This window comes from Pseudoxanthomonas sp., from assembly GCF_051953815.1.
Lineage (GTDB): Bacteria > Pseudomonadota > Gammaproteobacteria > Xanthomonadales > Xanthomonadaceae > Pseudoxanthomonas_A.
In genome coordinates this window covers 1-54,458 of record NZ_JBQCIJ010000037.1, presented here as the reverse complement: position 1 = coordinate 54,458, position 54,458 = coordinate 1, and the positions used below count along the sequence as shown (strand labels likewise).

The 54,458-nt window shown below is 69.1% G+C and carries 54 protein-coding genes (1 of these 54 running past the window's edge); 29 read left to right on the top strand and 25 right to left on the bottom strand.

Translation table 11 applies throughout. From position 1 onward, the window contains the following. The 5 genes from ACTHN1_RS10825 to ACTHN1_RS10805 form a co-directional block, all read left to right on the top strand. A protein-coding gene (locus tag ACTHN1_RS10825; RefSeq protein WP_440470954.1) for a hypothetical protein crosses the window boundary here: on the top strand, window positions 1-5 show its 3' portion. The gene continues 496 nt to the left of window position 1, outside the view; 5 of the gene's 501 nt are visible here — the last part of the coding sequence; its start codon lies beyond the left edge, outside the window; the stop codon is at window positions 3-5. 55 nt (window positions 6-60) lie between these two features. Then, the gene (locus tag ACTHN1_RS10820) at window positions 61-477 is read left to right on the top strand and encodes an STAS/SEC14 domain-containing protein (protein WP_440470953.1); all 417 of its coding nucleotides are present in this window, start codon (window positions 61-63) and stop codon (window positions 475-477) included. A 244-nt stretch (window positions 478-721) separates the two neighbouring features. Continuing rightward, window positions 722-1,546, top strand: a complete 825-nt coding sequence (locus ACTHN1_RS10815) for an AraC family ligand binding domain-containing protein (RefSeq protein WP_440470952.1) — start codon at window positions 722-724, stop codon at window positions 1,544-1,546. Window positions 1,547-1,623: 77 nt separating this feature from the next. Beyond that, complete coding sequence (locus ACTHN1_RS10810; RefSeq protein WP_440470951.1) at window positions 1,624-2,598, top strand: DMT family transporter; 975 nt, start codon at window positions 1,624-1,626, stop codon at window positions 2,596-2,598. Window positions 2,599-2,637: 39 nt separating this feature from the next. Then, a complete protein-coding gene (locus ACTHN1_RS10805; protein WP_440470950.1) occupies window positions 2,638-3,093 on the top strand; it encodes a nuclear transport factor 2 family protein in 456 nt (151 codons plus the stop codon). A gap of 13 nt (window positions 3,094-3,106) precedes the next feature. Here the strand turns inward: ACTHN1_RS10805 and ACTHN1_RS10800 are convergent, their stop codons facing one another. Continuing rightward, window positions 3,107-3,742: a cation transporter gene (locus ACTHN1_RS10800; protein ID WP_440470949.1), complete on the bottom strand. Its 636-nt coding sequence runs from the start codon at window positions 3,740-3,742 to the stop codon at window positions 3,107-3,109. Window positions 3,743-3,802: 60 nt separating this feature from the next. Further along, window positions 3,803-6,472, bottom strand: a complete 2,670-nt coding sequence (locus ACTHN1_RS10795) for an EAL domain-containing protein (protein WP_440470948.1) — start codon at window positions 6,470-6,472, stop codon at window positions 3,803-3,805. A gap of 358 nt (window positions 6,473-6,830) precedes the next feature. Here ACTHN1_RS10795 and ACTHN1_RS10790 point away from each other — a divergent pair, with 358 nt between their 5' ends. The 3 genes from ACTHN1_RS10790 to ACTHN1_RS10780 all read left to right on the top strand — a co-directional run bounded on the left by ACTHN1_RS10790 (window position 6,831) and on the right by ACTHN1_RS10780 (window position 9,426). Continuing rightward, complete coding sequence (locus ACTHN1_RS10790; protein ID WP_440470947.1) at window positions 6,831-7,124, top strand: hypothetical protein; 294 nt, start codon at window positions 6,831-6,833, stop codon at window positions 7,122-7,124. A 1-nt stretch (window position 7,125) separates the two neighbouring features. Continuing rightward, entirely contained in the window at window positions 7,126-8,232 is a 1,107-nt protein-coding gene (locus ACTHN1_RS10785) for a WD40/YVTN/BNR-like repeat-containing protein (RefSeq protein WP_440470946.1), read from the top strand. A gap of 132 nt (window positions 8,233-8,364) precedes the next feature. Beyond that, entirely contained in the window at window positions 8,365-9,426 is a 1,062-nt protein-coding gene (locus ACTHN1_RS10780; protein ID WP_440470945.1) for a hypothetical protein, read from the top strand. A gap of 79 nt (window positions 9,427-9,505) precedes the next feature. Here ACTHN1_RS10780 and ACTHN1_RS10775 read toward each other — a convergent pair whose 3' ends face one another. From ACTHN1_RS10775 to ACTHN1_RS10765, 3 genes are read right to left on the bottom strand one after another with little or no spacing between them, the layout of a single operon-like run. Next, window positions 9,506-9,724: an RNA-binding S4 domain-containing protein gene (locus ACTHN1_RS10775; RefSeq protein WP_440470944.1), complete on the bottom strand. Its 219-nt coding sequence runs from the start codon at window positions 9,722-9,724 to the stop codon at window positions 9,506-9,508. Between the two features lie 35 nt (window positions 9,725-9,759). Next, window positions 9,760-10,410, bottom strand: coding sequence for a serine/threonine protein kinase (locus ACTHN1_RS10770; protein ID WP_440470943.1), 651 nt, complete (start codon window positions 10,408-10,410; stop codon window positions 9,760-9,762). A 20-nt stretch (window positions 10,411-10,430) separates the two neighbouring features. Further along, window positions 10,431-10,925, bottom strand: coding sequence for an RNA polymerase sigma factor (locus tag ACTHN1_RS10765; RefSeq protein ID WP_440470942.1), 495 nt, complete (start codon window positions 10,923-10,925; stop codon window positions 10,431-10,433). Between the two features lie 243 nt (window positions 10,926-11,168). Here ACTHN1_RS10765 and ACTHN1_RS10760 point away from each other — a divergent pair, with 243 nt between their 5' ends. Further along, window positions 11,169-13,094: a DEAD/DEAH box helicase gene (locus ACTHN1_RS10760; protein ID WP_440470941.1), complete on the top strand. Its 1,926-nt coding sequence runs from the start codon at window positions 11,169-11,171 to the stop codon at window positions 13,092-13,094. Between the two features lie 28 nt (window positions 13,095-13,122). Here ACTHN1_RS10760 and ACTHN1_RS10755 read toward each other — a convergent pair whose 3' ends face one another. After that, on the bottom strand, window positions 13,123-13,512 hold the full coding sequence (locus ACTHN1_RS10755) for a hypothetical protein (RefSeq protein ID WP_440470940.1): 390 nt from the start codon (window positions 13,510-13,512) through the stop codon (window positions 13,123-13,125). A 191-nt stretch (window positions 13,513-13,703) separates the two neighbouring features. On the opposite strand from ACTHN1_RS10755, the gene ku reads away from it, so the two are divergent. After that, window positions 13,704-14,618, top strand: a complete 915-nt coding sequence (ku, locus tag ACTHN1_RS10750; RefSeq protein WP_440470939.1) for a non-homologous end joining protein Ku — start codon at window positions 13,704-13,706, stop codon at window positions 14,616-14,618. Window positions 14,619-14,659: 41 nt separating this feature from the next. On the opposite strand, the gene ACTHN1_RS10745 is transcribed toward ku, so the two are convergent. Then, window positions 14,660-14,860, bottom strand: coding sequence for a hypothetical protein (locus ACTHN1_RS10745; protein WP_440470938.1), 201 nt, complete (start codon window positions 14,858-14,860; stop codon window positions 14,660-14,662). Window positions 14,861-14,924: 64 nt separating this feature from the next. Between ACTHN1_RS10745 and ligD the strand changes: the two genes are divergently transcribed. After that, on the top strand, window positions 14,925-17,537 hold the full coding sequence (ligD, locus tag ACTHN1_RS10740; RefSeq protein ID WP_440470937.1) for a DNA ligase D: 2,613 nt from the start codon (window positions 14,925-14,927) through the stop codon (window positions 17,535-17,537). Between the two features lie 18 nt (window positions 17,538-17,555). Here ligD and ACTHN1_RS10735 read toward each other — a convergent pair whose 3' ends face one another. The 5 genes from ACTHN1_RS10735 to ACTHN1_RS10715 all read right to left on the bottom strand — a co-directional run bounded on the left by ACTHN1_RS10735 (window position 17,556) and on the right by ACTHN1_RS10715 (window position 23,466). Beyond that, the gene (locus ACTHN1_RS10735) at window positions 17,556-18,857 is read right to left on the bottom strand and encodes an acetamidase/formamidase family protein (protein WP_440470936.1); all 1,302 of its coding nucleotides are present in this window, start codon (window positions 18,855-18,857) and stop codon (window positions 17,556-17,558) included. A gap of 412 nt (window positions 18,858-19,269) precedes the next feature. Continuing rightward, window positions 19,270-20,802 (bottom strand): serine hydrolase domain-containing protein, encoded by a 1,533-nt coding sequence (locus ACTHN1_RS10730; protein WP_440470935.1) that lies wholly within the window; start codon window positions 20,800-20,802, stop codon window positions 19,270-19,272. A 163-nt stretch (window positions 20,803-20,965) separates the two neighbouring features. After that, window positions 20,966-21,733, bottom strand: coding sequence for a LytR/AlgR family response regulator transcription factor (locus ACTHN1_RS10725; RefSeq protein ID WP_440470934.1), 768 nt, complete (start codon window positions 21,731-21,733; stop codon window positions 20,966-20,968). Beyond that, complete coding sequence (locus ACTHN1_RS10720) at window positions 21,733-22,839, bottom strand: sensor histidine kinase (RefSeq protein WP_440470933.1); 1,107 nt, start codon at window positions 22,837-22,839, stop codon at window positions 21,733-21,735. Before ACTHN1_RS10720 ends, ACTHN1_RS10725 begins: the two co-directional genes overlap by 1 nt. Window positions 22,840-22,896: 57 nt before the next feature. Next, the gene (locus tag ACTHN1_RS10715) at window positions 22,897-23,466 is read right to left on the bottom strand and encodes a nuclear transport factor 2 family protein (protein WP_440470932.1); all 570 of its coding nucleotides are present in this window, start codon (window positions 23,464-23,466) and stop codon (window positions 22,897-22,899) included. 240 nt (window positions 23,467-23,706) lie between these two features. Between ACTHN1_RS10715 and ACTHN1_RS10710 the strand changes: the two genes are divergently transcribed. The 5 genes from ACTHN1_RS10710 to ACTHN1_RS10690 all read left to right on the top strand — a co-directional run bounded on the left by ACTHN1_RS10710 (window position 23,707) and on the right by ACTHN1_RS10690 (window position 28,784). Next, a complete protein-coding gene (locus ACTHN1_RS10710; RefSeq protein WP_440470931.1) occupies window positions 23,707-24,375 on the top strand; it encodes a hypothetical protein in 669 nt (222 codons plus the stop codon). An 85-nt stretch (window positions 24,376-24,460) separates the two neighbouring features. Beyond that, window positions 24,461-24,865, top strand: a complete 405-nt coding sequence (locus ACTHN1_RS10705; RefSeq protein ID WP_440470930.1) for an MliC family protein — start codon at window positions 24,461-24,463, stop codon at window positions 24,863-24,865. A 246-nt stretch (window positions 24,866-25,111) separates the two neighbouring features. Then, the gene (locus ACTHN1_RS10700; protein WP_440470929.1) at window positions 25,112-27,502 is read left to right on the top strand and encodes a putative bifunctional diguanylate cyclase/phosphodiesterase; all 2,391 of its coding nucleotides are present in this window, start codon (window positions 25,112-25,114) and stop codon (window positions 27,500-27,502) included. A 37-nt stretch (window positions 27,503-27,539) separates the two neighbouring features. Continuing rightward, window positions 27,540-28,259, top strand: a complete 720-nt coding sequence (locus tag ACTHN1_RS10695) for a pseudouridine synthase (protein ID WP_440470928.1) — start codon at window positions 27,540-27,542, stop codon at window positions 28,257-28,259. 102 nt (window positions 28,260-28,361) lie between these two features. After that, the gene (locus ACTHN1_RS10690; RefSeq protein WP_440470927.1) at window positions 28,362-28,784 is read left to right on the top strand and encodes a universal stress protein; all 423 of its coding nucleotides are present in this window, start codon (window positions 28,362-28,364) and stop codon (window positions 28,782-28,784) included. Between the two features lie 153 nt (window positions 28,785-28,937). On the opposite strand, the gene ACTHN1_RS10685 is transcribed toward ACTHN1_RS10690, so the two are convergent. From ACTHN1_RS10685 to ACTHN1_RS10675, 3 genes are all read right to left on the bottom strand, one after another. Then, entirely contained in the window at window positions 28,938-30,017 is a 1,080-nt protein-coding gene (locus ACTHN1_RS10685) for a DUF1176 domain-containing protein (protein ID WP_440470926.1), read from the bottom strand. 209 nt (window positions 30,018-30,226) lie between these two features. Next, window positions 30,227-30,880, bottom strand: a complete 654-nt coding sequence (locus ACTHN1_RS10680; protein WP_440470925.1) for a hypothetical protein — start codon at window positions 30,878-30,880, stop codon at window positions 30,227-30,229. A 110-nt stretch (window positions 30,881-30,990) separates the two neighbouring features. Next, on the bottom strand, window positions 30,991-31,947 hold the full coding sequence (locus tag ACTHN1_RS10675) for a DMT family transporter (protein WP_440471029.1): 957 nt from the start codon (window positions 31,945-31,947) through the stop codon (window positions 30,991-30,993). Window positions 31,948-32,011: 64 nt separating this feature from the next. On the opposite strand from ACTHN1_RS10675, the gene ACTHN1_RS10670 reads away from it, so the two are divergent. From ACTHN1_RS10670 to ACTHN1_RS10660, 3 genes are all read left to right on the top strand, one after another. Next, window positions 32,012-32,368, top strand: coding sequence for a TfoX/Sxy family protein (locus ACTHN1_RS10670; protein WP_440470924.1), 357 nt, complete (start codon window positions 32,012-32,014; stop codon window positions 32,366-32,368). 287 nt (window positions 32,369-32,655) lie between these two features. Then, window positions 32,656-33,321, top strand: coding sequence for a Pr6Pr family membrane protein (locus ACTHN1_RS10665; RefSeq protein ID WP_440470923.1), 666 nt, complete (start codon window positions 32,656-32,658; stop codon window positions 33,319-33,321). A gap of 181 nt (window positions 33,322-33,502) precedes the next feature. Further along, window positions 33,503-34,789, top strand: a complete 1,287-nt coding sequence (locus ACTHN1_RS10660) for an MFS transporter (RefSeq protein ID WP_440470922.1) — start codon at window positions 33,503-33,505, stop codon at window positions 34,787-34,789. A 62-nt stretch (window positions 34,790-34,851) separates the two neighbouring features. On the opposite strand, the gene ACTHN1_RS10655 is transcribed toward ACTHN1_RS10660, so the two are convergent. Together ACTHN1_RS10655 and ACTHN1_RS10650 are read right to left on the bottom strand one after the other, a co-directional pair. Beyond that, window positions 34,852-35,679: a DUF72 domain-containing protein gene (locus ACTHN1_RS10655; RefSeq protein ID WP_440470921.1), complete on the bottom strand. Its 828-nt coding sequence runs from the start codon at window positions 35,677-35,679 to the stop codon at window positions 34,852-34,854. Window positions 35,680-35,696: 17 nt separating this feature from the next. Continuing rightward, a complete protein-coding gene (locus tag ACTHN1_RS10650) occupies window positions 35,697-36,122 on the bottom strand; it encodes a VOC family protein (protein ID WP_440470920.1) in 426 nt (141 codons plus the stop codon). A gap of 143 nt (window positions 36,123-36,265) precedes the next feature. On the opposite strand from ACTHN1_RS10650, the gene ACTHN1_RS10645 reads away from it, so the two are divergent. Both ACTHN1_RS10645 and rraA read left to right on the top strand, forming a co-directional pair. Further along, complete coding sequence (locus tag ACTHN1_RS10645; RefSeq protein ID WP_440470919.1) at window positions 36,266-37,300, top strand: lipid A deacylase LpxR family protein; 1,035 nt, start codon at window positions 36,266-36,268, stop codon at window positions 37,298-37,300. A 20-nt stretch (window positions 37,301-37,320) separates the two neighbouring features. Continuing rightward, window positions 37,321-37,797 (top strand): ribonuclease E activity regulator RraA, encoded by a 477-nt coding sequence (rraA, locus tag ACTHN1_RS10640; protein ID WP_440470918.1) that lies wholly within the window; start codon window positions 37,321-37,323, stop codon window positions 37,795-37,797. A gap of 158 nt (window positions 37,798-37,955) precedes the next feature. On the opposite strand, the gene ACTHN1_RS10635 is transcribed toward rraA, so the two are convergent. Beyond that, a complete protein-coding gene (locus tag ACTHN1_RS10635; RefSeq protein WP_440470917.1) occupies window positions 37,956-39,764 on the bottom strand; it encodes a DUF885 domain-containing protein in 1,809 nt (602 codons plus the stop codon). A 123-nt stretch (window positions 39,765-39,887) separates the two neighbouring features. Here ACTHN1_RS10635 and ACTHN1_RS10630 point away from each other — a divergent pair, with 123 nt between their 5' ends. The 4 genes from ACTHN1_RS10630 to ACTHN1_RS10615 all read left to right on the top strand — a co-directional run bounded on the left by ACTHN1_RS10630 (window position 39,888) and on the right by ACTHN1_RS10615 (window position 44,524). Continuing rightward, window positions 39,888-40,235 (top strand): GFA family protein, encoded by a 348-nt coding sequence (locus ACTHN1_RS10630; RefSeq protein WP_440470916.1) that lies wholly within the window; start codon window positions 39,888-39,890, stop codon window positions 40,233-40,235. A gap of 1 nt (window position 40,236) precedes the next feature. Continuing rightward, a complete protein-coding gene (locus ACTHN1_RS10625) occupies window positions 40,237-41,019 on the top strand; it encodes a DUF4349 domain-containing protein (RefSeq protein WP_440470915.1) in 783 nt (260 codons plus the stop codon). A 43-nt stretch (window positions 41,020-41,062) separates the two neighbouring features. Beyond that, window positions 41,063-41,947, top strand: coding sequence for a DUF2785 domain-containing protein (locus ACTHN1_RS10620; protein WP_440470914.1), 885 nt, complete (start codon window positions 41,063-41,065; stop codon window positions 41,945-41,947). Window positions 41,948-42,127: 180 nt separating this feature from the next. Next, window positions 42,128-44,524, top strand: coding sequence for a TonB-dependent receptor plug domain-containing protein (locus ACTHN1_RS10615; protein WP_440470913.1), 2,397 nt, complete (start codon window positions 42,128-42,130; stop codon window positions 44,522-44,524). 21 nt (window positions 44,525-44,545) lie between these two features. Here the strand turns inward: ACTHN1_RS10615 and ACTHN1_RS10610 are convergent, their stop codons facing one another. After that, on the bottom strand, window positions 44,546-45,472 hold the full coding sequence (locus ACTHN1_RS10610) for a LysR substrate-binding domain-containing protein (RefSeq protein WP_440470912.1): 927 nt from the start codon (window positions 45,470-45,472) through the stop codon (window positions 44,546-44,548). Between the two features lie 158 nt (window positions 45,473-45,630). On the opposite strand from ACTHN1_RS10610, the gene ACTHN1_RS10605 reads away from it, so the two are divergent. From ACTHN1_RS10605 to ACTHN1_RS10595, 3 genes are all read left to right on the top strand, one after another. Beyond that, window positions 45,631-46,491 (top strand): DMT family transporter, encoded by an 861-nt coding sequence (locus tag ACTHN1_RS10605; protein WP_440470911.1) that lies wholly within the window; start codon window positions 45,631-45,633, stop codon window positions 46,489-46,491. Beyond that, entirely contained in the window at window positions 46,488-46,724 is a 237-nt protein-coding gene (locus tag ACTHN1_RS10600; RefSeq protein WP_440470910.1) for a cyclase, read from the top strand. The genes ACTHN1_RS10605 and ACTHN1_RS10600 overlap by 4 nt, the downstream gene beginning before the upstream one ends. 68 nt (window positions 46,725-46,792) lie before the next feature. Then, window positions 46,793-47,572: an SGNH/GDSL hydrolase family protein gene (locus ACTHN1_RS10595; protein ID WP_440470909.1), complete on the top strand. Its 780-nt coding sequence runs from the start codon at window positions 46,793-46,795 to the stop codon at window positions 47,570-47,572. A 10-nt stretch (window positions 47,573-47,582) separates the two neighbouring features. Here the strand turns inward: ACTHN1_RS10595 and ACTHN1_RS10590 are convergent, their stop codons facing one another. The 4 genes from ACTHN1_RS10590 to ACTHN1_RS10575 all read right to left on the bottom strand — a co-directional run bounded on the left by ACTHN1_RS10590 (window position 47,583) and on the right by ACTHN1_RS10575 (window position 50,843). Next, window positions 47,583-48,992 (bottom strand): DUF2867 domain-containing protein, encoded by a 1,410-nt coding sequence (locus ACTHN1_RS10590; protein ID WP_440470908.1) that lies wholly within the window; start codon window positions 48,990-48,992, stop codon window positions 47,583-47,585. Window positions 48,993-49,049: 57 nt separating this feature from the next. Continuing rightward, window positions 49,050-49,364: a metalloregulator ArsR/SmtB family transcription factor gene (locus tag ACTHN1_RS10585; RefSeq protein ID WP_440470907.1), complete on the bottom strand. Its 315-nt coding sequence runs from the start codon at window positions 49,362-49,364 to the stop codon at window positions 49,050-49,052. A gap of 226 nt (window positions 49,365-49,590) precedes the next feature. Next, the gene (locus tag ACTHN1_RS10580) at window positions 49,591-50,505 is read right to left on the bottom strand and encodes a peptidylprolyl isomerase (protein WP_440470906.1); all 915 of its coding nucleotides are present in this window, start codon (window positions 50,503-50,505) and stop codon (window positions 49,591-49,593) included. 65 nt (window positions 50,506-50,570) lie between these two features. Beyond that, entirely contained in the window at window positions 50,571-50,843 is a 273-nt protein-coding gene (locus ACTHN1_RS10575; protein WP_440470905.1) for a metal/formaldehyde-sensitive transcriptional repressor, read from the bottom strand. A gap of 63 nt (window positions 50,844-50,906) precedes the next feature. Here ACTHN1_RS10575 and dmeF point away from each other — a divergent pair, with 63 nt between their 5' ends. Then, the gene (gene dmeF, locus ACTHN1_RS10570) at window positions 50,907-51,920 is read left to right on the top strand and encodes a CDF family Co(II)/Ni(II) efflux transporter DmeF (RefSeq protein ID WP_440470904.1); all 1,014 of its coding nucleotides are present in this window, start codon (window positions 50,907-50,909) and stop codon (window positions 51,918-51,920) included. Window positions 51,921-51,988: 68 nt separating this feature from the next. Here the strand turns inward: dmeF and ACTHN1_RS10565 are convergent, their stop codons facing one another. Continuing rightward, a complete protein-coding gene (locus ACTHN1_RS10565; protein WP_440470903.1) occupies window positions 51,989-54,106 on the bottom strand; it encodes a prolyl oligopeptidase family serine peptidase in 2,118 nt (705 codons plus the stop codon). Window positions 54,107-54,157: 51 nt separating this feature from the next. Further along, a partial coding sequence (locus tag ACTHN1_RS10560) for a hypothetical protein (protein WP_440470902.1) occupies window positions 54,158-54,458 on the bottom strand: 301 nt, incomplete at its 5' end.

Below are 54,458 nucleotides of genomic sequence, written 5' to 3'. Positions count from 1 at the left end.
ACTGAACCGTCCTCCCGCGCGCGTTGACGCGCCTGCGACATCCGCGCGCGGACGATGGCCATGGACAACTGCCGGAATCCGCGCATGATCGAGAGCATTCCCGCGCCGCCGCACGTGGCGGCCTTCCGCTTCAGCGGCCAGCTCAGCGGCGAAGACTACGACCGCTGCATCGCCACCCTGGAAGCGCATCTGGCCGAGTACCGGCGCATCGGCGTCTTCACCGACCTGCGCGACATGACCGGGCTCAGCGCCGAGGCGTTGGCCAAGGATCTGCGCTACGCGGTGCAGAAACTGGGCGAGTACTCCCGCTTCGCGCGGGCGGCGGTGGTGACCGACAAGCAATGGCTGGGGCGCATCTCCGAACTGGCCGGGCACCTGTTGCCGGCCACGGAAGTGCGCGCCTTCGAACCGGCCGAGGCCGGGCAGGCGCTGGCGTGGGCGGCGGAAGTCACGCCCGAGAGCAACGACCCGGCCTGAACGCGCGCCGTTATCCCAGCAGCGCGCCGAGACTGGCGCTTACCGCCGCGCCAAGCAGCAGGCATCCCAGCATCGCGAGCCAGTGCAGCGAGCGGGCGTAGAAGGTTTTCATCGAATCTCCGTGTGCCGGACCCGGCAGGTCCGTTCCGGCCTGTTCCGTGGCCCCTGTACGCGCACCAACGCCACGGAGGGACGGCGCCGGCCAGGGGCGGCGGGGGCGGCCGACCAGTGGCATGATCCGCCGATGCAAGGCGTGCCCGAGCAGTTCGAATCCACCCGCGACGCGGCCCAGTTCCGCCACCCGCCACACCGCGCGGGGGTGGAACTGTACCGCGCGCACATCGTCCGGCATGCGTTCGAGCCGCATACCCACGAAGCCTTCGGCCTGGGCGCGATCGAGTCCGGGGTCGAGCGCTTCCGCTATGCCGGCGCGGATCATCTGGCGTCGCCCGGATCGCTGGTGCTGATGAATCCGGAAACGCTGCATACCGGACGCGCGGAAACCGAGGACGGCTGGCGCTACCGGATGATCTACCTGGATCGCACGGCGCTGGAAGCGGTGACCGGCGAAACCGGCTGGTGGTTCGCCGACGCCGTGCGCCAGGACGGCGCCCGCGCGGCGCGGGTCACCCTCCTGCTGGACGCGCTCTGGCACGCCCGCGAACCGCTGGCGTTCGACAGTCTGCTGCTGCAACTGCTGGACACCCTGCGCGATCACGCGCGGATTGGCCGGCCCGCCGCGCAGGATCCGCCGGCGCGCTTCGCCGATGTCGTCGACTACCTGCATGCGCACCTGGGCGAACGGATGACCCTGGAGTCGCTCGCCAACGTCGCCGGTCTCAGCCCGTTCCATTTCCTGCGCCGGTTCCGCGACCAGTACCACGTCACCCCGCAGCAGATGCTGATGGCGTTGCGCGTGCACGAAGCCAAGCGCCGGCTGGGCGCGGGCGAGGCGCCCGCCGAGGTGGCCGCCGCCACCGGCATGGCCGACCAGGCCCACCTGACCCGCGCGTTCGCCCGCCGCTACGGGGTGACGCCGGCGCGCTACCAGCGCCAGGTGCGCGGCTGAGCCGGCGCAATCTGGTGCAAGACGGCGCCGGCGCCGGCGCCTAGAGTCGGCTTCTTTCGAGCGGGACGAACGATCCGATGTGGGTGGGAACGCTGTATGCGCTGGCCGCCGGGCTGATGTGGGGCCTGGTGTTCGTGGGGCCGCTGCTGTTGCCGGAATATCCGGCGGCGCTGCAGTCGGTGGGCCGCTATCTGGCGTTCGGCCTGATCGCGTTGCCGCTGGCCGCGTTCGATCGCGCCGAACTGCGCCGGCTGCGCGGCGCCGACTGGCGCGAGGCGCTCAAGCTCGCCGCGATCGGCAACCTGCTCTATTACTTCTGCCTGGCCAGCGCCATCCAGCGCGCCGGGGCGCCGGTGCCGACCATGATCATCGGCACCCTGCCGGTGGTGATCGCGATCAGCGCCAACCTGCGCAACGGCCATCGCGACGGCCACCTGCCGTGGCGCAGGCTGGCGCCGTCGCTGCTGCTGATCGCGCTGGGCATCGCCTGCGTCAACCAGGTGGAACTGCAGGCGCTGCGCGATGATCCGCAGGCCGATCCGTGGCGCTATGCCAGCGGCGCGGCGCTGGCGCTGATCGCGGTGGCCTGCTGGACCTGGTATCCGCTGCGCAACGCCGACTGGCTGCGCGCGCATCCGGATCGCAGTCCGCGCGCCTGGGCGACCGCGCAGGGCGTGGCGATCCTGCCGCTGGCGCTGCTGGGGTATGCGCTGCTGTGGGGCGTAATGACGCTGCGCGGCGCGGATTTCCCGATGCCGCTGGGACCGCGTCCGGCGTTCTTCATCGCGTTGATGGTGGCCATCGGCCTGTTCGCGTCGTGGCTGGGCACGCTGTGCTGGAACCAGGCCAGCCAGCGCCTGCCGACCGCGCTGGCCGGGCAGCTGATCGTGTTCGAGACGCTGGCCGCGCTGGCTTACGCGTTCATGCTGCGTGGACAGGCGCCGAAACCGCTGACCCTGCTGGGCATCGGCCTGCTGATCGCCGGCGTGCTGTGGGCGGTGCGGGTGAAGCCCGAACCGGCCGTCCGCATGGAGGAAGGGCACGGCCTGTAGCGGTTACCATCGCCGGCAGTCCAGGCGGAGGCCGGTGCGATGCGACAGGCGACGTGGAACGTGGTGGGCATGTTGTGGGTGGCGCTGCTGGCGACGCCGTGCGCATGGGCCGGCGACGCCGAGGACCGGCGCGACATCCTGGCGGTGGAGGCCGCGTTGTGCCGGGCCTTCGAGGACGCCGACGCGCAGACGCTGGAGCGGCATCTGGATCCGGGCTTCACGCTGATCGATTCGCGCGGCGTGATCACCGATCGCGCCGCCAACCTGGCGGAGGTGGCGGGTCGTGAGCCGCGCTACCGGGTGTTCCGCAACCAGGATCAGCGGATCCGGCTGCATGGCGACGCGGCGATCGTCACCGGAGTGACCCACATCGAAGGCGAAGCGCAGGGACAGGCGTTCACCGCCGACTTCCGCTTCACCGACACCTGGATTCGCCATCCGGACGGCTGGAAACTGGCCGCGAGCCACGCCAGCCGGTTGCCGGCGGCGCCCTGACCGGGTTCTCCTTTCAGGCGTGTCCGGGCGCGTTTTCGCGCCATGCCGACCACGCGCTGGACAGCACCCGCCAGGCGGAACGCAGGAACAGCAACAGCAGCGCGGCGCCCACCAGCAGGTCCGGCCAGCCGGCGCCGGCCAGCCACACGCCGGCGGCGGCGAGCAGCACCGCCAGCCCTTCGTAGACATCGTTGCGCGAACATTCCCACGCCGAGGCGAGGTTCACGTCGCCGGAGCGATAGGGTGTCAGCAGGCGCAGGCAGATCAGGTTGGCGCCCAGATTGATGAGGCCGACCAGGCCGATGGTCTCGAACAGCGGCACCGCCGGGTGCGCGAGCCGCCAGCCGATCTGCGCCGCCACCGCCAGCGCCGCGGCCAGGATCAGCAGGCCCTTGACCAGGGCGACCTGCGCCTTGGCGCGCGCGCCGGCGCCGACCACCATCAGGCTGAGCGCGTAGGTGGCGGCATCGCCCAGATTGTCCAGGCTGCCCGACAACAGCGAAGTGGAGCGGCTGTACCAGGCGGCGGCAATCATCATCAGGAAGGTGGCGACATTGATCGCCAGCACGATCGCCAGCACCCGCCGCTGGCGCGCCTCGAGCGCGGCGACGTCTATCGTCTTGCCACAGCCACAGCAGGAATCGGACATGTCGGTGCGCGTGCGGAAGATCCGCGGATTCTAGCGCCGCCGGGCCGGCGCCCGCCGGATTCAGGCCGCCTGGCGCTGGCGCTGGAACAGCACCCGCTCCGGCCGATGCAGGGCCATGCCCTGGCCGAAATCCACGCCCAGCCCGGTCAGGGTGGCGATCATCGCGGCATTGCCCACCCATTCGGCGACCACGCTCAGCCCGCGCTGGTGCCCGATCTGGGCGATGGCGTTGACGATGGTCCGGCTCATCGGGTCGGTTTCCAGATCGCGGATGAAGCTGCCGTCGATCTTGATCACGTCCACCGGCAGGTTCTTGAGGTAGCCGAACGAGGACATGCCGGCGCCGAAGTCGTCCAGCGCGATCCGGCAGCCGGCCTTGCGCAGGCGCTCGATCACGTGGACCACCTTGAGCAGGTTGCGCACCGCCACCGTCTCGGTGATCTCGAAGCACAGCCGCGAAGGCGGCACCCGGTGTTCGGCCACCAGTTCCAGGATGAAGTCGGCCAGATCCTCGTCCTCGATGCTGGCGCCGGACAGGTTGATCGCGCACTGCTGCAACGGGCGGCCGTCCGCGTGCAGCTGGCCGAAGTGGGTGAGCGCGGCGCGGATGACCCAGCGATCCACCATCGGCATCAGGCCATAGCGCTCGGCCGCCGGCAGGAACGCGCCGGGCAGGACGATGCGGCCGTCCTCGTCGCGCAGGCGCAGCAGCAGTTCCACCCGCGCGCCGTCCTCGCGACGGCCGTCCAGCGGCACGATCTCCTGGTAGTCCAGCAGCAGGCGCTGTTCCTCCATCGCCCAGCGCAGCCGGTTGGCCCATTCCATCTCGCCATAGCGGCGGGTGGCCTCGTCGTCGTCGCTGTAGACATGGATGCGGTTGCGCCCGTTTTCCTTGGCGACGTAGCAGGCGGTGTCGGCCCAGGACAGCAGATCCTTGAGGGTGGCGTTGTCCTGGTCGACCACCACCACGCCGATGCTGGCGCTGACGGTGTAGGTGCGTTCCTGCCAGACGAACATCTGCGATTCGATGCCGGTGCGCAGGCGTTCGGCCAGCGCGCGGGCGCTGGCGGTGTCGACGTCGAACGCGAGCAGGCCGAACTCGTCGCCGCCCAGGCGCGCCAGCAGGTCGTCGCCGCGCAGCTGCATCCGCATCGCCAGCGCGAGCTGCGCGAGCAACTGGTCACCGGCGGTATGGCCGGACACGTCGTTGATCAGCTTGAACTGATCGAGGTCGATGTAGAGCAGCGCGCAGGAACGCCCGCCCCGGCGGCGCTCGGACAGCGCCTGTTCGATCCGGCGCTCGAACTCGCGCCGGTTGCACAGTTCGGTCAGGGCGTCGTGGGTGGCCTGGTAGCTCAGGCGCTCGGTCAGCTCGCGCTGCTCGGAAATGTCGGTGGCGACCATCAGCAGGCGCGGCTCGTCCTCCATCTCGACCCGCGCGATCGAGGCGTTCGCCCAGAACTCGCCGCCCAGGCCGATCAGCAGCGCTTCCACGTTGCCCCAGTAGTCGCCGGTGCGGGCCGGTTGCCGGACCCGTTCGCGGAAGTCGGGATCGGCGAACAGCGCGGTCAGCGGCACGCCCGCGGAGACCACGTCGCCCAACCGCTGCCGCGCGGCCTGGTTGGCGTACAGGATGCGGCCGTCGCCATCGGACAGCAGCACCAGCGCGGGCAGCAGTTCGTTGAGCGCGCGGAACTGCGCCTCGCTCTGGCGGTACAACGAGCTCATCTCGTGGCCCAGCGTGATCGCGCGCTGGCGGGTGGTGGCCAGCGACCACAGCAGCGCGGCCAGCAGCAGGCTGATCACCGGACCGGCGGTGAGGATGACCTGCAGGCGCTCGCTGTCCGGCGGCGAAGGGCGCGGCCACAGGCGCAGTTCCCAGCGCCGGCCGCCGAATTCGAGCACTTCGCGATAGAGCCGCGCGCCGCTCGCGGCGCGGCCCGCGGAGTCGAAGAACGGCGCGGTGTCGGCCGCATCGAGATCGCGGACGCTGGCCTGGAAGGTTTCCAGCACCGGGCCGCGCAGGGCGTCGTGCACCAGCGGCTCCAGGCGCAGGCTCACCGCCAGCGCGCCAATCGCGCGCGCGCGCCGCGCGGCCACGCCCACCGGCTCGGCGCCGTCGGAATACACCGGCAGGCGCACGGTCACGCCGAGCCGCTGCTGGTTGCCCGGCACCGACTGGCGCAGGACGAACGGCGCGGACAGCACCACGCTGTTGCTGTCGCGCGCGCGTTCCAGCGCCAGCAGGTTCTCGTGCTGGCTGGCGATGTTCAGGCCCAGCAACACCTCGTTGCCGCGGAACGGGGTGATGAATTGATAGCGATAGGCGGATTGGCCGTCGACGCCGGATTCGATCCGCTGGGCGAACGCGGTGGCCACGCGCGCCGGGCCGATGCGTTGGCGTTGCAGGTTTTCGGTGACCTGGGTGAAACGGACCTGATCCATCCGATCATTGGCCAGGAACACGGTCTGCATGGCGCGCAGTTCGGAGGCGACGGTCTGCAGCGGCGCGCGCAGCTGGCGGACCGCGGCCTGGGCCAGCGCCTTGCGCTGCGCGTCGGTGCGTTCGTTGAGATCCCGCCATTCGCCCAGCGCCAGCCAGGCGGTGAAGGCCAGGCCCATCGCCAGCACGGCCAGCGCCCAGCGCCAGGGGCCGGCTTCGCGGCGCGGATGTTCCGCAGGCGAGTGCGCCGCCGTCGCCGACGGCAGCGGGCGGGGTGACGGGACCATCACGGCATCCACCTGTCCATCGGAAGGGCGCGTGCTCCGGCACACCGGGCCGTCCGCGCACGCGTGGCGTCAGTGTGGGACGGGTGGCGGCGGCTGTCGACCCCGTGCCGGGAGAAGTCCCGATGGCGGGCCGATTGGCTGGGCCCCATGGGGTCTCCTCGATGGGCACGTCTGGAGTCCGGTATCGGCAAGGCCGGCGGCTTCTTGAGATCGGCGGTACGCGGCATGGCCGCCCCGGCCGCGTCCGCCACGCCGTCGGCGGCGGGCTCGACCGACCGCCTTCCTCGCGGCGCTGCGCCATGCGGCGCCGCGGGCAGGGCGCTATCCTCCGCGGCTGTCTGGGCAAGGGAAACCCGCGATGGCCAGGGTGGTGCTGGCACCGGCGCTGACGCGCTGGCTGCCGCCAACCGAAGGACATGCCGGCGGCGAGCTGTGCATGCAGCTGGCCGGCGCCAGCGTGGGCGAACTGCTGCAGGCGGTGTTCGCGCGGTATCCGTCATTGCGTGGCTACGTGCTCGACGAGCAGGGCGCGGTGCGCCACCACGTCGCGGTGTTCGTCGATGGCCAATGCCTGCGCGACAAGCGCGACCTCGGCCAGGCGGTGGGCGGGGATGCCGAACTCTACGTGATGCAGGCGCTGTCGGGAGGCTGACATGTCGGATCGATTGCTGGTGTCTTCGCGCAAGGGATTGTTCGTGCTGGGCCGTGACAGCGGCGACGGCGAGTGGCGGATCACCGATACCGCCTTCCTGGGCGACAACGTCGCCCAGGCCCTGGCGGATCCGCGCGACGGCAGTTGGTACGCCGCGCTGGATCTCGGCCACTTCGGCGCCAAGCTGCATCGCTCCACCGATCAGGGCCGGCACTGGGAGGAGGTCGGCGTGCCGGCCTACGGTGAAGGCGACGAAGTGATCACCGGCGACGGCAAGCCCGCGCAGCCCGCGACGCTGCGCTTGATCTGGTCGCTGGAGGCCGGCGGCGCCGACGAGCCGGGCCGCCTGTGGGCCGGCACGATTCCCGGCGGCCTGTTCCGTTCCGACGATCATGGACGCCAGTGGCAACTCGTGCGCGGCCTGTGGGATCGACCGGAACGGCAGCGGTGGTTCGGCGGCGGCTACGATCATCCGGGCATCCATTCGGTCTGCGTCGATCCGCGCGATCCGCGCCGCCTGCGGGTGGCGATTTCCACCGGCGGCGTGTGGCGCAGCGACGACGGCGGCGACAGCTGGACGCAGACCGCGCAGGGCATGATCGCCCGCTACATGCCCGAGGGGCGGCAGGGCGATCCCGACAGCCAGGACGTGCACCGGCTGGTGCAGGCGCCTGGCGCGCCGGATGTGTTCTGGGCCCAGCATCACAGCGGGGTGTTCCGCAGCACCGCCGGCGGCGGCGACTGGCACGAGATCACTGATGTGCCGCCTTCGGTGTTCGGTTTCGCGGTGGCGGTCCATCCGCGCGATGCGGATACCGCCTGGTTCGTGCCGGCGTTGAAGGACGAAAAGCGCTATCCGGTCGACGCGCAGCTGGTGGTGGCGCGTACGCGCGACGGCGGGCGCAGCTTCGAGACGCTGCGGCGCGGCCTGCCGGAAGGGCAGGCCTACGATCTGGTCTACCGGCATGGACTGGCGGTGGACGCGGACGGCGAGCGGCTGGCGTTCGGATCGACCACCGGTGGCCTGTGGACCAGCGACGATCAGGGCGAACACTGGCGGGCGCTGGCGGCGCGATTGCCGCCCATCCACGCGCTGACCTTCGCCTGAGCGTGGCACGGCGGCGCGGCGCCGCGCCCGCTCGACCTGAACCGGTCGAGGCCGCATTCACCACCGATTCGGCCCGTCGCGGGCATCGGGCCCTAGACTAGCGGTCCGTTCCCCACGCCATCGCCCGTGCCCATGCGTCCCGTTTCCGTGCTGTCCTGCTGCGTGCTTGCCGGCGCCGTCTTCCTGGCCGGCTGCCGCGCCGAAGCGCCGGCGCCGCCGGCGCCGGAAAAGCCCCGCACCGAGACCACCGCCAGCAGCGAGGACAACGGCGCGATCAGCACCGGTCCGGTCAAGCCGGCGCCGCGCAAGATCGATCTGGCGCGCACCACCGACTGGCCGGAGGCGGCGCTGACCGCCGGCGTCACCTGGGTCAGCTGCGAACTCGACTACGCCCAGCACGGCGACGGCACGGCGGTGGACAAGCTCGACTTCCAGACCCTGGTCGACGCGGTGAAACCCTGCCAGGCCGCGGGCGTGATGCGGGTGCGCTACACCGGCAAGATCAATGCCGAGTTCACCGCGCTGATGGAGCGCATGTCCAACGTCGCCAACCGGCTGGCGATCGAGAAGCGCGTGCTGGACATCGATTCCAGCGGCGGCCGGGTCGAGGACGGCATCCGCGCCGGCGACATCATCGGCGCCTCGCACTGGACGCTGTGGGTGCGCGACGGCGCGATCTGCCACAGCTCCTGCCTGTTGATCCTGGCTTCCGGCGACAACCGGGTGATTGCCGGCAAGGTCGGCATCCACCGGATGATGCGGATCAATTCCGGCGCCAATTCGCGCGCCGAACTGGCCGAGGAGCTGCGCCAGGTGTACGGCCAGCTGAAGGACTACCTGGAGCGCAATGGCGCGGCGGTGACGGTGGCGGATCTGATGATGACCGTGCCCAACCGCAAGCTGCGCCTGCTGACCGCCACCGAGCTGGAGGAGTACGGGCTGCAGGGCACCAACGCGGCGCAGGACGATCTGGATCGCATCCAGCTGACCCGCAAGTGCGGCGAGGAATTCGTGCGCCGCAAGGATGACTTCATGCTGGCGTTCGATCGCCAATGCGGGCAGACCGAGACCGCGCTGGAGGACATCAACACCTGCGGGCTGGAACTGCGCAAGAGTTTCGGTTTCCCGGACAGCACCTGCCCGATGGAAAGCCCGATGGCCGAGTTCGATCGCGACGCGTCCGGCGTGCTGTAGGCGGGCCTGCCGTAGCCAGGCGCGTGGTAGGACGGCATGCCGGGGACCTGCGTGCCGTAGACCGGATCCCGCGCCGCGCCTATACGGCGCGGACGTGAATCTCGATGCCGTCGAGGGCGACCACCTGCCCATCCCGGATCTTGCAGGTCTTGCGCAGCTCGACCGCGCCATCCACCCGCACCGCGCCGGAAGCGACCAGGGCCTTGCCGGCGCCGCCGCTGTCGACCACGCCGATCAGCTTGAGCAACTGGTTGAGTTCGACGTGTTCGCGGTCGAGTTCGAAATCGAGGATCTGCATCGCGCCAGTTTAGTCGCAATCCCGGCCGGACCGCCTCACTCGCGCTCGAACCGGGACAGCTCGTCCAGGACCCGCTGGCTGCGCTGGATGCTGGCGCCGCTCAGCACGTCCTGGAAGCATTCCTCCGAGCCGGCCCGCCGGCGGCGATGGCGGTGGATCCAGGCCGAGGCGATCAGGCCGGGGATGCCGATCGCCAGGCACACCACCAGCATGCCGGGGGCGGCCGGGGCGAGATTGCCGCCGACCACCGCGCCCAGGGCGATGACGAAGGGCAGCCACAGCAGCCACCAGGACAGGCCGGCGATCATCCCGTTGCAGATGTAGAAGCGCCGCAGCCGGGCCAGGTGGCGCTGGATGGTCAGCACCGGCGCGGAATAGTCGATCAGGCCAATCAGGCCGAGCGTCAGTCCGGCCATCGCGGTGGTCACCACCCCGTAGGCGTGCACGATGATGCCGGAGACCAGCAGGACCGGCAGATCGCGGTGCGGGGTCCAGCAGGCGACGCCCAGCACGATCATCGCCACGCCGAACACGATCTGGATGAGCTGGCCCCAGAACAGCGGGCGCAGGCTGTGGCGCGCCTTTTCCAGGCGGCCTTCGCGGAACAGGTGCAGGCTGAGCTGGTCCTGCTGGGCCATGCGGCGCTCCAGCGCCTGCCAGGCGGCTTTCAGTTCGTCGGTTTCCATGAGGATGTCCATAGGGGATGTCAGAGTTCGTTGCGGATGCGTTGCTTGAGGCGGCTGATCTTGGTCGCGACATTGGTTTCGCTGATGCCCAGGATCTCGCTCATCTCGCGATAACTTCGGTCCTCCAGGTACAGCAGCAGGAGCGCGCGGTCGAGCGGGGCCTGCGCGTGGATGAAGCGGTGCAGGGCGCGTACCTGCTGCTCGGCCTGCGGATCCGCGGCCTGCGCATCGGCGATGTCGTGCAGTTGATCGTCCAGCGGGATCGCGTGGCGGCGGCGCTGGCTGTTGTCGCGCACGAACGAGATCGCGACGTTCAACGCGATGCGGTACATCCAGGTCGAGAACGGGCGCGCGGGATCGAAACGCGGGTAGGCCTGCCACAACCGGCTGGCGATTTCCTGCGCCAGTTCGGCGCGGTCGTCGGGGTCGCGGCAATAGGTACCGGCCACCTTGACGACGATGCCCCGATGGCGCTCCAGTTGCTGCGCGAAGCCCTGCCGCGTGTGTTCCGCCATGTCTGCGACGTGTTCCATTTCCCGCCCGTGCCGATTGTGCGTGTCGGAAGGTGATTCGCGGCGGCGGGGGAAAAATCACAGGCCGCCGCGCGCAGGGGGCAAAATCGGCCGGAACCTCCGCCAAATCAAGGATTTGCCTGAACGGCGGGACAGGACCTCCCGGCGGCCGGCAGGACAGGAGGGGGCCGAAAAGCGCACAATACGCTGCTTGCGTGCGCACTCCGCGACGCCCGGAGTCCTCTCATGTCCCCCGAATCCACCCCCTCTTCGCTCGTTTTCGCCGATCTCGGCCTGTCCGCGCCGGTCATGGCCGCCGTCACCGAGGTGGGCTACGAATCGCCGTCGCCCATCCAGGCGGCCACCATTCCGGCCATGCTGGCCGGCCGCGACGTGCTGGGCCAGGCCCAGACCGGCACCGGCAAAACCGCCGCCTTCGCGCTGCCCCTGCTGTCCCGCATCGACCTGTCGGCGGGCAAGCCGCAGGCGCTGGTGCTGGCGCCGACCCGCGAACTGGCGATCCAGGTCGCCGAGGCGTTCCAGCGCTATGCCGCGAAGATGCCCGGCTTCCACGTGCTGCCGATCTACGGCGGCCAGAGCTACTACCCGCAGCTGCAGGCGCTCAAGCGCGGCGTGCACGTGGTGGTCGGCACGCCCGGCCGCGTCATCGATCATCTGGAGCGCGGCTCGCTGGACCTGTCCGGGCTGACCACGCTGGTGCTGGACGAAGCCGATGAAATGCTGCGCATGGGCTTCATCGACGACGTCGAGACGGTCCTGAAGAAGACCCCGGAATCGCGCCGGGTCGCGCTGTTCTCGGCGACCATGCCGCCGGCGATCCGGCGCATCGCCCAGACCTACCTGAAGGATCCGGTCGAAGTCACCATCGCGGCCAAGACCACCACCTCGGCCAACATCCGCCAGCGCTACTGGTTCGTCAGCGGCCTGCACAAGCTGGACGCGCTGACCCGGATCCTGGAAGCCGAGCCGTTCGACGGGATGATCATCTTCGCCCGCACCAAGGCGGCGACCGAGGAACTGGCCGGCAAGCTGCAGGCGCGCGGACTGGCCGCGGCGGCCATCAACGGCGACATGCAGCAGGCCCAGCGCGAGAAGACCATCCAGCAGTTGAAGGACGGCAAGCTGGACGTGCTGGTGGCCACCGACGTGGCCGCGCGCGGGCTGGACGTGGAACGCATCAGCCACGTGCTGAATTACGACATTCCGTACGACACCGAAAGCTATGTGCACCGGATCGGCCGCACCGGCCGCGCCGGCCGCAGCGGCGAGGCGATCCTGTTCGTCACCCCGCGCGAGAAGGGCATGCTGCGCGCCATCGAGCGCGCCACCCGCCAGCCGATCCAGGAAATGCAGCTGCCGAGCGTCGACGCGGTCAACGATCGCCGCGTGCAGAAGTTCCTGGGCCGCATCACCGATACGCTGGCGGCGAACACCACCGGCGAGTTCCGCGGCCTGATCGAAGCCTACGAGCGCGAGCACAACGTGCCGGCGATCGAGATCGCCGCCGCGCTGGCGCGCCTGCTGCAGGGCGACACCCCGTTGCTGCTGCCGGCCGAGCAGCGCCGCGAGGCCCGCGCACCCGGCGAGCGCCCGGCGCGCGAGGAACGCCCCGCGCGCGGCGAGCGTCCCGCACGCGCCGAGCGGCCGATGCGCGAGGAGCGTCCGGCGCGCGCGCGCGACAACGCCTTCGTGCCGCCGGAGGCCCACGAGGGCGCGCCGCGCATCGAGCGTCCGCGCTTCGACAAGCCGCCGCGCGCCGAACCCGAAGTCGGCATGGAGACCTTCCGCATCGAGGTGGGCCACATGCATGGAGTGAAGCCGGCCAACATCGTCGGCGCGATCGCCAACGAGGCGGGGCTGGAAAGCCGCTACATCGGCCGGATCGACATCCACGACGACCATTCGGTGCTGGACCTGCCCGAAGGCATGCCGCCGGAAGTGCTGTCGCACCTGAAGAAGGTGTGGGTGTCCGGTCAGCAGCTGCGCATCCAGCGCGTGGGCGCGGATGGCGGCCATGCCCCGCCGCGTCGCCAGCGCCCGGAAGGCAAGCCGCCCGGCAAGCTCGGCGGTGGTTTCGCGAAGAAGGCGCGGAGCGAACACGCGCCGAAGCCGCATCGCAAGGGAAAGCCGGCGCCGCGCCGCGACGGCTGAGCGTCGCGGTCATCGGCGCGGGATTGGATCAGGTGTAGGGCTGGCGCAGCGGCGTTTGCGGGCGCGCGTCGGTCGCGTGCGCCTGGCCGTCGTCGCCGAGCGGCGCGCCCATGCGCCGCCAGACCTGGCGCAGCAGGTTTTCCATGTGGTGCCAGTCGAGCCGGTCGAAGTGATCGAAGCGCTCCTCGTACCGGCGCTCCAGTGTGTGCAGCAGTCCATCCAGCGGCACCTGGTGGTACTGCAGATAGCTGTCGTAGGCGAACAGCAGGCTGGGTTCGTAGCGGGTGAACGCCGTGCCCGGCTGATAGAACGCATGCGCCGGAATATCCACGCGCCATTCGTCCAGCTCGGCCTTCACGTCCACCACCTCGCACTTGCCCGGACCGGCCTGACGCGGATATCGATGGATGCTGCCCATGCATGTCCTCCTTGTTTGACGGGCCCCCATCATCGCGATCAGCGTCGTCACGAATGTAAACATCAGATGCAGAGAATATTAAGTCGCGACGCAGTTCGCGGTTTTATGGCGCCGCCGAGCCAGTCTGCGTTCACCTGCCCATCATCGCGGTGGCACTAACAAGACGGGAACCGCTACCGCGAGAACGCGCCATGGCACGCCCCATCTGGACAGGCACGCTTTCCTTCGGCCTGTTGAACGTCCCGGTCTCGCTGATGTCCGGCGAGCGCAAGGTCGATCTGCATTTCCGCATGCTGGATTCGCGCGACCGCAAGCCGATCCGGTTCGAGCGGGTCAACGCCGAGACCGGGGAGGAAGTCCCCTGGAAGGACATCGTCAAGGCCTACGAATACGACAAGGGCAACTACGTGGTGGTGGAGCAGGAGGACATCCGCGCCGCCGCGCCCGAAAGCCACGAGACGGTGGAGGTGGAGGCCTTCATCGAGCGCGACGCCATCGATCCGCGCTACTTCGAGAAGCCCTACGTGCTGGTGCCGGGCAAGAAGGCCGAGAAGGGTTATGTGCTGCTGCGGCGGACGCTGGAATCCACCGGCCGGATCGGCGTGGCGAGGGTGGTGATCCGCACCCGCGAGTATCTTTCGGCGGTGATGCCGCTGGGCGACGCGCTGGTGCTGATCCTGCTGCGCTATCCGCAGGAACTGGTGGATCCGGACGAGTACAAGCTGCCGTCGGGCAGCGCCGCTTCCTACCGTATTTCCGCCAAGGAAGAGGAAATGGCCGCGCAACTGGTGGAATCGATGTCGGGCAAATGGACGCCCGATGCCTACCACGACGAATTCCGCACGCGTCTGCAGGCGATCATCCGCAAGCGGATCAAGTCCAAGGGCGCGACCGCGCGGGTCGAGGAACCGGAGCGCGAGGAGGAAGCGGCCACCAACGTGGTCGACTTCATGGCGCTGCTGCAGAAAAGCCTGGCGGACAAGAAGCGCACGCCGGCGAAGAAATCCGCGGCGAAGAAAACCCGCAAGACCGCGCGCAAGGCATCCAAGACCGCCAAGACGGCCGGCAAGCGGGCGACGAAGAAGACCGCCGCGCGCAGGCGCTGAGCGGCGCCGCGGCAGGACCGCCTGCCGCGGGCGCGGATCGCTCAGCCGGGCTCGCCCTCCACCGACGCCTGCAGGGCGGCGGCCAGGCCGGCGTCGCCGGACACCAGTTCCGTCCAGCGCAGTTCGACGCCTCGCCGGCGTCCTTTTTCGGTCAGTTTGAGTCCGACCGGATCGATCACCAGGGTGTAGGCGACGTCGTTGAGGAGCAACTCGCGGCGCAGGGGCTTGTCCAGAGGAGTCATCTTCATACATCCCGTTGACGGAATCCCGACCATAGTGGACGCCATGTGATGATCAGGTTCACCGATGAGTCTGGTGGAATACGAGCGCAAACGGCATTTCGGGCGCACCCGCGAGCCGGCGCCGGGAAAGCCCGCGCGGGCGCGGGCGCGCCCCATCTTCGTGGTCCAGCTGCATCACGCCAGTCATCGCCACTACGATTTCCGCCTGCAGATCGGCGATGCGCTCAAGAGCTGGGCGGTGCCGAAAGGACCCAGCCTGGATCCGGGCGTCAAGCGGCTGGCCGCGGAAGTCGAGGATCATCCGATCGGCTATGCGGATTTCCAGGGCGAGATTCCGGAAGGCGAATACGGCGCGGGCCATGTCGCCTTGTTCGATCGCGGCCTGTGGTCGACCTCCGGGGATCCGGAGGCGCAGCTGGCGAAGGGACACCTGCGCTTCGAACTGTTCGGCGACAAGCTCAAGGGCGGCTGGCATCTGGTGCGCACGCGGCGGACCTCGGGGCGCACGCAGTGGCTGCTGTTCAAGGACGACGACGCCCACGCCGCGCGGCGCGAGGCGGACGACATGCTGGACGACGTGCCGGCGCCGACCGCGGGCGCGGGCCGTCGCCGCGCCGCGCGCGCGGACACGGCGAAGACCACAAGGCGGACGTCGAAAAAAAAGGTCGCCGCCGGTTCGCGCACGCGGACACCCTCGCGCACCGCCGCGCGCTCGCGCGAAGCCTGGCGGGCACGCGCGCTGGCGTTGTCCGGCGCGCGCCGCGCGCGTTTGGCCGACGGCCCGTTCAAGCCGCAGCTGGCCACGCTCGGCACCGCGCCGCCCACGGGCGATGACTGGTTGCACGAGGCCAAATGGGATGGTTATCGGCTGCTGACCGTCATCCACCGCGGCCAGGCGCGGATCTGGTCGCGCAATGCGCTGGAATGGACCGCCAAGGTGCCCGAGATCGCGGATGCGCTGGCGCAGCTGGGCCTGGAGCAGGCCGCGCTCGACGGCGAACTGATCGCCGGCGCCGGCACCCAGGCCGATTTCAGCCTGCTGCAGGCCACGCTGGCCGGCGAGAAGAACGCGCCCTTGACCTATGTGCTGTTCGACCTGCTGCACCTGGACGGCGTGGATGTCAGCCGCGCCCCCCAGATCGAACGCAAGCAACTGCTGGCGGCGGTGCTCGAGTGCGCGCGTCCGCCGCTGATCTACAGTTCGCATGTGCTGGGGCACGGCGAGCGCGCGTTCGCGGCGGCGGGCGAACGCCATCTGGAAGGCATCATCTCCAAGCGCGCCAACGCGCCCTATCGTGCGGGAAGAGGGGATGACTGGCGCAAGACCAAGCGCCAGGAAAGCGATGAGTTCGCGGTGGTCGGGATGACTCCGCCACGGGGCAGCCGCACCGGTTTCGGCTCGCTGCTGCTGGCACGGCCGGATGGACGCGGCGGCTGGTCGTTCGCGGGACGGGTGGGCACCGGTTTCAACCAGGCGATGCTGGCCGAACTGGGGGAAACGCTGGGCCGCCGCGCGCGGGCGACGCCGACCGTGGACATTCCCGAAGGGCTGGACACCGATCTGCGCGGCGCGCGCTGGTTTCCGCCGAAGGCGGTGGTGGAAGTGTTCTATCGTGGCGTCGGCAACCAGGGGCTGCTGCGGCAGCCGTCGCTGAAAGGGTTGCGGCCGGACAAGCGCGCGGCGGATCTGCGATCGTCGGATCGGGACGCGGCGGAACGGAAGGTACCGGAACGGAGCAGGCGCATGGTCAAGTCCAAAGGCACGCGAGCGGGCCGGCATTCCGGCGTCGATGACGGCGCGGCGGACGGGATCGAACTGACCCATCCGGATCGGGTGGTCTACCCCGACACCGGCACGACCAAGCAGGACGTGGCCGACTACTACGACACGGTGATGGAATGGCTGTTGCCGGAAATCAGCGGACGGCCGCTGTCGATCATCCGCTGCCCGCAGGGCTCGACCCGGCCCTGCTTCTTCCAGAAACACCTGGCGCCGGGCATGCAGTACGTGGACCGCGTGCCGCTGAAGGAGGAAAGCGGCCAGACCGAGGATTACCTGGTGGTGCGCGACGCGCGCGCGGTGCGCGAGCTGGTCCAGTTCAACGCGCTGGAATTCCATCCCTGGGGCGCGCACGCCGACGCCCCGGACGTGGCCGACCGGGTGGTGTTCGATCTGGATCCGGGCGCGGACGTGCCGTGGGCGGAAACCGTGGCCGCCGCGCGGCAGATGCGCGGGCTGCTGGAAGACGCGGGACTGCAATCGTTCGTGCGCACCTCCGGCGGCAAGGGCCTGCATGTGGTGGTGCCGCTGAATCCCGGTTGCGACTGGGATCTGGTGAAGCCTTTCGCGCACGCCTTCGCCGAATCGATGGCGCAGATGGATCCGCTGAAGTTCGTCGCCACTTCCAGCAAGCGCCTGCGCAAGGGCCGCATCTTCATCGACTACCTGCGCAACGGTCGCGGCGCGACCAGCGTGGCGTCGTTCTCGCTGCGCGCGCGTCCCGGCGCGCCGGTGGCGATGCCGCTGCGCTGGGAGGAACTGGGACGGGTGAAGTCGGGCGGCGCGTTCGACATCCGATCGACTCCGGCGCGGCTGCGTCGGCTCAAGCAGCATCCCTGGGCGGGCATCGAACGGATCCGGCAGAACCTGGCGCGGCTGACGCCCGGCGAAACCTGAGCAAGGCCGGCGACGCGCTCATCTGCGCGCGGAGGCGGCGCGCAGGGACGCGAGCCGGGACTTGTCCAGCATCGCGGCCACCCCCGCGTTGCGCCCGGCCAGGGTGGTGATGCGGTATTCCACCGCCGCGCCCAGCAACTGGCTGGCTTCGGAAAGGCTGAGCCGGTAGTCCTGCTGCAACCATTGGATCAGGCCGTGGGTGGCCGCGCGCACGGCCTCGTCCAGCGAGCCCGCCTGGCCGACCGCCATCAGCCGGGTCGCCGATTCCACCCGCGGCGTCGCCTGCGCGCGCGCCTTGATCACCGCCACGCTGAACTCCACGTCCATCGAGGTCTCCAGCGCGTACTGCGAGGTCTCGCCGTCGCCCTGCGCCGCGTGCGCGTCGCCGAGGTAGAGCAGGGCGCCGGGTTGCGACACCGGCAGATAGACCGTCGTGCCCTCGACAATCTGGTTGAAGTCCATATTGCCGCCGAAACGCCCGCTGTCGCCGGTCGACATCGGGGGCGAACCGAAGCCGGGCGCCACCGCGATCCCGCCCAGCATCGGCCGCAGCGGAATGCCCAGGCCATCCAGGCCACTGCCCGGCGGCGGCAGCGCGATTCCGCGCTCGCGATCCAGCCGCCAGCGCACCGGCTTGCCGAGCGCGCCGGCGTGGGCCGCCAGTCCCGGGCCCTGCGCGCGTCCGACCAGCGCATCGAGGCTGTCGGCATAATCGCGGTTGGGCCGCAGGCGATGCAGGGTGATGGCCAGGACGTCGCCGGGTTCGGCGGTGTCCACGTAGAACGGACCGACCTGCGGATTGCCGAACAGCGCGCGGGTGACGCCGTGTTCGTCCACGCCGCCGGAATCGAGGGTGCGCGTGCGCACGGTGTCGCCGGGCCAGAGGATCATGACCGGCGCGCGATCGGCGCTGAACACGTTGGCGTAGTCCTGTGGAGTGAAGTCGATCACCCGCGGTGGCCCCGGTGGCCGCGACGGCAATCGGGTGGCGGTGAAGGCGTGTTCGGCCCGACGTTCGGGTGCGTTGGGATCGGGAAAGTCGGCGACGCCCGCCAACGCGTCGCCGTCACGGGTGCCGCGCAGGCGGTACTGCCGGCCGTTGGCGGTGGCGGTCAGCTGCAATTGCGCTCCTTCCACGCTGCCGGTCAGCGGATCGCCATCGAGCGTCCCGCTCAGCCGCGCGCCGTCGCGGGTCAGCTCGAGCGTCTGGTGGACCGGATTGCCCCACAGATCGATCACCACCCGCCAGCGTTCGGGCTCGGCGGCGCCGACGCGAAAGGACCACAGGCAGCAACAAAGCAGGACAAGGCGGACGAACATGCGCGATCTCCATGGGAATCCCGTGAAGGAGATGCGGCGAGCGGGCGTGATCGTCGCGGGTCCTGTTGAAATCCGGTCGGGACGCCGCCTGGCATGCCCGGCGTCATGAGAAATCCCCTCTCAATCCCCTTTTTTGACCCGCCATCCGGCGGTTGAGACGCTGCGAAGGGGAAGGCGAAAGCAAGGCATGCTTCTTCCAGCGCGGCTTCCGGAAAATTCGCCCCCCTTTGGAAAAGGGGGCAGGCACCTGCGCGGCAGGTGACGGGAGATTTGTCGTTGGCGCGAAGTCCAGGCGCTCCTCCAACGCCGCACGGCAGGTCAATCCTCGAGGTTCCTTTTTTCCGGGAATGGCAGGCAAGAGAGCCGACCCATGGTTCACCCGGGTCCGCGGACACTGGAGGGGCACTGAAGCTCAATGTCCGGGCATGCGTCGGTAATAGGTCCGCGTATCGCCCAGCGACAGGGTCAGCGCGCGGACTTTGCCTTCGGCGTCGCGATGAAAGGCATAGCCGGTGGAGAACACGGTGGGCGCGATGAAGCGGTTGGGCGCCAGCGCGCGCAGCAGGCCGGTTTCGTCGGGCAGGACGACCGAGAGATCCCTGCCGTCGAAGCGGATGTCCAGCGTGGCGGCGCCGTCGTCGAACGCGTCCGCCTGGGCGCCGCGCAGATCCTCCGGGGTGTGCGCGGCGCGGACGTACTGGCCCGCGTAGTCCGCGAACCGACCGCTGGCCGCGTCCAGCGCAATCGTGCGCAGCAGTGGATTGACGCCGTGCCCGATGGCGTCGGACAACGCATTGCGGATTTCACCGCGCAGGGCCCAGCCGTTCTCGCCGTTGGTGAGGATGACGAAACCGTCGCCGGTCTCCGGGTAGCCCTCGATCCAGGCGTGGTAGCTGTCGTTGGAACCGCCGTGGTGGAACACCCGCCGTTCGCCTTCGCCCTCCAGCCGCGGCCCCAGGCCGAAATTGCCCGGCGCCACTTCGGTCAACATCTGGATCGCCAGCGGGCGCGGCAGGTAATCGTCGTGGCCCTGATAGCTGCGGATGAGCGCCCCGACGAATGCACCCAGTTCGTTCGCGCTGGTCCACAGGCCGGCCGGCGCCTGTTGCGGAAAGCGCTGCCAGCCCCGTGGCAACGCGACCGTCCTTCCTTCCGCGTCGTGCGCCAGGGCGACATTGGCGCGCGCGGCGTCCCCGGGATCCCGGAAGGTGCTGCGCGCCATGCCGATCGGCGTGAACACCTCCGCGCGCGCGGCGTCTTCCAGCGGCTTGCCGGTGACATCCTCGATCATCAATTGCTCGATCACGGTGCCGCCGCCGGAGTAGTCGACCATTTCACCGGGGCGGTGCCGCAGCCGGATGGCCGGCGTGCGCGCGGGGACCTGTCCTTCCAGCGTCTGCAGCAGGGTGGGCGTGGCCTCGCCCGGCAGATAGTCGGGGAAGCCGTGTACGTTCAGGCCGGCGGTATGCGACATCAACATGCGCAGGTTCACCGTCTCGCGCGGATGGCCCGCGCGGGACGGCAGCCGCCACGACGTCAGGATCCGGTTCACGTCGCGATCCAGATCCAGGCGCCGATCCGCGACCAGGCGCAGCGAAGTTGCCGCGGTCACGACCTTGCTGATCGAGCCGACGTTGAACAGCGTGTCGGCATCGACCGCGCCCTCCTGGTCCGCGCGCAGCTGGCCGTAGCCGGCGGAGGCCACCACCCGGCCATCGCGCAGGACCGCGATCGCCACGCCAGGCACGCGGTGATGGGCCATGCGTTCGCGCAACGACCAGTGGGGAAGCGGTTCGCCGCGGGCCAGCAGTTTCGGACGCAGGCCGTTGTCCAGCGCCGCCAGTGGATTCGATTTCGCGGCCGCCGCCATCGCCGGCTGGTCCGCGCGGAGGGACGTGGCGGGCAGCGCCAGCACCGCCAGCAGGAGCAGGGCGATTCCGGACACGGAACGGACAACGCGTCGCGGCCGACGCGCGGGGGGAGGAGTGGAGATACGCATGCCATCGGGTTCCGGAGCGGGGAAACCCGACTGTAGGCGGTGGCGTGCGCGCGTGGCGCGGCATTGCGCCGGGCCGTGCGCTGACTGCGCCGCGTCGTGCGCGATGGGTTCAGCGCGCGGGTTGGAGGTGGGCGAGCAGTGCGTCGATGTAGGTTCGGCTGGCGCGCAGCGGGGTGCCGTCCCGCAACCGCAGCAGGGCGTCGCGATTGGGCAGCGACTGCAGTTCGGCCACGCAGTCGATGCGCACGATCGCCGAACGGTGCACGCGCAGGAACCGCAGCGGATCCAGGCGTCCGGCCAGGCGTTGCAGCGACTCGCGCAGCAGGTGGCGCTGGCCGCGCGCATGCAGCACCGCATAGTCGCCGTCGGCCTGGATCCATTCGACCTCATCGGCTTCCACGAAGGCCAGGCGGCGGCCGATGCGGACCGAGAACCGGCGCACCGGTCCGTTGGCATCGCCGCCGGCGGGGACGCTTTCCGGATCCGGATCCGGAACCGGGGCGTGGCCCGACTGCCGCCATTGGTGGAACTGGCGCGCCCGGGCCAGCGCGTCGGCGAAGCGTTCGTCGTCGATCGGTTTGAGCAGATAGTCAACCGCCTTGAGTTCGAACGCGCGCAGGGCGAAGCGATCGTGGGCGGTCAGCAGGATGCCCAGCGGGCGCTGTCCGGCGGGTAACGCCGCCAGCATCGACAGCCCGTCCAGGGTCGGCATCTGCACGTCGACGAAGGCCAGATCCACCGGATGCCCGCGCAGGCCTTCCAGCGCGGCCTGCCCATCGGCGTATTCGCCGGCCAGGACGATGTCCGGATACGCGGCCAGGCGCGCGATCACGCCCCGCCGCGCGAGCGGTTCGTCGTCCACCACCGCCACCCGCATCACGCGGCCTCCCGCGCGGAAGTCTGATCGGTGGCCAGGACCCGGAAAGGCAGATCGAGGGTGACGCGGTAACCGCCGGCCTCGGCGCAGGGACCGGCCTGGAAATGGTGGTCGCCCGGATACAGCCGGGCGAGCCGCTCGGCGACGTTGCGCTGGCCGACGGCGCCGCCGCGCGCCGAGGCTTCGGCAAGCGGCGCCGCGATGTCGTTGTCCAGTTGCAGCAACAGGCGATCGCCACGACGGGAAAAATGGATGTCGAGCCGGCCGGCGGCCGCGCGCGGGGCGATGCCGTGGCGGATCGCGTTTTCCACCAGCGGTTGCAGCAGCAGGTAGGGCATCGCCGCATGCAGCAGCTCGGCTTCGATGCGCCAGGCCACCTGTAGGCGCTCGCCCAGCCGCGCCTTTTCGATTTCCAGATAGGCCTCGGTCAGGGCGATTTCCTCGGCCACGCTGACTTCATGCCGGCTGTCGCCGGCCAGGGTCGCGCGCAGGAATTCGGCCAGCTGGCTGATCATGCGGCGCGCGTCGCGGCCACGTTCCTCGGCCACCAGCGCGGAAATGGCGTTGAGGGTGTTGAACAGGAAATGCGGGTGCAACTGGTAGCGCAGTGCGCGCAGTTCCGCGTCGCGCGCCAGCAGGCGGGCCTGCTCGCGCTGCTGCTTCTCGTGCTTGAGTTCCACGTAGTAGGCGATCACCGCATGCATCGCGCAGAACGCAATCAGGGCCAGCCAGCAGCTTTCCAGGCCCCGGAACAGATCCGCGACGCGGTACTCGTCCGCGCGCGACCAGCCGGCGATCTGCGCCATCAGATCGCCCAGCAGATTGTTGAACACGGACATCGCGTAGGTCGCCAGCAACAGCGCGCCGCCGATCAGGGGAATCGGCAGGCGCCGGCGCCACAGGCCGCGTTGCAGCGCGACCAGCGGCGGCAGCCAGGCCAGGAACGCCAGCAGGTAGAGCACCCGATAGGCGGTGGCATGTCCGTGGCCCAGCGCCGGCAGCGCCATCACCACCAGGCACAGGCCGATCGGCAGGCCGGCCAGCAGCGGCAGCCAGAACGGCGGCTCGGCGGGAGCGGGACGGGACAGGTGCGGCGCGTGGGCCATGCGAAGGCAATCGGAGGAACGGCGGCGCCATCATGCCACCGCGCTCCCGGTCCGGCGTCAGCCGGCGGTTGCCGGCCGGGGCGGCAGGTTCATCGACCAGATCACCGACACGATCCGCCAGCCCGCCTCGGTCCGCACCAGGTGCCAGGCCTCCACGCCGTTGTTGGTTTCGCGGTCGCCGGAATGAAAGGAGTAGTCGAACACGACCGAGGCGACGTCACGGTCGCCGTCGATGCGCAGGTTGCGGAATTTCTCCTCGCTCGATTCGGCGTCGGCGACGATGCCGTCGATGAAGGAGACCGGATTGTGTTGCGGGTCCGGCTTGACCTTCTGCGTCTGCGGCCTGTTCTCGCGCAGGCGACGCAGGCTCTCGTCGCCGATGGCGCTTTCCCAGGCCACGGTCCCCGGCAGGAACAGGGCCAGGAAGCCGGCCTTGTCGCGGGTGATGATGGCCGTGCGGAAGCGTTCCACCACGTCGCGGATGGCGGCTTCGTCGGCGGGCGACATCCGCGCCTGGGGCGCGAGCGTGGACGAGGTGACGGGCTCGCCGGCGACGGCGGGCAGGGAGGCCAGGGCAAGCAGCGTGGGCAGCAGCAGGCGGGCCATCGGTGGGCGGAAGGTTTTCATCGTGGGGTTCCGGTGGTCGGGTGCGGGCATTACACGCGGCCCGGCGGGTCCGGGGGAGAGGCGCGACGCGGGATTGCGGCGGACCGGTAGCCGGGTGCGTCGAACCGGGGGACCGGCGTGGCGGCGGTCCAGGAGTCGGCTGGGCACCCGCGCGGCGACCGGCTACGCTCGCGCCATCGCCGCGGCGTCGCGCGCCATTCCGGCGCGTCCCGGGCGGCTGGAAGGACGCGAGGGGCGCGGATGGATTTCCTCAAACTGCTCAAGTCGCTGGAAGAGTTCCTCTACGAGGTCATCACCTGGCTGGTGTTCTTTCCGCTCACCTTGTGGCGGGTGGCGCGCCATCCGCAGCGGATGGCGCGCTACGCGGAGACCGAACTGGCGGACACGCCGGAGCAGCAGTTCGACGATGCGCTGAGCCCCCCGCTCTTCCTGATGCTGGCGATCCTCGCCGCGCACGTGCTCGAACTGATCCTGCACCAGCAGGTCCAGGCCACCGGCGAGCTGTCGCAGCGGATCATGGACAACGAACAGGGCCTGCTGCTGTATCGCACGCTGACCTTCGCGCTGTGGCCGCTGCTGATGGCCATCCATTGCCTGCGCCGGCGCGGAATCCGGCTCAGCCGCGAAAGCCTGCGGCATCCCTTCTATGCGCAGTGCTACCTGGCCGCGCCGTTCGCGATCAGCCTGTCGATGGCGATGCAGCTGGTGATCAAGCCGGGTCTCGTGTCCACCCGGATCGGCTGGACGCTCGCGGGCGTGGCGGCCATCTGGTACCTGTGCGTGCAGGCCCGCTGGTTGCGGGACACGTTGCGGGGGAGCTGGGGGCGCAGCCTGCTGTCGGCGGCGTGGGTGCTGCTGCTGGGCGGGGCGGTGAACCTGGGCATCGGCGCGGTGCTGGTCCTGAACTGAGTTCTTCACCCCGCGTCGACGCGCCCCGCCTACCCTGCGTGTCGGGGATCGGTCCAGGGAGGTTCCGGTGCGCACAGGATTCCGCTTGCCGCTGTCCTTGATGGTCATCGCGCCGTTGCTCGCGGCCTGCGGGCCGGAGCAGCGGGCGCCGTCGGCGACCGGACCCGCGCCGACCGCGTCGCCGGCCACGCGCGCCCCGCCGGTGGCGCCGCCGCCGCCGCAGGTGCCGACCGATGCCGGGGCGACCACCACCTACCTCTACCAGTGCGGAGACTGGGAAGTCACCGCCAGCTTCCATGGCGAGAACGACGCCGACATCAGCTTCAACGGCCGCGTGCTGAAGCTGCCCCGGCACCCGGGCGGGGCCGGCGCGCGCTACGCCGATGCCGCCGGCAACCTGTTCTGGGTGGTCAGTGAAGGCGAGGCGTTGCTGAGCCTGCAGGGGCAGGCCGACCGCCGCTGCACCCGGCCGCCGCCGGCGTTCCGATGAGCGGTGCCCCGCCACGGCGGGGCGACCGCCCCGCGCGTGCGTCGGGACAGTTAAAGTCCGGCGTCCGGACGCCGATGTCATGGCGACCGTACCGCCGTCGCCGGGGGACGGCACCGGGTTTCCCGGTGCGGGCGACGGGGCATGGCCGGGGGCGAGCTTGCGTGTCGTATCGGGGGTACGTAAGGTCGGGACAGGCATCGTAGGGGAAGCGATGTGGGGATGGAGCGTTCGCGCGCGAATCACGAGATGGCCAGGGATGGCAGCGGCAAGGGACTGCCCGCACGGGTGGCGGCGATCATCCTGTTCGCGGCGCTGGGCGCGCTGCTGACCGCGACGGTGCTGGAGATCCAGGCCGGCGCCACCGCCTACATCGTCGGCGAGAGCCACTGGTCCAAGGCCCAGCAGACCGCGGTGTCCGCGCTGTACCGCTATGTGTCGCACGGCGAACCGGCGGATCTGGCCCGGGTCCGCGAGGCGCTGAAGGTGCCCTTGGGCGACCGCGCCGGCCGCGAGGCGCTGGACCGCCGCCCGATCGATTTCGCGACCGCGCGGCGCGGTTTCCTGGACGGCGGCAACGCGCCGGCCGACATCGATCGCCTGATCCGGATGTACCGGTTCTTCGCGCGCGCGCCGTATTTCCGCGAATCCGTGCGCCTTTGGAAAGAAGCGGAAGTGGACATCCTGCATCTGCAGGCGCTCACCGACGACATCGAACGGCAGCGGCGCGACGGGGTGATGGACGAGGCCGACGTCCTGCGCCACCAGCGGGCGTTGCTGCAAATGGATTCCCGCCTGCGGGTGGCGGAACTGGCGTTTTCGCAATCGCTGGTGGACGGCGCGCGCTTCCTGCGCCTGGCGCTGACCGCGCTGGCGGTGCTCGCGTTCTTCGCCCTGGCGGCGTACGCGCTGGCGGTCATGCGCCGCACCCTGCGCCACATACGCCGCACCGAAACCGAGTTCCGCGCCGCCTTCCACCAGGCGGCGGTCGGCATGCTCAAGCTGGATCGCGAAGGCCGCATCACCCAGGCCAACGAAGTGCTCGCGCAGATCCTGTCGCGCCCGCTCGAAGAACTGCGCCGCGGGCACCTGCACGATCTGCTGCATCCGGAGGATCTCCACCTGGATGCCGACGGCCGTCCCGACTGGGCGCGGATGCTCCAGTCCGGCGAGCGCCGCTTGCGTCGCCGCGACGGCAGCAGCCGCTGGGTGCGCTGGAGCGCTTCGGTCATCACCGGCAGCGGAAGCGAGGGCGAGCGCATCTTCGCGGTGGTCGAGGACGTGTCCGAGGCGCGCGAGCTGGCCAGCGAGATCGCCCACCAGGCCAGCCACGACGATCTCACCGGCCTGATCAACCGCCGCGAGATCGAGCGGCGACTGGGCCAGATCACCCTGGCCGTGCAGCGCCAGCCGGCGCGGCACGCGCTGTGCTTCGTCGATCTGGATCAGCTCAAGCTGGTCAACGACACCTGCGGGCACGCGGCCGGCGATCGCTTCCTGCGCCAGTTCGCCAACGCGCTGTCCTCGCAGCTGCGCGGTGAAGACTGGGTGGGACGGCTGGGTGGCGACGAGTTCGCGATCTTCCTGGCGCACGCGGCGCTGGAGGATGCGGAACGGGTGGCGCAGCGCATCCATGCGCGGCTGGCGCAGTCGGCGTTCCACTGGAACGACCGCAAGTTCGGGCTGGGTTGCAGCATCGGCGTGGTCGAGATCAATCCGGAGACCAGCGACGCCGACTGGCTGCTGCGCGCCGCCGATACCGCCTGCTACCTGGCCAAGGAGGAAGGCCGCAACCGGATCCGCTGCTACCGCGAATCGGACGAGGCGTTCGCGCGCCGCCAGACCGAACTGGACTGGGTCGCGCACGTCCAGCTGGCGATCGCCGAGGACCGCCTGCTGCTGTACGCGCAGCGCATCAAGCCGCTGCGTGGCGAGGAACGCCTGCAATACGAGGTGCTGGTGCGGATGGTCGATCACGAAGGCCGCATTCACGGCCCGGGCTACTTCCTGCCGCCACTGGAGCGCTACGGACAGGCGATGATGCTGGATCGCCACGTACTGGCGGCGACGCTGGAGCTGATCAGCCGCGACACCCGCCATCTGCTCAGCCTGGATCTGTGCCACGTCAACGTATCGGCGCAGTCGATCGCCGATCCGCTGTTCCGCCAGTTCGCCGCCGAGCAGCTGGATCGCCATCCCGGCGTGGCCAACAAGCTGTGCTTCGAGATCACCGAGACCGCGGTCATCGGCAATCTCACCGACGCCTGCCTGTTCATCGAGGCCATGCGCGCGCGCGGTTGCCGGATCGCGCTGGACGATTTCGGCAGCGGCCTGTCCTCGTTCGCCTACCTCAAGAGCCTGGACGTGGACATCCTGAAGATCGACGGCGCCTTCATCCGCGACCTGGGCCGCGACAACGTCGACCTGGCCCTGGTCCGCTCGATGGGGCAGGTGGGCCGGGCGCTGGGCAAGCGCACCATCGCCGAGTGGGTGGAGAACGAGGCGGCGATGGCGCGGCTGGCGGAGGTGGGCATCGACTATGCCCAGGGCTACGCCATCCACGCGCCGGTGCCGCTGGCGGGCCTGATCCGCGAATGGAAGGCGACCCGGCCCGACCCGATCGGGGCGATGTCGGGCTGAGCCTGTGGCCGGGGCGGGAATCGTCGATAATTCCCGCATGACCATCCGCCTCAACAAGCACATCGCCGAAACCGGCTTCTGTTCCCGCCGCGAGGCCGACCGGCTGATCGCCGAGCGCCGCGTCACCGTCAACGACCAGCCCGCCGGCGTGGGCGCGGTGGTCGGCGAGGGCGACGAGGTCCGCGTGGACGGCCAGCCGCTGAAGGCGCGCGCCGCGAAAGCCGGCAAGCGCAAGCACGTCTACATCGCCCTCAACAAGCCGGTCGGCATCACCTGCACCACCGAGAGTTCGGTGAAGGGGAACATCGTCGACTTCGTCGGCCACGAACAGCGGATCTTCCCGATCGGCCGCCTGGACAAGGACTCCGAGGGCCTGATCCTGATGACCAGCAACGGCGACATCGTCAACCAGATCCTGCGCGCCGAGAACCGCCACGAGAAGGAATACCTGGTGGCGGTGAACAAGCCGGTCACCGACGAATTCCTGCGCGGCATGGCGCGCGGCGTGCGCATCCACGGGCAGATGACCCTGCCGTGCCGGACCAGCCGGATCGCCAAGTTCGGTTTCCGCATCATCCTCACCCAGGGCCTGAACCGGCAGATCCGGCTGATGTCGGCGGAGTTCGGCTACCGGGTCACCCAACTGCGCCGCGTGCGCATCGACAACCTCAAGCTGGGCGCGCTCAAGCCCGGGCAGTGGCGCAACCTGACCGACCTGGAACTGCGCGGCCTGCTGCCGCAGCAGCAGGAGTGGTAGCGCCGCCGGCGGCTTGATCCCGATCAAAGCGGCTGCGCGCAGGACTCCGTAATCTGGAACCAGGGCCGGTATCCGTCCGGTCGACCACGAAGGAGCAACGCCATGAAGATCCTCCTGGCCGTCGATGAAAGCGAGACCGCGCTGCAGGTGGTCAAGCACGCCGCGCAACTGGCCAAGCAGCTGAAGTCGCCGCCGTCCATCGCCCTGGTCTACGTCAACCTGCCGTTGCCCAAGGCCGTCGCCAAGGAACTGGGCGCGGAGGGCGCGGAAGCCTATTACGCCGATACCGCCGCGACGGTGCTGCGCAAGGTGCGCGCGGCGATGAAGCGCACGCGCCTGCCATTCACCGAACACCGCGCGGTGGGGCCGGTGGCCGAAACCCTGACCCGCTTGGCCAAGGCCGATCGCGCCGATCTGATCCTGATGGGCAGCCATGGGCGCGGCACCCTGAAGAACCTGCTGCTGGGTTCGGTCACCACCAAGGTGATCGCCACCAGCCCGGTGCCGGTGATGGTGGTGCGCTGAGGCTTGCGCCGGGCCATCGTCCTGTCCATGCGCGGTGGCGGCGTGACCAGAAAAACAGAGTCCCGATGACCCGCTGCGCGGTTGACCGCCCCTTTGAAAAGGAAGCGGTCGAATGCAAGGGCGGCTATCGAGGCTGCGCCGTGGATTCCGCGCCTACGGCGAACCGGCGCTGCGCCACAACGCGGGCCAGTCGCCGGGTTCTCCCCCGCGGCAACCGCCCAGGTAGTGCCATTCGGTGAGCTGGAAGTCGCGGCCGTCGAACACCCAGCTGGCGCTGTCGCCGCAGTCGGCCAGGCCACGGCCCTTGGCGAAGTGGTGAAGCGTCGAGCTGTCGTTGCTGTAGTCGGCATTGGTGAAGGCGTCCCACGCGACCTGACGGCCGTTCTCCGGCGAGGGAGCCATCGGGAGAGGCAGGACCAGCCGGCGCGCCCCGGCGGGGCGCTCCATCGGGGTGCGGAACGCCAGGTGGGTCGACTGGTAGGCGCCGCGCCAGCATTCGAGCAGCACCAGCGCTTCCCGTGGCGTCAGCGCCACCGCGACGTCGAAGGCGTTGTCGGCATGGTCGCCTTCCATCGCCACGTGGCACTCCTCTTTTTCCAGCAGCGCCGACTGGGCTCGTCGCACCCCGTCGATCAGACGCTGCCGGGTATCGTCGTCCAGGGGCGGCATCGCCGGCGCCGGCTTCACCGCGGGCGGCAAGGCGGGCGCGGCGGGCACCTGCGTCGCGGGCCTGGCGCCGCCACGCAGCAGCGCGGTGACGGTGCCGATCCGGCCCTGGGTTTCGTCGATCAACAGCAGGGCCGCGCTCAGTCCGGCAAGCGATACGGCGCGTTGGTCCTCGCCGTCGCCCAGGGTCAGTTCATCGCCATCGCGCAAGATCTTCAGCAAGGCGCGCACGCTGTCCGGAACCGCGCTTTCCAGGATCTGCACGCCGTCCTGCTCGGGCGAAAGCGTCCAGTGGCGGGCGTCCAGTCCCGGCGGCCGTTCGTCGACGCGCAGCGAGGCGAGGTCGATGGGCATGCCGGCTTCCAGCGCCAGCGACAACTGGCCGCTCGGGCCGGCCTCGGCGATCAGCCGCAGCATCAACGGTGACCCTTCGCTGACGCCGCGCGCCTCGCAGCGGGCGGTGTTGTCGCAGGCGATCACCCAGTCATCGAACTGCCGGTAGACCGGCGTGGCCGCGCTGGCGCCGACCGAGACGCACAGCAGCAACAGGGGGAAAAGACGGCGCATGTTCTGGATTCCTTGATGAGGCGGTTTTTCTTCGTTCCCGCGGAAGCGCTGCCCGGCGGGCATGCCCGCGCGCTTGCGGGGCAGCCCTGCCACGACCGCCGTAAAACCGGCGCCTGTCTTCAAGCGCCGCACTGAGGTGGTCGCGCCCATGGCCACGCCGTGACAGATCCGTGCCGCCGCGGTCCGCTCATCGCGCGCCGGCCACTCGTTCAAGCCAGAGGCACTTTTATCAGGATTTCATCCCTGGGGATGCGCTGGGTGACGGCAACATGATCATCCGTCACTACCAGGTCCTTGAACTTATAGTGAAATGAGACTTCATCGGGCGGGGTTTCCAGGATGTTTCCATCATGGAGAACGACGCCATCCTTTTCTATGGCCAAGTTCAGGACGAATGCCTTGGAATCCATGAAGCAGGTCAACTTGGCCTTCGTCTTCGATTTTCTTATGGATTTCTCTTTGTAAATCCAGCTGTCGATGAAGTTGTTGCTTTCCAGCTCGTCAATCACTTCCAGGATTCGCTCGATTGGAATCCGGATCTGCCTGTTGAATTCAAGCAATCCGTTTTTAATCAGGGAGGCATGGTAGTACCTCAGTTCCCCGTCGGTGGATTTTTGGAACATTTTCATGTCGAAAGGTATGGAAATATTCGCGACCGACTCGCTGTTGATGATGATTTGGCCGGTGGGGTTCAATGAGGGTTCGATGACAATCCTGTTGAAATTACCTGCCGAGTATTTTTCGGCGGCAAACAATCTTTGGATGCGATAGGTGATGTGTCGGCTCTGATCCTTCAATTTCAGGCACATGTCGGCGGGGAAATATCTTCGATCGAGATAAAGGAAAATCGAGTTGAGGATCATGATCGTTGCCACCGCGACCGCTTGTTGCGCGCCAGGGGATGATGGGGAGGATAGGCAATCTGTACCCCGCGGGCCGAGGGTTCAACTCACTTTGAACCGCGCCATCCGGGTCAATCCACCAGGTTCTTGGCCTCGGAGGTGCCCAGTACTTCCGGATGATGCACGGTGCCGGCGGATTTACGTCGTTCCAGCAAGGGATGCAGGAACACCGCGATCAGGATGATGGCCACGCCCAGGTAGAACAGCGGCGTCAGTTCGCGCTGTTCGCCCAGCAGCAGGATGGCCAGCAGGATGGCGTAGATCGGTTCGAGGTTGGTCACCAGCTGCACGCCGTAGGCGGTCAGGTGGCGCAGCGCCACCAGCGACAGCGCAAACGGAAGCAGCGTGCACAGCAGCGACAGCGCCAGCAGGTAGGCGCCGTCGCGCAGGCCGGGCACGATCAGCAGATCGCCGGCGAAGGCGGGGAACAGCATCGGCATCACCGGCGCGAGCAGGGTCAGCAGCAGCGTGCCGGCCCCCAGTTCCAGCGCGGTGACGGTGAGCGGATCGCCGTGTTCGACCAGGCGCTTGTTGAGCGAACCGAACAGGGCCACGAACAACGCGGACACCGCGCCCACCACCACGCCCAGGCGCATCCCGTCGGGCACGCCGCCCACCACCAGCGCCACGCCGGGCAGCACCGCGACGCCGAACGCCAGTTCGCGTGCGGAAAACGGACGCCGCGCCAGCCACGGTTCCAGCACCGAGGTGAAGGCCGGCGCCAGCGCGATGCAGGTCGCGGCCACCGAGGCGTTGGCCAGCTTGATGGCGCCGTAGAAGGTCAGCCAGTGCAGCGCCACCAGCGCGCCGATGCCGGCGTAGGCCAGGACCAGCCGCGGCGACATCGCGCGCAGTCCGCGCCAGACCCGCGGCAGCAGCGCCAGCGCGACCACCACCAGCAGCATGCGCCACCACACCAGCGGCAGCGCCGGCAGGGTGATCAGTTTGCCGAGGATGGCGGTGAAGCCCCACAACAACACGCAGAAATGGATTTGCAGTTGCGCCTTGGCGTGCGGGGTCATCGACATGTGTCCATTGTCGCCGAACACGCGCACACTGGCGACGTCACCCGGTCGGACGCGGGAGCCATTCATGGCGGTGCATCACGAATTCGGCGAGTACCTGCGGGAACTGATGGCCGAGGTGGGCGAGATCCGGCTGCGTGCGATGTTCGGCGGGCTGGGGGTGTATCTGGACGACCGCATGTTCGGCCTGGTCCTGGACGACACCCTGTACCTGAAGACCGATGCCCTGACCGTGGAGGAATTCCGCGCCGCCGGCGGCGAGCCTTTCATTTACCGGCCACGGCGCGAAGGACAGGTCCCCGGCTACTGGACGCCGCCGCCCGACGCGCTGGAATCGGCGCAGGCGATGCGGCCCTGGGCGCAGCGGGCGATCGCGGCGGCGCGTCGCAAGCCACTCCGGCGGTCGCGCGGGCCAGCCCGCTGACCGGGCGGCCCCGGCCCTGCACATCCGCCCAGCCGCCCGGCGCGGAAAGCGGCAAGCGCACCGACCACCACACACGGCTCCCTGCCCGCCTGCGGGGGAGAGCTGGGTGGGAGCCATCGGAACCGGGTGTTCCCCTGGCCGCCAAACCCGCCCGAAGCCCATTGCCTCCTTTCCCAGAGCGGACAGCCCGGCGCCCCGTCGACTTCTCGGGCCCGCACACGACGAGCCATCCAGTTCCACCCCGATCTATGACAGGCTGACGGCGTCTCCATGCCGATCACCCGCCGATGGAACCTGGCCTGACCCCGAAAGGACGCGCCTTCGCCGCCGTGGTGATGGCGGTGTCGCTGGCATCGCTGCTGCTGCAATACGTGTTGTTGCTGGAACTGACCCGCGACAACGTCGGCGCGCTGCTGGGCACGCTGCGCTTCTTCAGTTACTTCACCATCCTCAGCAACCTCGGCGTGACGCTGGTGTGCCTGGGCGCGCTGCGTGGCGGCGGTGGCCTGTCCACGCGTGCCCGCGTGCGCGGAGCGGTGGCGCTGTACATCGGCGTGACCGGCCTGATCTATGTGCTGATCCTGCGTCATCTGTGGCAGCCGCAGGGATTGCAATGGTGGGCGGACACCGGCCTGCACTACGCCGCGCCCGCGCTGTACCTGGGCTGGTGGCTGCTGGCCGCGCCGCATGGCCGGCTCAACCTGCGCGATGCGGTGGCCTGGCTGCTGTTTCCGCTGCTGTATCTGGCCTGGGCGCTGCTGCGCGGCGCCTGGCTGGGCGAGTATCCCTATCCGTTCATCGACGCCGGCCAGTTGGGCTATGCCAGGACCGCGATCAATGCGGCGGGCATGTTGCTGGTGTTCCTGGCACTGGCCGGCATCCTGCTGGCGCTCGACCGCCTGCTGGCGCGATGCAACCCATCCGTGCAGGAGGGACGTGAGTCGCGGCCGTGATCCTGGAGTGGGGGAAGGGATGCGGTGGGGGTAGACCGCAAGAGGCGGTGAAACGCATCGTGAAAAGCTCGCGACCTGCGTCGCTCCTACGGGGGGAGGGCCCTTGTCCCGCAGGGATCGTGGTGGACGAAGGCCCGGCGGGCGTGCCATGTTCGCCGCCTTCGGCGAATCCGGACCCCGCATGACTTCCCTCGAAGGACAACATCACCGGCCGTTCAACCGCCAGGACGCCAAGACCCTCGGCCTGGCCGCGCTGGGCGGGGCGCTGGAGTTCTACGACTTCGTGGTGTTCGTGTTCTTCACCGCCACCCTGGGCAAGCTGTTCTTCCCGCCGGGCACCGAATCGTGGCTGGCGCAGTTGCAGGTCTACGGCATCTTCGCCGCCGGCTACCTGGCGCGGCCGCTGGGCGGAATCGTGATGGCGCATTTCGGCGATCGCGGCGGGCGCAAGCGCATGTTCACCCTCAGCGTGCTGCTGATGGCGGTGCCGACCCTGTTGATAGGCCTGCTGCCGACCTACGCGCAGATCGGCGTGCTGGCGCCCCTGCTGCTGCTGTTGCTGCGCATCGTGCAGGGCATCGCGGTCGGCGGCGAAGTGCCCGGCGCATGGGTGTTCGTGGCCGAACACGTGCCGGCGCGCCATCTCGGCTTCGCCTGCGCCAGCCTGACCGCCGGACTCACCGCCGGCATCCTGATCGGTTCGCTGCTGGCGGCGTGGATCAACACCACGCTGACCCCGGAACAGGTCGCCGGCGGCTGGTGGCGGCTGCCGTTCCTGCTGGGGGGCGCGTTCGGCCTGTTCGCGGTGTTCCTGCGCCGCTGGCTGCAGGAGACGCCGGTGTTCGTGGAGATGCGCGCGCGCCGGCAACTGGCCGAGGGCCTGCCGGTGCGCCAGGCGCTGGCCGGACATGCCGGCGCGGTGCTGCGTTCGATGCTGGCCTCGTGGCTGCTGACCGCCGCGATCGTGGTGGGCGTGCTGCTCACGCCCAACCTGGTGCAGTCCTCGTTCGGCCTGCCGTCGGCGCTGGCGTTCCAGGGCGGCAGCGTGGCGACGGCGGCGCTGATCTTCGGCTGCCTGGCGGCGGGCTGGGCGGTGGATCGCTTCGGGGTGGCGGTTACCCTGCTGGTCGGCTCGCTGGCGCTGCTGGTGGCCATCTACGCGCTGTATCTGCCCTTGGCCGCCGGGGATGCCTCCGGCTTCATCGCCCGCTACGCGCTCGTCGGTTTCTGCATCGGCGTGGTCGGCGCGGTGCCGGCGCTGATGATCGCGGCGTTCCCGCCGGCGGTGCGGTTCTCCGGCGTCTCGTTTTCCTACAACGTGGCCTACGCGCTGTTCGGCGCGCTCACGCCGCCGCTGGTGGCGTATCTGTCCACCCATCTGGGCAAGACCGCGCCGGCGCACTACGTGGCCTTGACCTGCGGCGTCGGCGTGCTGGTGGCGTTGCTGTCGATGCGGCGCCCGGCATGACCCCATCGTGGGAGCGACGAGTCGCGACCGGAAACCTGGCCGGGGCGCGACTCACGTCGCTCCTACCGCTGTTGCAGCCGTGACAACAACGCCATCGCCGCGGCCGGATTGCGTTCCTTGGCCGCGCTGATGAAGTAGACGAACACGTCGCGCGGCGCCTTGCCCGGACGCGGGGATTCCACATGCGGCAGTTCGGCGGGATCGCCGCCGGCCGCCCATTGCCGGGCGCGCTCGGCCCAGGCATCCAGTTCCGCATCCGGATAGCCCTGCGGAATCTCGCTGCGGGTACCCATCAGGCGCGCGTAGACGAAGTCGGCGGTGAGATCGGCGAAGCGCGGATAGTCCGGTGAATCGGTGAATACGGTCGCCATCCCGTGTCGGCGCGCAAGGGCGAGGAAATCCGGGGTGATGAAGGCCGGATCGCGCACGTCCAGCACGTGGCGCAGGCGCCGCCCGCCGGCCTCGCGCGGCAGCAGGTCCAGGAACGCGGCGAAGTCTTCGGCGTCGAGCTTGCGCCCGGCCTCGAACTGCCACACCAGCGGTCCCAGCTTGTCGCCGAGTTCGACGATGCCGCCGACGAAGTCCTCCACCTGCACGCGGGTCTTCGCCAGCGCCCGCGACTGCACGATCCGCTTGGGCGCCTTGGCCGAGAACAGGAAGCCGTGCGGCGCCTCGTCGCGCCACTTGGCATAGGTCGCCGGCTGCTGGGCGCCGTAGTAGGTGCCGTTGATCTCGATGGCGGTGACATGCCGGCTGGCGTATTCCAGTTCGCGCCGCTGGACGAGGCCGGCCGGATAGAAGTTGTTGCGCCAGGGCGCGAATACCCAGCCGCCGATGCCGACCCGGATGGCGTCGGATGCGCGCGAGGCGCCGGAGAACAGATCACTCATGCGGGCGGCGGGTCCGGTCAGGTCTTCCAGGGATCATAGCTGCCGAACCACCACAGATGACCCTCCGGATCCTTGCACGCATAGCCGCGCCCGCCGTAGTCCTGGTCGGCCAGTTCGATGACGATCTCGGCGCCGGCCGCCTTGGCGCGGGCGTAGTGCGCGTCGGTGTTGCCGACGATCACGCAGGGACTCTGGGTTTCGCGTCCACCGGCCTCGCCGGGCTGGACGATGTGCCGGCCCCATTCGCCGCCAGCGGATGCGGAGCCGAGCATGATCATGCCGTTGCCGAAGGTCAGCTGGCCGTGGTGGACCGTGTCGCCCTCGGCGTGGACGGCCTGGCGCTCGAAGCCGAAGGCCTCGCACAGCCAGTCGATGGCGGCGCGGGCGTCGCGATAGCGCAGGCAGGGGATGATGGTGGCGGTGGTGGCGGCAGCCAGGCTCATGCGGGATCTCCGGGACAAGTGGCGACCGGCAGGATAGTCCGTGCCGCGGACCACCCTGTGAACGTGTTCACTTTGCGTTATCGTGTCGCCGTCCCGGACGCCCCCACCCATCGCCCGGTCTCCCTCCCGTACCGGAACTTCCCATGCGCTCGACAGGAATCCTCCTGCTGGCCGCGCTGGCCCTGTGCAGCCTCCCGGCCGCCGCCCGCGACTACTGCAACGAATCCACCGATCTTCCCCCCACCGTCAATTTCCGGGTCGACAACGATCTGTTCGGCCAGCAGGACCAGGGCTACAGCAACGGCGTGATGCTCACGCTGGTGTCGCCCAACCTCAAGGACTACACCGGCGATCCCTGCCTGCCGCGGGTGGCGCGCTGGATCAACCGCCATCTGCAGGCGGTGACGCCGGAAGGCTTCGAGCAGCAGAACATGGTGGTGAGCTTCGCCCACGGCATCTTCACACCGACCGATTCGGCCCGCCGCGACGTGATCCCCGACGACCGGCCGTATGCCGGCGTGCTGCTGGCGAGCCTGGGCTACAACGCCCGCAACGGCGACCACCTGCGCACCACCCAGTTGCAGTTCGGCATCGTCGGGCCGTCCGCGCTCGGCAAGCAGGTGCAGAACGAGGTCCACAAGATCACCGGCGGCGAGAAGTTCGAGGGGTGGGACAACCAGCTGCGCGACGAGCCGGTGTTCCGCATCGTGCACGAACGCATGCGCCGGTTCGCGCCCGAGCAGGACGGCATCTGGAGCTGGGACGCGGTCAGCCACTACGGCGGTACCCTGGGCACCCTGACCACCTACGCCAACGTCGGCGGCGAACTGCGCTTCGGCCGCTACCTGCCCAACGATTTCGGCAGCACGCCGCTGCGCCCCGCCGGCGAGAACACCGCGCCCACCGGCAGCCGGATCCCGCCGGACGTGCTGGGCTTCCACATGTTCCTGACCACCGACGCGCGCTGGGTGCTGCGCGACATCACCCTGGACGGGAATACCTTCAAGCACAGCCACAGCGTGGACAAGCGCGCCTTCGTCGGCGAGTACGGCTACGGCGTGGCTTTCATGTACGGGCGCTGGAAGTTCGCGCTGGCGCGCTACCACAGCACCCGCGAGTTCGACGGGCAGAAAGAGCGCCCGGTGTTCGGCAGTTTCACCATCAGCCGCACGCTCTGAGCGGCGCCGCGGAGGCAGCGATGGACTGGACCACTCCCGATCTCTGCGATGCCCATCCCGAGGTGCAGGTCGTCGAACCGCGGTTCCGCGGATTCGGCGGCCGGGTGGCCTTCCATGGCGCCATCGCGACGGTGCGCTGCCATGAAGACAATTCGCGGGTGCGCGAGCTGGCCGGCACGCCCGGGCAGGGACGGGTGATGGTGGTGGACGGCGGCGGCTCGCTGCGCCGCGCGCTGCTGGGCGATCAGATCGCCGCCAACGCGGCGCGCAATGGCTGGGCCGGTTTCCTGATCCACGGCGCGGTGCGCGATGTCGAGGTGCTGGCACAGCTGGATCTCGGCGTGCAGGCGCTGGCCACGCATCCCATGAAGACGGAGAAACGCGGCCTGGGCGAGGTGGACGTGCCGGTGGGCTTCGCCGGCGTGGATTTCCATCCGGGCCATTGGCTGTACGCCGATGCCAACGGCGTGATCGTCAGCATGCGTCCGCTGACCTGAAAAAACTTGTCCGATTCCCCGTAGTCCGATTCCCCGCAGGGGCGACGCAAGTCGCGACCGTGTCGCATGCGGTCAATCAGGCATGACGGTCGCGACTTGCGTCGCTCCTGCGGAGGGTAGCGAAAGCGGGAGGGAAAATCCCTCCCGCCCGGCATCGATCACTGGATCGGTTCGTCCAGCATCAGCTCGCGCACGAAGCGCACCGGCGGGGCGCCGTAGGACAGCACCTGATCGTGATAGGCCTTGGCGTTGAACTTGTCGCCCAGCTTGGCCTCCATCGCCTTGCGCAGATCGAAGTGCTCCTGCGCGCCGACGAAATAGGTCGGCAACTGGGCCGAGCTGAGCTGCGCGCGGGTCCACTTGCCGGCGGCCTCGCGCTCCTGCTGGAAGGTCTGGCGGACCATCAGATCCATCGCCTGCTCGCGGCTCCAGCCGTCCACGTGCACGCCCTGGTCGAGGATGGCGTTGCCGATGGTGCGCAGGTAGAACTTCAGTTGCACCAGGCGGAACAGCGGATCATTGTCCAGGTAACCGGCGTCGGCCATCATCCGCTCGGTGTAGACCGCCCAGCCCTCGGCGAACAGGCCCGAGCGCAGCACCGCGCGCAGGGTCGAGGGGAACTTGGCCGAATGCCAGCCTTCCAGATAGTGGCCCGGCGTGCCTTCGTGGATGCTCAGCAGGTGGATCATCCGGCTGTTGTATTCGCGCAGGAACGAATCGACCTGGGCCTGGCTCCAGTCTTCCGGAATCGGCGAGATGGCGTAGAAGGTCTTGAGGTTCTTGTCCAGCGGACCGGGCGAATCGCAGTACGCCACCGCCACGCCGCGCTGGAACTCCGGCATCGGGATGATGTCGACCGGCGCGTCGGGCAGGGTCACCAGATCCTTGGCGCGGACGAAGTCGGTGGCCGACTTCAGCGCGGCCTCGGCGTCCGGCACCACCTTGTCGCGTGCCGGACGTTCGGCGTAGGCGAGTTCCAGCGCCGCCTCGATCGCCTTCTGCTGCTGTTCGTCGCTCGGGTTGTCGGTGAGCGACGGCGCCCCCGGCTTGTCCTTCAGCACCTGCTGCGCGATCGCGTACATCTCGCCGCGCACGCGCTTGAGCTCACCCTCCGCGCGCTGCTTGATGTCGGCGCGCGACAGCGAGGACAGCAGGGCGAACTTCAGCTTCTGGTCGTAGATCTTCTCGCCGACCCGGAAGTCGCCCCTGGCGTTGGGCACCAGGGTCTTGTCCAGCCATTGCTGGTGTTCTTCGACCGCCTTCTTCAGCGTTTCGGTGGCGGCGGCCAGGCGCTGCTGATCGGCCTCGGGCAGTTCCTTCGCATGCGGGGTGATGAAGCTGTCGACGATGCTGAGGATGCCGGCGTTCTGCTTGGCCACCGTCTCGGCGTGGATCTTCGGCACCCGGGCCGGATCCAGGTTCGCGCGCGCCTGCGCCAGCAGGGTCGGAATCTTCTCCATGCGGGTGATCGCGGACTTCAGGCGATCCGGCAGCGGCGCGAATTCGCGCGCCATCAGGTTGTAGAGCGCGCCGCCGGCCAGGCCGCTGTACACCTGCGGATCCCAGGCCCAGGCCTGCAGGGTCTCGTTGGTCCAGGCGTCGTACTCCAGCTGGTTGCGCAGGATCGCCGCGTCCACCTGGTTTTCGCGCGACAGCTTGGAGACATCCATCGCGGCCAGTTCGGCCAGCATCTTGCGGCTGAAGTCCAGGCTCTTCTGCCGGCCTTCGGCGCTGAGATCGTCGATTTCGCCGTCGTAGCGGTGTTCGCCGATCTGGGTGGCGCTGACCGGCGACAGCTGCAGCCAGCCTTCCAGCGCGCGCTTGGACAGATCGGCGAAGCGGGCATCGGCCTGCGCGTCGGTGGCGGCGGCGGTCGCCGAAGGAGCATCGGCCGGTGCGGGCGCATCGGTCTTCTGGCAGGCGGCCAGGCTGGTCAGGAGGGCAAGGGCTAGCAGGCTGTGGCGCATGGAATTCTCGCGGCAGTGCACAAAGGGTGAACTCAACACATTAGCGGTTGCGGCGCCCCACCGCATCTGCCATTCGATTACCCTTGGCGCTCCCGTGGACGGACGTGCAGGAGCGAGCGAAAGATGAAGCACCAGGGAAGTTGCCATTGCGGCCGCATCGCCTTCGAGGTGGAAGGCGATATCGCCGAGGTCTACGACTGCAATTGCTCGATGTGCCGCCGACGCGGCGGGCTGCTGTGGTTCGGGCCGCGCTCCGCGTTCCACCTGACCAGCACGGAAGGCGACGTGGGCACCTACACCTTCAACAAGCACGCCATCCAGCATCACTTCTGCCCGAACTGCGGCATCGCCGTCTATGGCGAAGGCGACAACCCGAAGAGCGGGCCGATGATCGCGATCAACGTGCGCTGCCTGCCCGACGTGGATCTGGCGGGGTTGAAGGTGGTTGCCATCGACGGCGCCAGTTTCTGACATGGCCGCGACGAAGGGAAACTGGCGCCTGGGCGCGGGCGCGTTGCTGGCGCTGCTGGCGGCGGCGGGATGCGCGCGGCACGAGGGCGGCGCCGCGGTCGCGGCGGACGCGGTGCGCAACCCGGCCGGCGGCATGCTGGCCTACGAGCACGACGTCGAGATCCTGCTGGAGGAGAAGACCATCCCCGCCCGCCTCAAGGCCAGCCAGCAGGCCTGCGGCAGCGGAAAATTCGGCGCCTGCAGCGTGCTTGGGGTCAGTCAGCAGGGCGGGGATCATCCACGCGCCAGCCTGACCGTGCGCATCGCGCCGGCCGGCGTGGAGCCATTCATCGCCCAGGCCGCGCAGGGCGCGGAAGTGGGCAGCCGCAACACCCGCGCCGAGGATCTGGCGCAGGCCGTGGGCGACAACACGCTGCAGCAGGACCGGCTCACCCGCGAGCGTGATCGCCTGCTGGAATTCCAGCAGCGTCGCGACCTGGCGGTGGCCGACATGATCGCGCTGTCGCAGCAACTGGCGCAGGTCGAGGCGCAGCTGCAGGCGGCGCAGCAGGAAGGCGCGCAGCATCGGCATCGCATCGATACCCAGCGCGTCACCCTCGAATTCGTGCCGCCCGGCGGGCAGAGCGGACGCGGCGAGATCCGGCAGGCGCTGCGCGATTTCACCGCCACCCTGTCCACCGGCACCGCATGGACCATCCGGGCGGTGGCGTTCCTGATTCCGGTCGGACTGGTGCTGTGGGTGGTCGTGGCGGTGCTGCGTCGCTGGCGTCGCCGGAAAACCTGACCAGGCATCGCTTCGCCTTTCAATCTTTCACGGAGAACCGGACATGTGGCATCGCATCGCGTTGACGGCAGCTTTCCTCGTGTCCGCCCCGGCCTGGGCCGGCTGCCCGCCGGAGGGGACGGATGCGGCTTCGCTGCGCCTGTTGAAGGAGCAGAAGTTCGCGATGGAGGACGCGGCCGCGCGCGACGCGCTCGCGGTCGGCCTGCTCGATTGCCTGTCCGATCCGGATCCGGAGATGCGCGACGGCATCGCCTACGAGGCGATCACCGCATGGCTGCGCGGCGACCAGCTGGCCGAGCCGGTGCGCCGGCAATTGCTGGAGCGCCTGTATGCGCAACTGGATGGCAAGGATCCCGAGGGCTTCACCCATCCGTTCGCGGCGTTGATGCTGTCCGAACTCGCCCGCACGGATCGCCTGCAACCCTGGTTGAGCGCGGACGAGCGCGCCGACATGGTCAAGCGCGCCACCCGCTACCTGGCATCGGTGAACGACTACCGTGGCTACGACGCGAAGGAAGGCTGGCGGCACGGCGTCGCCCACGGCGCCGACTGGCTGCTGCAACTGGCCTCCAACGAGCAGGTGAACCGCGATCAGGTCGAGCAGATCCTGGCCGCGCTCACGGTCCAGATCGTGCCGGAGCAGGCGCATGCCTACGTGTTCGGCGAACCCGGCCGGCTGGCCCGGCCGATCATCTTCATCGCCCGCCGCGGCGTGCTGGGCGACGCCGAGTGGCAGGCCTGGTTTACCGGCCTGCCGCAGCGCCTGGGCAACCAGGAACAGGCCTATCGCGATGTCGCGTGGCTGGCGCGCCGGCATGATCTGATCGCGTTCATGGGCAGCCTGTACGTGGAAGCGGATCAGTCCGCCGACCCGAAGGTGCAGGCGCTCAAGCCGGCGGTGGTGGCGGGGATCAAGGCGGTGCCGTGAAGGCCGCGTGAGTTCGCCAAACCCGTCGCGCGCGGAATGTGCGCGCGGCGGCGCCGCGTCGGTAGCGCGGGTTACGTTCGCGCGCTGTAAACGGTTTTGTCCCTGTTCGGTCAGGTGGACCCGGGCGTAGATTCGGGCGACGCGCGCCGCGCGTTTCCATTCGCCCACCGGGGATCGCCTATGCAACGGAACCGTCTGTCCTTCTTCGTGCGTTGTTCCCTGGTGTTGATGGCGGCCGCGCAGGGCGTGGCGGCGCAGGAGCAGGGGCCACCGGAGGGCGGACAGGCGCAGGCGACCACGCTGGATCAGGTGACCGTGCTGGGCTCGCGCCGGGTCGCGCGCAGCTCCGACACCCAGTCGCCGGTGCCGGTGGACGTGATTCCCATGGCGCAGGCGGCGGAGCAGGGCGCGCAGTTCGATCTCGCGCAGACCCTGCAGTACACCGCGCCTTCGCTGATTTCCACCCGCCAGACCGGCGCCGACGGCGCCGATCTGATCGACGGCGCGGCATTGCGGGGCCTGGGCTCGGATCAGACGCTGGTGCTGGTCAACGGCAAGCGTCGGCACACGGTGTCGCTGGTGAACATCTACGGCGCGCGCGACCGCGGCAACACCGGCACGGATCTGAATTCATTGCCGATGCTGGCCATCGATCGGGTGGAAGTGCTGCGCGACGGCGCGGCCGCGCAGTACGGGTCCGACGCGATCGCGGGGGTGATGAACATCGCTCTCAAGCGGCGTCCCGGCTGCGAGGCGATCGCCGGCTGGGGCCAGTATTCGCGCGGCGATGGCGAGAACTGGATCGCCTCGGCCTATTGCGGGCTGGCGCTGTCCAACGGCGGCCACTTCGCGGTGACCGGCGAATGGCAGGATCGCGATCGCTCCAACCGCGCCACCGCCGAGAACCCGCTGCGCATCATCGGCGACAGCCGGGTCAAGAACAAAACCCTCTATCTGAACGGCGATCTGCCGCTGACCGATTCGGCCGAGTTCTACTTCACCGCCGGCATGCAGGATCGCGATGCGTCCTCGGCGGCCTTCGCGCGCGAGGGCATCGGCTCGGAGGACATTCCCTCGCGCAATTCCGCGGCGATGTATCCCGATGGCTTCGTGCCGTTCATCGACGGCGATCTGCAGGACCGCTACAGCATCGCCGGCGTGCGCGGCGACGTCGGCCAGTGGCACTGGGACGTATCGCATACCTACGGCTACAACGAGCTGCGCTACACCATCGATCACACGCTCAATGCGTCCATCGCCAACCTGGATCTGATCAACGGCGGCGCCGGCATCAGTCCCAGCCGATTCGATGCCGGCGGTTTCTCGTTCAAGCAGAAGACCATCAACGCCGACGTCTCGCGCTATTTCGACACCGTGCTGCATGGACTCAACCTGGCCTTCGGCGCCGAGCACCGGCGCGAGGATTACCGCATCCGCGCGGGCGAGCCCGGTTCCTATCTGGATGTCGACGGCGCGGGCGAAGGCGGCAATCCGGGCAGCCAGGGTTTCCCCGGCTTCCAGCCCGGCGACGTGACCGACAAGCATCGCGACAGCTGGGCCGCCTACGCCGACGTGGAAATCGACTTCACCGAACGATTCATGCTGGGACTGGCGGCGCGCTATGAGGACTACAGCGATTTCGGCAACACCCTCAACGGCAAGCTGGCGGCGGCGTTCCGGGTCACCGACGCGTTCCTGCTGCGTGGCTCGGTGAGCACCGGGTTCCGCGCGCCTTCGCTGCAGCAGAAATACTTCTCCTCGACCATCACCGACTTCATCAGCGGCGAGCCGGTGGACGTGGTGATCGCGCCCAACGGCGGTGCGCTGGCCAACCTGGCCGGCATTCCCGCGCTGAAGGAGGAAACCTCGCGCGGCGCCACGCTGGGCTTCACCTGGTCGCCGGCGACCGCGGTGTCGCTCACCCTGGACGCGTACCGGATCGAGATCGACGATCGGGTGGTGCTGAGCGGTGAGTTCGATACCAGCGACCCGGTCATCGGCGCGGCGCTGGAAGCGCTGGACGTGGGCCTGGCGCGATTCTTCTTCAATTCGGTGGACACCCGCACCACCGGCGTGGATCTGACCCTGTCCTGGGATGCGCAGGCCGGTGCCGGCAAGCTGAGCACCTACCTGGCTGCCAACTACAGCAAGACCGAAGTGACCCAGGTGCACACGCCGCCTTCGCTGGCCGGGCGCGAGGACGTGCTGCTGTCGCCGCGGGATCGCCTGTTCGTGGAGAACGGCGCGCCGCGCAACAAGGCCGTGCTGGGCCTGGACTACGCGCTGGACCGCTGGGACTTCGGCCTGAAGATCATCCACTTCGGTTCGCAGACCCTGGGCACGTTCTCGGGGCCGCCGGTGCCGGATCAGCATTACAAGGCCAAGACCTCGGCCGACCTCAGCATCACCTACCGCTTCACCGACAACGCCAAGCTGACGATCGGTGGCGCGAACCTGCTCGATGTGTTCCCGACCCGGCAGGATCCCAACGAGACCGACAACGGCCACATCTACGAGAGCGTGCAGTTCGGCCTCAACGGCGCGTCGTACTTCGCACGGTTCTGGTACCGGTTCTGAACCGGCGCCGGCGGGCGCCGCTCAGCGGCCCAGCAGATCCGCCGGAATCGGCGGCAGCGGCGTGCGTTCGTCGTCGACTTCCGCCTTCAGCCAGTCGATGAAGGCCAGCGCCGCCGGCCGCGGCGCGCGATGCGAGGGATGCACCACGTAGTAGGCGAAGCGGGCTTTCAGCGACGGACCGGGCAGGCGGATCAGTTCGTAGCGTTGCAGGTAGGGCAGCGCGATCACCTTGCGCGCCAGCGCCGCGCCCACGCCGTAGACGCTGGCGCGCATCACGTCGGTGCTGTCGCTGAAGCTGTGCATCTCCGGCAGGCGCAGGCCGCGCACGCCGGCCGCGCGGAACCAGTCGCGCCAGCCCTGCAGGGCCAGGTCGGTGACCAGCGGCAGGCGCGCGATGTCGCGCGGCGTCTTGACCGTTCCCACGCCCGGCAGTCCGGGCGAGGCGACCGGGAACAGTTTGTCGTCCATCAGGTGGTGCGCGGTCAGCCCCTGCCACTGGCCGGGGCCATGGCGGATGCCCAGGTCGGGGCCGCCTTCATCGAACCGGGTCAGGGCGATGCCGGTATCCAGTTGCAGGCGGATGTGTGGATGCAACGCGGTGAAGCGCGGCAGCCGCGGGACCAGCCAGCAGTAGGCCAGCGAATGCAGGGTGGTCACCCGCAGCACCGAGACGCCATCGGTGTGGCGCAGGTTGGCGGCGACGCCTTCGATGTCGGTCAGCGCGGCGGTCGCCGCGTCGGCCAGTTGCCGGCCTTCCTGGGTCAGCTTGACCCCGCGCGCATGGCGCTGGAACAGGGCCACGCCCAGCAGCGATTCCAGCTTGCGGATGTGGTGGCTGACCGCGCTGGCGGTGAGGTGCAGCTCCTCCGCGGCGTGGGCGAAATTCTGGTGCCGGGCGGCGGCGGCGAACACTCCCAGGGCGGGCAGCAGGGCGGGGCGCAGGTTCATGGATAGACATCAACCAGATTTGTGGCTCGCCCGCATAATATGCGCTTGCGGGCCGTTGCGGGCGCGCCAGAATGGCCGAGACACAAAACAGGTGCACGGCGATGGCGGGCAATGGCGCGGTGGCGGATGCGGGCAAGGCGGGTTCGTTGGGAGGCGGAATGACACGTGATTGGCGAACCTCGATCGAACTGCTGGTGCTGGGCGCCATCTGGGGCAGCTCGTTCCTGTTCATGCGCATCGCGGCCGAGCCCTTCGGCGCGTTCGCGCTGGTCGATATCCGGCTGACCCTGGGCGCGCTGGTCCTGCTGCCGTTCCTGTGGCGCGACCGCGCGGTGTTCACCCGCGCGATGTGGCCGAAGCTGGCGATCATCGGACTGATCAATTCAGCGATCCCGTTCCTGTTGTTCGCATGGGCGGCGCAGCGTTCGCCGGCCGCCATCGGCGCGATCTGCAATGCGATGACGGTGCTGTTCGCCGCGTTGATCGGTTTCCTGTTCTTCGGCGAGAAGATCGGCGCCCGCCGCGCCATCGCGCTGCTGGTCGGATTCGGCGGCGTGGTCCTGCTGGCCACCAGCAAGGCCGGCGGCATCAGCGTGGGCCTGGCGGTGATCGCCGGCTCGACCGCCGCGCTGCTGTACGGCGTGGGCGTCAACCTGGTGCGGCGCCATCTGGGCGGCATTCCCCCCGCCGCCGCCGCCGCCGCGACGCTGGGGTGTTCGGCGCTGTTGCTGGCGCCGTTCGCCGCCACCCACTGGCCCGCCCACCCCATCTCGCCGCTGGCCTGGGGCAGCGCCATCGCGATCGGCGTGCTCTGCACCGGCTATGCCTTCCTGCTGTACTACCGGCTGATCCAGCGCATCGGCGCCGCGCGCGCCGCCACCGTCACCTACCTGGTGCCGTTGTTCGGCGCGGCCTTCGCCTGGTTGTTCCTGGGCGAACCGGTGACCCCGGCGATGCTGGCCGCCGGCCTGCTGATCCTGGGCAGCGTCGCCTTCAGCCAGCGGGCGCCCAGGCCATGAGCGTGGCGACCGGACAGAAGCGGGTCGTGTTCGATTTCGAGATCGACTTCAGCAACGGCGGTGGCCTGCAGGGCCAGGATTTCCGCCTGGACCTGCATGGGGACGACATCGAGGACGCCGCGCTGGCCGACTACATCGTGCGCGATCTGCGCCTGCTGATGGTCGGCGCGGTGCGCATCCGCAACAAACGCATCATCCAGGAAGCGCACAAGCGCGCCGAAGGCGACGGCTGACGACAGGCCTGACGGTCACGGCCGCGCAGACGTACACTGCCGGCGGATTCGGTTTCCGGGAACGTGCGATGAAACGTTGGCTGGCTGGGGGATGGACGGCGCTCGCGCTTGCTTCGCTGGTGCAGGTGCCGGCGTACGCGCAGGACGGAACGGAACCGACCGCGCGGGCGGCCGCGCCCCTGGACCCGGAACAGGTCGCCTCGATCCCGCTCAAGCAGGCGCTCACCGACTGGCCGCAACTGGCGCGTTACCGCCAGGACAACGCGGCGCTGCCGCCGCCGGCACCCGGCGAACAACGGGTGGTGTTCTACGGCGACTCGATCACCGACGGCTGGGGACGCGTGGACGGCACCGTGTTCTTTCCCGGCAAGCCTTACGTCAATCGCGGCATCTCCGGGCAGACCACCGCGCAGATGTTGGTGCGCTTCCGCCAGGACGTCATCGATCTGAAGCCGGCCGCGGTCGTCATCCTCGCCGGCACCAACGACATCGCCGGCAACACCGGACCGTCCACCCTGGAAATGATCGAGGACAACCTGCGCTCGATGGCCGAACTGGCCCGCGCCAACGGTATCCGCGTGGTCCTGGCCTCGGTGCTGCCGGTCAGTGACTACCCGTGGCGGCCCGGGCTGCATCCGGCCGGCAAGGTCCGGGAGTTGAACGCCTGGTTGCGTGGTTACGCGCGCGATACCGGCGCGGTGTACCTCGACTATCACGGCGCCATGAGCAACGCCGAAGGCGGGCTTGATCCGAAGCTGGCCGCCGACGGCGTGCATCCCACGCCGGCCGGCTATGAAATGATGGCGCCGCTGGCGCAACGCGCCATCGATCAGGCGCTGGCGAAGTAGGCCAGCCGCCTCAAGCAAACAAGCCGTCGCTGGCGACCAGCCCGTCGGTGCGCTCGGCGGCGTTTTCCACCGCCATCCTCAGCATGGCCGGCGCCACGTATTCGCGATGCACGTGATCGATCAGGGCCAGGTAGACATGGCCGAACGCGTTGCTGCATCGCACGCGCGTGCCGAGGCTGATGTCGATCCGATCGTCGGACACGATGGTGACGCCCACGCAGGAACGGAACACCAGGTGGCGGTCGTCCGCGCCGAGCACCACCTGCGCGTCGCGGTCCGTCTCGCCGGTCCGCTGCGCCAGCACCGGGAAGCGATCCAGGAACAGATGATCGCGCTGCGCGGACAGCAGCGAGGACACCGGACAGCCCAGGGGAGAAGTGCGCAGGCGCAGCGGCCGGACCAGCACGTTGCGCAATTTCATCAGCGCGCTGACGCCGGCGGGTCGGTGTTGCAGGAAACCGTCGAGCACATCGCCCAGGATCCGCGAGGCGCGCAGGCCGTGGAATCCATTGCCGCGCACGCTGAGCACGAAGGTGTCCTGGTGATCGAATCCCTGCGCGAGTTCGCCGTGCAGCAGCGAGCCGGCCGGTGGCGCGGGCAGCGCGACCACGCGCGGCCGGCGACCGTCGATGAAACCGGCGGCCGGCCGCGCGCCGGACACCATGCCGCGTATCCGGCCGAGCACGCCGCGCACGGAAGCGCACAACTGTTCCTTGCGGCTTCCGGGCACGGCGTCGAACGCCAGCGCCACGGTCGGGATGCCGGCGTCGTCGAGCCGCCGTTCGGCCAGCAGGGCGCGCACCGGTTCGGGCAGCAGTTCGGTCAGCGACGCCAGGTTCGCCTCGCCGCCGAGCACGCGCGCGCGCTCGGCTTCGGGCAACGGACCGCCCAGCTCATCGGTGTGGCAGGACAGGGCGAAGAACACCGGATGCCGCGAGCCGGCCTGCGGCGCGACGAACTGATGCCAGGCGCCATCGCCGAAGCGGACGGTGAACAGGCTGTCCGGCGGCAGGCGGATGTGGTGGAGCGCATCGAGGAAACTGCGCGGGTCGGCGGCGATCTGCGCATCCGACGCGGTGGAGAAGCGCAGCAGCGCGCCGCCGCTGCCGGTCACCGCTGTGAACACGCGATGGCCGGCGTGGCGGTGGAACGGATGGCCCTGCGGGCCCACCGCAAAGGTATAGAGCGCGGTGGCGTCGCCCTTGTCGAAATCGGTGCCGGCCAGTTTGGCCGAAGGCTCGTCGAGTTCGTCGATGAACCGCGGATGCGCGCGCTGGCGCGCCATGGCCTCGGCGAACATGCGGTCGCCGGCGCCATGCCCCAACTGGGCGATCAGGAACACTTCCACCGGCAATCCACCGGCGTGCGATCGGATGCGGGCATGGGGAAAGGTGGCGACGGGTTCGGCGGTGCTGGCCATCGGGCGCGTCCTGGTCGGTGTGACGGCGGAAAAAACGGGGGGAGGGGCTGGGTGGATTCAGCCGGGTTTGGCGGCGCGCTTGCGCGCCTCGCGCTTCAATGGCCCGGCGGTGGGGCAGATCTCGAACGCGAATCCGGTGAGCGTATTGACCAGGCTGTCCGGCACCAGCCGGTACACCACGAACTGTCCGCGCCGCTCGCTGCTGACCAGACCGGCGTTCTCCAGCACCGACAGATGCCGCGAGATTGCCGGCGCGCTCATCTCGAAGCGTTCGGCGATCTCTCCGGCGGTCAGTTCCTGCGCGGACAGGTAGGCAAGGATCTCCCGCCGGGGACGGGAGGCCAGGGCTTCGAAGACGCGGTCAACGGCCATTAGAAATTTAATCAATTAACGTAATGGTTAAATATTGGGCGTATCCGCCGGGTGCTGTCAAGCCATTGCCCGATCCGCGGCGGCGATGTCCATGTCGCCGACATCGGACCCATGCGCGCGCAAGAAAAGGATATGACGCCATCCGGACCGGAAAAGAAAAACCCCTCTCCTGCAGGGGGAGAGGGGTTCGTGCGTGTCCGGATCCGGTGTCGGAACCGGTCGTGGTTCATCCCTGCTTGGGAGTACGCACCGGCAGCGGCACGTTGCACAGATCGATGTGGCCGGCGGGCCGCACGTACCAGGCGTCGCGGCGGTTGCGGCGCGCTTCGGTGGCGTCGGCGAAGGTCCTGGAATCGGTGCGCAGCAACTGCAACGGCGTGCGCTCGGCTTCCGGCACGTCGCTGGCCAGGCGGATCGCCTTGATGGGCGTGTAGTCGGCGGGCTTGTCGTACACGCCCATCGGGTCCGGACCGCGCTTGATCACGCTCAGCAGTTCCATGCCCTTCACCACCCGGCCGACCACGGTGATGTTGCGGTCCAGCTGGCGCGGCGACTGGCCGATCACCACGTACAGTTCGGTGGCGTTGCTGCTGTCCGGCGCGGTGTCGCGGCCGGCGCCGAGGGTGCCGTAGCAATGCGCCATCCAGGCCTGGCCGGTGGCCGGATCGCGACCGGCCTGGAAGCCGTCGACGAAACCGACCTGCGGCGCCCAGCCATCGGCGTCGGGCAGGCGGTCGAAACGCAGTCCTTCGGCCTTGCGCTCGAACTCCGCCGGCAACTTGGCCTTGGCGGTGCCGATCGACTTGCGCTTGGCTTCCTCCTCGGTCGGATCGCCGAACTGCACCACCCAGTTGTCCTGCGAACGATAGATGTTCAGGCCGTTCCAGAAACCCTCGTGGGCCAGCGTGCGGATGTTGCCGACGTGCTCGGGCGCGAACGCCGGCGCCAGTTCGATGATCACGCGGCCGCTGTCCAGTTCCATGTACAGCGTGTTGGCCGGATCCAGGGTCCGCCAGTCGCCGGCCGGCGAGGCGTCGAGAATCTCCTGGGCGCTGCGGTACTTGGCCGGTTCGGCCGCCGACAACGGCAGGGCCGCGGCCAGCGCGACGGCGGAGGCGAGCAGGGTGGTGCGCAGGGACATGGGCGATGCGTTCCGGTGATGGGATGTCCGGATTCTACGCACAGCCGCGACGGGTGGCGCGGGCCCTACTTGAAGTAACTGCGCAGCATGCCGGCCAGCGCTTCGCCTTCGGCCCGGCGGGCATCGGTGTCATCCTCGGCGACCACGTGTTCGCGCAGGTGATCGTCGAGCAGGGCCAGCATCAGCGATTGCGCCGCGCCCCGCACGGCGGCCGCCTGGGTCAGCACGTCCAGGCAGTCGGTGCTTTCGGCGATGGCGCGATCCAGCGCTTCGACCTGCCCCTTGAGGCGACGGACGCGGGCTTGCAGGCGGCTGCGTTCATGGGCGATGTGCGACATGGCGGGAATATACCCCTGGGGGGTATAGAATGCGAGTAGCTTCCGCTACGCGTTTCCGCCGCCATGACGCTCCTCGCCGCCATCGCCGCCCGCCGCCACGATCACGTCTTCGACGATGGCAATCCCCTGGCCGAACGCAATACCCGCCGCGCGGTGCTGCTGACCGCGGCGATGATGGTCGTCGAGATCGCCGGCGGCTGGTACTTCAACTCGATGGCGCTGCTGGCCGATGGCTGGCACATGAGTTCGCACGCGCTGGCGTTGGGCCTGTCGGTGTTCGCCTACCGGTTCGCGCGCCGTCACGCGCGTGATGAGCGCTTCGCGTTCGGCACCTGGAAGGTGGAAGTGCTGGGGGGCTACACCAGCGCGATCCTGCTGCTCGGCGTGGCCGCGCTGATGGCGTTCCAATCGGTCGAACGGTTGATCCATCCGGTGGCGATCCACTATCGCGAAGCCATCCTCATCGCGGTCGTCGGCCTGGGCGTGAACCTGCTCTGCGCCTGGTGGCTGAAGGATGGGCATGCGCATCACCCGCATGGGCATGGTCATCACGATCACAGTCATGGCGATCATCATGGTCACGGCCACAGCCATCATCACCCCCATGGTCATGCCGACGGTGGACATGCGGGCCACGACCACACTCATCATCATCGCGATCTCAACCTGCGGGCCGCCTACCTGCACGTGATCGCCGATGCCGCCACCTCGGTGCTGGCCATCGTCGCGCTCATCGCCGGCTGGATGTGGGGGGCGCGCTGGATGGATTCGGTGATGGGGCTGGTCGGTTCGGTGCTGGTGCTGACCTGGGCGTGGGGCCTGCTGCGGGCCAGTGGACGCGTGCTGCTGGACGCGGAGATGGACGCGCCCGTGGTGGCTGAAATCCACGAGGTGATCGCGGCCGAACCGGACACCGGGATCGCCGACCTGCACGTCTGGCGCGTCGGTCGCGGCAAGTACGCCTGCGTGGTGACGCTGGTGGCGGCACAGCCGCGTTCGCCGGACCACTATCGGCGGGCGCTGGGGATACACGAGGAGTTGGTGCACGTCACCATCGAGGTGCATCCCGCGGGGTGACCCCCGATGGGAGGTGATACTCCCGGCGCGGAAGAGAGAGCGACCGCGCCGGAGAGTATCGGGAAACGCTACGGCTGCCGTGCCATGAGCCGCGAGATCAGGAAGCTCATCCGCATTGCCATCAGATCCGGGTTGCGCAGGGCATCGCTGACGCCGTGGCCGCCTTCCTCGTCTTCCAGGAAGTAGGTCGGGGCGCCCACCGATGCCAGCCGGGCGGCGAGCTTGCGGGCATGGCCCGGTCCCACCCGGTTGTCCTCGGTCGAGATGGTGATCAGGAACGGCGGATAGCGGGTGTCGGCGCGCACGTTCTGGTAGGGCGAATACGCGAGCATGGCGCGCGCTTCCTCCGGCTTGTCGGGATTGCCGTACTCGTTCATCCAGGCCGCTCCCATGCCCATGTGGCGCATGCGGATGAGATCGGTCAGCGGGACATCGCTGATCACGGCGTTGAACAGATCCGGCCGCTGGGTGCCCAGGGTTGCTGCCAGCAGGCCGCCGTTGGAGGAACCGAACACCCCGGTCTGCGCGGGCGTGGTGTAGCCGCTGCGCTGCAGCTTCTCGATGACGGCGATGAAATCGTCGTACGAGTTCTGCCGCTGCTCGCGCATCGCCGCGCGATGCCAGGCCTCGCCGCGCTCGTTGCCGCCACGCGCCGCCGGAATCACGAGCGAACCACCGCGATCCAGCCACAGTTTGAACGCCGGTCCGCCGACGATGTAGTCGAAGTATCCGGGACGGAACGAGGTGGCGAACGCCGCGTAGCCGGTCACCAGCAGCGGTTGCGGCTGTGTGGACGCCTGTTTCGGACGCAGCAGGAAGTAGTCCACCGGGGTGCCGTCGCGGGAAGTGGCGCTGCCGATTTCCGTCACGTAGCCATCGGCTTCGTACATCACCGGATCGCGGGCGAGCAGGGCGACGGGCTTGCCGGGACGATGCAGTTCCTGGCGGCGCGGGGTGGTGAAGCCGTCGGTGGTGACGATCAGTTCCTCGCCGCCGCGCAGGGTCACGGTATCGCCGGGCTCGGCCTGGAATACCTCATGCGTGCTCCAGCCGTCGTCACCCGGCGTCGCCAGCAACAGGCGCTGGCGCAGGTTGCGGTTGCTGACCAGCGCGACCTTGTCGCCGACCGAGACCACGTCGGCCTTGCCGTTGACGAACTCGCCCTGCCCCGGCGCGAAGATCACGCTCGCGCGGCGACCCTCGGCGAGGGTGTCGTCGAGGTGATGGGCCAGCACCGTCTCGGCCTCGTAGCGGCGGCCATCCACGGTCGCGGGACTGCCCAACTGCACGATCACATGGGTGTCGGTGACGTCGATGGCGCCCATCGGCGCGAGATCGCGCGGCAAGGGCAACAGATGGCTGCGCCCATCCGGTTCCACCACGTGCACTTCGAAGGTGGAGTAGTCCAGTGCGCGGGTGATGACGCCACGCGGCATCCGCGGGTCACGGCTGGCGGACAATTGCAGGATCGCGTCGGTGGCGGCGCCCTCGTATACCACCTTGGCCTGCGCCAGTGGCTGCCCGCGCTTCCACAGCGAGACCTGCGCGGGCCAGCCGGCGGCGGTGCGCGGACGGTCGCCGGCGGTCGTTTCCACCAGCACGGTCTGCGGACCCATCCAGTGGGCGAACGCGCGCGAACGCGGCACCTTGAATCCGTCCGCCGCAAACCGGCCCTGGGCCAGGTCGAACTCGCGGATCTCCACTTCGTCGCCGCCGCCCGGCGACAAGCGCAGCAGGCAGCGGGCGGTCTGCGCCAGGCAACTGCCGCCGAGGTCGTAGGCCTGCAGTTCGAACGCGATGCCTTCCTCGGCGCGCAGGCGGGCGACATCCAGCACCGTCTTCCATTGCGGCAGCGGAATCCCGGCCGCGTCGCGCGTGGTGGTCTGCAGGAGTCCGTAGGGATGCGCGGCGTCCTTGAGGAAACGCACCGCGCGCTGACCCAGCAGGACCACGTCCGGTTCGGCCGGGCGCGCCTTCAGCAGATCGCCCAGTTCCTTGCGGACATCGGCATAGACCGGCAGCGCCTGCAGCGCGGCGGTGGTGGATCGGGTGGTCTCGCGGGCCCAGGCCAGCGCCCGGGCGTCGTGGGGTTGTTCCAGCCATTGGTCGTCGGTGTCGGCGGCGGATGCCAGCCCACCGGTACAGGCCGCGGCGAGCACGGCCAGTTTCATCATGTTCCTGATCATTCTGTTCTCCCGAAGCAGCCGGGGCATCCACATGGATGCCCCGGAATGTCGTCAATAGTCGTAACGCAGCACGATGCCGAAGGTGCGCGGGCGCAGGCGGTTGGCCAGGCCGGCGGCGGTGCGCGCGTTGAGCGCGCCGTCGTCGTCGGTGAGGTTCTCGCCATACAGGTAGCCGGACCAGCCGTTGGGCGACTCCAGGCCGATGCGCGCATTGGCCGAGGTCACCGCATCGCCCGGCGTGCCGGCGGTCAGCGCCGTCTCGCGGCGCGCGTCATGGACCACGCCGGCCCGGGCGATGCCCTTGAGGCTGTCGCCGACGGGCCAGTGATAGGCGGCCGAGGCGCTGAAGCTG

What these genes read in the sequence shown, in the direction of transcription:
- ACTHN1_RS10820 (WP_440470953.1), top strand. Translation starts at nt 61, where the DNA reads ATGGACAACTGCCGGAATCCGCGCATGATCGAGAGCATTCCCGCGCCG.
- ACTHN1_RS10815 (WP_440470952.1), top strand. Translation starts at nt 722, where the DNA reads ATGCAAGGCGTGCCCGAGCAGTTCGAATCCACCCGCGACGCGGCCCAG.
- ACTHN1_RS10810 (WP_440470951.1), top strand. Translation starts at nt 1,624, where the DNA reads ATGTGGGTGGGAACGCTGTATGCGCTGGCCGCCGGGCTGATGTGGGGC.
- ACTHN1_RS10805 (WP_440470950.1), top strand. Translation starts at nt 2,638, where the DNA reads ATGCGACAGGCGACGTGGAACGTGGTGGGCATGTTGTGGGTGGCGCTG.
- ACTHN1_RS10800 (WP_440470949.1), bottom strand. Translation starts at nt 3,742, where the DNA reads ATGTCCGATTCCTGCTGTGGCTGTGGCAAGACGATAGACGTCGCCGCG.
- ACTHN1_RS10795 (WP_440470948.1), bottom strand. Translation starts at nt 6,472, where the DNA reads ATGGTCCCGTCACCCCGCCCGCTGCCGTCGGCGACGGCGGCGCACTCG.
- ACTHN1_RS10790 (WP_440470947.1), top strand. Translation starts at nt 6,831, where the DNA reads ATGGCCAGGGTGGTGCTGGCACCGGCGCTGACGCGCTGGCTGCCGCCA.
- ACTHN1_RS10785 (WP_440470946.1), top strand. Translation starts at nt 7,126, where the DNA reads ATGTCGGATCGATTGCTGGTGTCTTCGCGCAAGGGATTGTTCGTGCTG.
- ACTHN1_RS10780 (WP_440470945.1), top strand. Translation starts at nt 8,365, where the DNA reads ATGCGTCCCGTTTCCGTGCTGTCCTGCTGCGTGCTTGCCGGCGCCGTC.
- ACTHN1_RS10775 (WP_440470944.1), bottom strand. Translation starts at nt 9,724, where the DNA reads ATGCAGATCCTCGATTTCGAACTCGACCGCGAACACGTCGAACTCAAC.
- ACTHN1_RS10770 (WP_440470943.1), bottom strand. Translation starts at nt 10,410, where the DNA reads ATGGAAACCGACGAACTGAAAGCCGCCTGGCAGGCGCTGGAGCGCCGC.
- ACTHN1_RS10765 (WP_440470942.1), bottom strand. Translation starts at nt 10,925, where the DNA reads ATGGCGGAACACACGCGGCAGGGCTTCGCGCAGCAACTGGAGCGCCAT.
- ACTHN1_RS10760 (WP_440470941.1), top strand. Translation starts at nt 11,169, where the DNA reads ATGTCCCCCGAATCCACCCCCTCTTCGCTCGTTTTCGCCGATCTCGGC.
- ACTHN1_RS10755 (WP_440470940.1), bottom strand. Translation starts at nt 13,512, where the DNA reads ATGGGCAGCATCCATCGATATCCGCGTCAGGCCGGTCCGGGCAAGTGC.
- ku (WP_440470939.1), top strand. Translation starts at nt 13,704, where the DNA reads ATGGCACGCCCCATCTGGACAGGCACGCTTTCCTTCGGCCTGTTGAAC.
- ACTHN1_RS10745 (WP_440470938.1), bottom strand. Translation starts at nt 14,860, where the DNA reads ATGACTCCTCTGGACAAGCCCCTGCGCCGCGAGTTGCTCCTCAACGAC.
- ligD (WP_440470937.1), top strand. Translation starts at nt 14,925, where the DNA reads ATGAGTCTGGTGGAATACGAGCGCAAACGGCATTTCGGGCGCACCCGC.
- ACTHN1_RS10735 (WP_440470936.1), bottom strand. Translation starts at nt 18,857, where the DNA reads ATGTTCGTCCGCCTTGTCCTGCTTTGTTGCTGCCTGTGGTCCTTTCGC.
- ACTHN1_RS10725 (WP_440470934.1), bottom strand. Translation starts at nt 21,733, where the DNA reads ATGCGGGTGGCGGTGGTGGACGACGAACCGCTCGCGCGGCGGGGCGTG.
- ACTHN1_RS10720 (WP_440470933.1), bottom strand. Translation starts at nt 22,839, where the DNA reads ATGGCCCACGCGCCGCACCTGTCCCGTCCCGCTCCCGCCGAGCCGCCG.
- ACTHN1_RS10715 (WP_440470932.1), bottom strand. Translation starts at nt 23,466, where the DNA reads ATGAAAACCTTCCGCCCACCGATGGCCCGCCTGCTGCTGCCCACGCTG.
- ACTHN1_RS10710 (WP_440470931.1), top strand. Translation starts at nt 23,707, where the DNA reads ATGGATTTCCTCAAACTGCTCAAGTCGCTGGAAGAGTTCCTCTACGAG.
- ACTHN1_RS10700 (WP_440470929.1), top strand. Translation starts at nt 25,112, where the DNA reads ATGGCCAGGGATGGCAGCGGCAAGGGACTGCCCGCACGGGTGGCGGCG.
- ACTHN1_RS10695 (WP_440470928.1), top strand. Translation starts at nt 27,540, where the DNA reads ATGACCATCCGCCTCAACAAGCACATCGCCGAAACCGGCTTCTGTTCC.
- ACTHN1_RS10690 (WP_440470927.1), top strand. Translation starts at nt 28,362, where the DNA reads ATGAAGATCCTCCTGGCCGTCGATGAAAGCGAGACCGCGCTGCAGGTG.
- ACTHN1_RS10685 (WP_440470926.1), bottom strand. Translation starts at nt 30,017, where the DNA reads ATGCGCCGTCTTTTCCCCCTGTTGCTGCTGTGCGTCTCGGTCGGCGCC.
- ACTHN1_RS10680 (WP_440470925.1), bottom strand. Translation starts at nt 30,880, where the DNA reads ATGATCCTCAACTCGATTTTCCTTTATCTCGATCGAAGATATTTCCCC.
- ACTHN1_RS10675 (WP_440471029.1), bottom strand. Translation starts at nt 31,947, where the DNA reads ATGTCGATGACCCCGCACGCCAAGGCGCAACTGCAAATCCATTTCTGC.
- ACTHN1_RS10670 (WP_440470924.1), top strand. Translation starts at nt 32,012, where the DNA reads ATGGCGGTGCATCACGAATTCGGCGAGTACCTGCGGGAACTGATGGCC.
- ACTHN1_RS10665 (WP_440470923.1), top strand. Translation starts at nt 32,656, where the DNA reads ATGGAACCTGGCCTGACCCCGAAAGGACGCGCCTTCGCCGCCGTGGTG.
- ACTHN1_RS10660 (WP_440470922.1), top strand. Translation starts at nt 33,503, where the DNA reads ATGACTTCCCTCGAAGGACAACATCACCGGCCGTTCAACCGCCAGGAC.
- ACTHN1_RS10655 (WP_440470921.1), bottom strand. Translation starts at nt 35,679, where the DNA reads ATGAGTGATCTGTTCTCCGGCGCCTCGCGCGCATCCGACGCCATCCGG.
- ACTHN1_RS10650 (WP_440470920.1), bottom strand. Translation starts at nt 36,122, where the DNA reads ATGAGCCTGGCTGCCGCCACCACCGCCACCATCATCCCCTGCCTGCGC.
- ACTHN1_RS10645 (WP_440470919.1), top strand. Translation starts at nt 36,266, where the DNA reads ATGCGCTCGACAGGAATCCTCCTGCTGGCCGCGCTGGCCCTGTGCAGC.
- rraA (WP_440470918.1), top strand. Translation starts at nt 37,321, where the DNA reads ATGGACTGGACCACTCCCGATCTCTGCGATGCCCATCCCGAGGTGCAG.
- ACTHN1_RS10635 (WP_440470917.1), bottom strand. Translation starts at nt 39,764, where the DNA reads ATGCGCCACAGCCTGCTAGCCCTTGCCCTCCTGACCAGCCTGGCCGCC.
- ACTHN1_RS10630 (WP_440470916.1), top strand. Translation starts at nt 39,888, where the DNA reads ATGAAGCACCAGGGAAGTTGCCATTGCGGCCGCATCGCCTTCGAGGTG.
- ACTHN1_RS10625 (WP_440470915.1), top strand. Translation starts at nt 40,237, where the DNA reads ATGGCCGCGACGAAGGGAAACTGGCGCCTGGGCGCGGGCGCGTTGCTG.
- ACTHN1_RS10620 (WP_440470914.1), top strand. Translation starts at nt 41,063, where the DNA reads ATGTGGCATCGCATCGCGTTGACGGCAGCTTTCCTCGTGTCCGCCCCG.
- ACTHN1_RS10615 (WP_440470913.1), top strand. Translation starts at nt 42,128, where the DNA reads ATGCAACGGAACCGTCTGTCCTTCTTCGTGCGTTGTTCCCTGGTGTTG.
- ACTHN1_RS10610 (WP_440470912.1), bottom strand. Translation starts at nt 45,472, where the DNA reads ATGAACCTGCGCCCCGCCCTGCTGCCCGCCCTGGGAGTGTTCGCCGCC.
- ACTHN1_RS10605 (WP_440470911.1), top strand. Translation starts at nt 45,631, where the DNA reads ATGACACGTGATTGGCGAACCTCGATCGAACTGCTGGTGCTGGGCGCC.
- ACTHN1_RS10600 (WP_440470910.1), top strand. Translation starts at nt 46,488, where the DNA reads ATGAGCGTGGCGACCGGACAGAAGCGGGTCGTGTTCGATTTCGAGATC.
- ACTHN1_RS10595 (WP_440470909.1), top strand. Translation starts at nt 46,793, where the DNA reads ATGAAACGTTGGCTGGCTGGGGGATGGACGGCGCTCGCGCTTGCTTCG.
- ACTHN1_RS10590 (WP_440470908.1), bottom strand. Translation starts at nt 48,992, where the DNA reads ATGGCCAGCACCGCCGAACCCGTCGCCACCTTTCCCCATGCCCGCATC.
- ACTHN1_RS10585 (WP_440470907.1), bottom strand. Translation starts at nt 49,364, where the DNA reads ATGGCCGTTGACCGCGTCTTCGAAGCCCTGGCCTCCCGTCCCCGGCGG.
- ACTHN1_RS10580 (WP_440470906.1), bottom strand. Translation starts at nt 50,505, where the DNA reads ATGTCCCTGCGCACCACCCTGCTCGCCTCCGCCGTCGCGCTGGCCGCG.
- ACTHN1_RS10575 (WP_440470905.1), bottom strand. Translation starts at nt 50,843, where the DNA reads ATGTCGCACATCGCCCATGAACGCAGCCGCCTGCAAGCCCGCGTCCGT.
- dmeF (WP_440470904.1), top strand. Translation starts at nt 50,907, where the DNA reads ATGACGCTCCTCGCCGCCATCGCCGCCCGCCGCCACGATCACGTCTTC.
- ACTHN1_RS10565 (WP_440470903.1), bottom strand. Translation starts at nt 54,106, where the DNA reads ATGATCAGGAACATGATGAAACTGGCCGTGCTCGCCGCGGCCTGTACC.